General features: G+C 57.7%; 48 protein-coding genes, 2 tRNA genes, 1 other RNA gene and 5 pseudogenes. 34 read left to right on the top strand and 22 right to left on the bottom strand.

Features of this window, described 5'->3' with window-relative positions:
• Nucleotides 1-11 precede the first annotated feature (11 nt).
• Nucleotides 12-1208 carry a tyrosine-type recombinase/integrase gene (locus AWM79_RS18610; RefSeq protein ID WP_060783507.1) on the bottom strand — a complete coding sequence of 399 codons (1197 nt, stop codon included), beginning with the start codon at nucleotides 1206-1208 and terminating at the stop codon, nucleotides 12-14.
• A 486-nt stretch (nucleotides 1209-1694) separates the two neighbouring features.
• Nucleotides 1695-2060, bottom strand: coding sequence for a hypothetical protein (locus AWM79_RS18605; RefSeq protein WP_060783506.1), 366 nt, complete (start codon nucleotides 2058-2060; stop codon nucleotides 1695-1697).
• 286 nt (nucleotides 2061-2346) lie between these two features.
• Between AWM79_RS18605 and AWM79_RS18600 the strand changes: the two genes are divergently transcribed.
• Entirely contained in the window at nucleotides 2347-3039 is a 693-nt protein-coding gene (locus tag AWM79_RS18600) for a hypothetical protein (protein ID WP_244159572.1), read from the top strand.
• A 166-nt stretch (nucleotides 3040-3205) separates the two neighbouring features.
• Nucleotides 3206-3823 carry a recombinase family protein gene (locus tag AWM79_RS18595; RefSeq protein ID WP_060783504.1) on the top strand — a complete coding sequence of 206 codons (618 nt, stop codon included), beginning with the start codon at nucleotides 3206-3208 and terminating at the stop codon, nucleotides 3821-3823.
• On the opposite strand, the gene AWM79_RS18590 is transcribed toward AWM79_RS18595, so the two are convergent.
• On the bottom strand, nucleotides 3824-4831 hold the full coding sequence (locus AWM79_RS18590; RefSeq protein WP_060783503.1) for a hypothetical protein: 1008 nt from the start codon (nucleotides 4829-4831) through the stop codon (nucleotides 3824-3826).
• 341 nt (nucleotides 4832-5172) lie between these two features.
• Here AWM79_RS18590 and AWM79_RS26130 point away from each other — a divergent pair.
• Nucleotides 5173-5286: pseudogene (locus tag AWM79_RS26130) on the top strand (recombinase family protein); the annotation flags it as partial.
• A 109-nt stretch (nucleotides 5287-5395) separates the two neighbouring features.
• Here the strand turns inward: AWM79_RS26130 and AWM79_RS18585 are convergent.
• Nucleotides 5396-5740 (bottom strand): hypothetical protein, encoded by a 345-nt coding sequence (locus AWM79_RS18585; protein ID WP_060783502.1) that lies wholly within the window; start codon nucleotides 5738-5740, stop codon nucleotides 5396-5398.
• A gap of 97 nt (nucleotides 5741-5837) precedes the next feature.
• The gene (locus tag AWM79_RS25090; protein WP_156430127.1) at nucleotides 5838-6098 is read right to left on the bottom strand and encodes a hypothetical protein; all 261 of its coding nucleotides are present in this window, start codon (nucleotides 6096-6098) and stop codon (nucleotides 5838-5840) included.
• A gap of 958 nt (nucleotides 6099-7056) precedes the next feature.
• Between AWM79_RS25090 and AWM79_RS18580 the strand changes: the two genes are divergently transcribed.
• Genes AWM79_RS18580 through AWM79_RS18565 form a run of 4 tightly spaced genes read left to right on the top strand, consistent with a single transcriptional unit; the run spans nucleotide 7057 to nucleotide 14513 of the window.
• Nucleotides 7057-9033 (top strand): type I restriction-modification system subunit M, encoded by a 1977-nt coding sequence (locus AWM79_RS18580; protein WP_060783501.1) that lies wholly within the window; start codon nucleotides 7057-7059, stop codon nucleotides 9031-9033.
• Nucleotides 9030-10382, top strand: coding sequence for a restriction endonuclease subunit S (locus tag AWM79_RS25085; protein WP_060783500.1), 1353 nt, complete (start codon nucleotides 9030-9032; stop codon nucleotides 10380-10382). The genes AWM79_RS18580 and AWM79_RS25085 overlap by 4 nt, the downstream gene beginning before the upstream one ends.
• Nucleotides 10383-13592, top strand: coding sequence for a type I restriction endonuclease subunit R (locus AWM79_RS18570; protein WP_060783499.1), 3210 nt, complete (start codon nucleotides 10383-10385; stop codon nucleotides 13590-13592).
• 9 nt (nucleotides 13593-13601) lie between these two features.
• Nucleotides 13602-14513: a restriction endonuclease gene (locus tag AWM79_RS18565; RefSeq protein WP_060783498.1), complete on the top strand. Its 912-nt coding sequence runs from the start codon at nucleotides 13602-13604 to the stop codon at nucleotides 14511-14513.
• A gap of 173 nt (nucleotides 14514-14686) precedes the next feature.
• Here the strand turns inward: AWM79_RS18565 and AWM79_RS18560 are convergent, their stop codons facing one another.
• The 9 genes and pseudogenes from AWM79_RS18560 to AWM79_RS25700 form a co-directional block, all read right to left on the bottom strand.
• Nucleotides 14687-16192, bottom strand: a complete 1506-nt coding sequence (locus tag AWM79_RS18560; protein WP_060783497.1) for a YfjI family protein — start codon at nucleotides 16190-16192, stop codon at nucleotides 14687-14689.
• Nucleotides 16189-16437, bottom strand: a complete 249-nt coding sequence (locus AWM79_RS18555; protein ID WP_060783496.1) for a helix-turn-helix transcriptional regulator — start codon at nucleotides 16435-16437, stop codon at nucleotides 16189-16191. The genes AWM79_RS18560 and AWM79_RS18555 overlap by 4 nt, the downstream gene beginning before the upstream one ends.
• Before the next feature lie 48 nt (nucleotides 16438-16485).
• A pseudogene (locus AWM79_RS25715) lies at nucleotides 16486-16742 on the bottom strand (hypothetical protein).
• A gap of 44 nt (nucleotides 16743-16786) precedes the next feature.
• Nucleotides 16787-17344 (bottom strand): pyocin activator PrtN family protein, encoded by a 558-nt coding sequence (locus tag AWM79_RS25995; protein ID WP_323369380.1) that lies wholly within the window; start codon nucleotides 17342-17344, stop codon nucleotides 16787-16789.
• 340 nt (nucleotides 17345-17684) lie between these two features.
• Nucleotides 17685-18074: a transfer-messenger RNA gene (gene ssrA / locus AWM79_RS18545) on the bottom strand.
• An 84-nt stretch (nucleotides 18075-18158) separates the two neighbouring features.
• The gene (locus tag AWM79_RS18540) at nucleotides 18159-18440 is read right to left on the bottom strand and encodes a hypothetical protein (protein WP_060783495.1); all 282 of its coding nucleotides are present in this window, start codon (nucleotides 18438-18440) and stop codon (nucleotides 18159-18161) included.
• Nucleotides 18441-18549: 109 nt separating this feature from the next.
• Nucleotides 18550-21351: pseudogene (locus AWM79_RS18535) on the bottom strand (FAD-binding and (Fe-S)-binding domain-containing protein); the annotation flags it as partial.
• 80 nt (nucleotides 21352-21431) lie between these two features.
• Nucleotides 21432-22577, bottom strand: a complete 1146-nt coding sequence (gene lldD / locus AWM79_RS18530; protein WP_060783494.1) for an FMN-dependent L-lactate dehydrogenase LldD — start codon at nucleotides 22575-22577, stop codon at nucleotides 21432-21434.
• A 95-nt stretch (nucleotides 22578-22672) separates the two neighbouring features.
• Nucleotides 22673-22820: pseudogene (locus AWM79_RS25700) on the bottom strand (hypothetical protein); the annotation flags it as partial.
• A 256-nt stretch (nucleotides 22821-23076) separates the two neighbouring features.
• Between AWM79_RS25700 and AWM79_RS18525 the strand changes: the two are divergent.
• Nucleotides 23077-23844, top strand: coding sequence for a GntR family transcriptional regulator (locus AWM79_RS18525; protein WP_017133111.1), 768 nt, complete (start codon nucleotides 23077-23079; stop codon nucleotides 23842-23844).
• A 61-nt stretch (nucleotides 23845-23905) separates the two neighbouring features.
• Here AWM79_RS18525 and smpB read toward each other — a convergent pair whose 3' ends face one another.
• Nucleotides 23906-24388, bottom strand: coding sequence for an SsrA-binding protein SmpB (gene smpB / locus AWM79_RS18520; protein WP_017126797.1), 483 nt, complete (start codon nucleotides 24386-24388; stop codon nucleotides 23906-23908).
• Nucleotides 24389-24515: 127 nt separating this feature from the next.
• Here smpB and AWM79_RS18515 point away from each other — a divergent pair, with 127 nt between their 5' ends.
• Together AWM79_RS18515 and AWM79_RS18510 are read left to right on the top strand one after the other, a co-directional pair.
• A complete protein-coding gene (locus AWM79_RS18515; RefSeq protein ID WP_017133110.1) occupies nucleotides 24516-24950 on the top strand; it encodes a type II toxin-antitoxin system RatA family toxin in 435 nt (144 codons plus the stop codon).
• The gene (locus tag AWM79_RS18510; protein WP_017133109.1) at nucleotides 24943-25248 is read left to right on the top strand and encodes an RnfH family protein; all 306 of its coding nucleotides are present in this window, start codon (nucleotides 24943-24945) and stop codon (nucleotides 25246-25248) included. The genes AWM79_RS18515 and AWM79_RS18510 overlap by 8 nt, the downstream gene beginning before the upstream one ends.
• Nucleotides 25249-25472: 224 nt before the next feature.
• Here the strand turns inward: AWM79_RS18510 and AWM79_RS18505 are convergent, their stop codons facing one another.
• The gene (locus tag AWM79_RS18505; RefSeq protein WP_017133108.1) at nucleotides 25473-26000 is read right to left on the bottom strand and encodes an outer membrane protein assembly factor BamE; all 528 of its coding nucleotides are present in this window, start codon (nucleotides 25998-26000) and stop codon (nucleotides 25473-25475) included.
• Nucleotides 26001-26097: 97 nt separating this feature from the next.
• On the opposite strand from AWM79_RS18505, the gene fur reads away from it, so the two are divergent.
• On the top strand, nucleotides 26098-26502 hold the full coding sequence (gene fur, locus AWM79_RS18500; RefSeq protein WP_026013299.1) for a ferric iron uptake transcriptional regulator: 405 nt from the start codon (nucleotides 26098-26100) through the stop codon (nucleotides 26500-26502).
• A 75-nt stretch (nucleotides 26503-26577) separates the two neighbouring features.
• Here the strand turns inward: fur and recN are convergent, their stop codons facing one another.
• Nucleotides 26578-28251 (bottom strand): DNA repair protein RecN, encoded by a 1674-nt coding sequence (gene recN, locus AWM79_RS18495; RefSeq protein WP_017133106.1) that lies wholly within the window; start codon nucleotides 28249-28251, stop codon nucleotides 26578-26580.
• A 232-nt stretch (nucleotides 28252-28483) separates the two neighbouring features.
• Here recN and grpE point away from each other — a divergent pair, with 232 nt between their 5' ends.
• From grpE to AWM79_RS18455, 8 genes are all read left to right on the top strand, one after another.
• Entirely contained in the window at nucleotides 28484-29050 is a 567-nt protein-coding gene (gene grpE / locus AWM79_RS18490) for a nucleotide exchange factor GrpE (protein WP_060783493.1), read from the top strand.
• A gap of 100 nt (nucleotides 29051-29150) precedes the next feature.
• Entirely contained in the window at nucleotides 29151-31067 is a 1917-nt protein-coding gene (dnaK, locus tag AWM79_RS18485) for a molecular chaperone DnaK (protein WP_060783492.1), read from the top strand.
• 333 nt (nucleotides 31068-31400) lie between these two features.
• Nucleotides 31401-32525: a molecular chaperone DnaJ gene (gene dnaJ, locus AWM79_RS18480; RefSeq protein WP_017133103.1), complete on the top strand. Its 1125-nt coding sequence runs from the start codon at nucleotides 31401-31403 to the stop codon at nucleotides 32523-32525.
• 10 nt (nucleotides 32526-32535) lie between these two features.
• Nucleotides 32536-33342, top strand: a complete 807-nt coding sequence (gene dapB, locus AWM79_RS18475) for a 4-hydroxy-tetrahydrodipicolinate reductase (protein ID WP_060783491.1) — start codon at nucleotides 32536-32538, stop codon at nucleotides 33340-33342.
• A 295-nt stretch (nucleotides 33343-33637) separates the two neighbouring features.
• Nucleotides 33638-34774, top strand: coding sequence for a glutamine-hydrolyzing carbamoyl-phosphate synthase small subunit (gene carA, locus AWM79_RS18470; RefSeq protein WP_017133101.1), 1137 nt, complete (start codon nucleotides 33638-33640; stop codon nucleotides 34772-34774).
• 103 nt (nucleotides 34775-34877) lie between these two features.
• Nucleotides 34878-38099, top strand: a complete 3222-nt coding sequence (gene carB / locus AWM79_RS18465; RefSeq protein ID WP_060783490.1) for a carbamoyl-phosphate synthase large subunit — start codon at nucleotides 34878-34880, stop codon at nucleotides 38097-38099.
• A gap of 2 nt (nucleotides 38100-38101) precedes the next feature.
• Nucleotides 38102-38578 carry a transcription elongation factor GreA gene (greA, locus tag AWM79_RS18460; protein ID WP_026013297.1) on the top strand — a complete coding sequence of 159 codons (477 nt, stop codon included), beginning with the start codon at nucleotides 38102-38104 and terminating at the stop codon, nucleotides 38576-38578.
• A 28-nt stretch (nucleotides 38579-38606) separates the two neighbouring features.
• The gene (locus tag AWM79_RS18455; RefSeq protein ID WP_017133098.1) at nucleotides 38607-39011 is read left to right on the top strand and encodes a hypothetical protein; all 405 of its coding nucleotides are present in this window, start codon (nucleotides 38607-38609) and stop codon (nucleotides 39009-39011) included.
• 13 nt (nucleotides 39012-39024) lie between these two features.
• Here AWM79_RS18455 and AWM79_RS18450 read toward each other — a convergent pair whose 3' ends face one another.
• On the bottom strand, nucleotides 39025-39333 hold the full coding sequence (locus tag AWM79_RS18450) for a YhbY family RNA-binding protein (RefSeq protein ID WP_017133097.1): 309 nt from the start codon (nucleotides 39331-39333) through the stop codon (nucleotides 39025-39027).
• Nucleotides 39334-39440: 107 nt separating this feature from the next.
• Here AWM79_RS18450 and rlmE point away from each other — a divergent pair, with 107 nt between their 5' ends.
• From rlmE to pnp, 15 genes are all read left to right on the top strand, one after another.
• Complete coding sequence (gene rlmE, locus AWM79_RS18445; RefSeq protein WP_017133096.1) at nucleotides 39441-40070, top strand: 23S rRNA (uridine(2552)-2'-O)-methyltransferase RlmE; 630 nt, start codon at nucleotides 39441-39443, stop codon at nucleotides 40068-40070.
• A 201-nt stretch (nucleotides 40071-40271) separates the two neighbouring features.
• Nucleotides 40272-42182: an ATP-dependent zinc metalloprotease FtsH gene (gene ftsH, locus AWM79_RS18440; protein ID WP_060783489.1), complete on the top strand. Its 1911-nt coding sequence runs from the start codon at nucleotides 40272-40274 to the stop codon at nucleotides 42180-42182.
• Between the two features lie 8 nt (nucleotides 42183-42190).
• Complete coding sequence (gene folP / locus AWM79_RS18435; protein WP_060783488.1) at nucleotides 42191-43042, top strand: dihydropteroate synthase; 852 nt, start codon at nucleotides 42191-42193, stop codon at nucleotides 43040-43042.
• Nucleotides 43043-43058: 16 nt separating this feature from the next.
• Nucleotides 43059-44396 (top strand): phosphoglucosamine mutase, encoded by a 1338-nt coding sequence (gene glmM, locus AWM79_RS18430; RefSeq protein WP_017133093.1) that lies wholly within the window; start codon nucleotides 43059-43061, stop codon nucleotides 44394-44396.
• A 66-nt stretch (nucleotides 44397-44462) separates the two neighbouring features.
• Nucleotides 44463-45218, top strand: a complete 756-nt coding sequence (gene tpiA, locus AWM79_RS18425; RefSeq protein ID WP_060783487.1) for a triose-phosphate isomerase — start codon at nucleotides 44463-44465, stop codon at nucleotides 45216-45218.
• A 4-nt stretch (nucleotides 45219-45222) separates the two neighbouring features.
• Complete coding sequence (gene secG / locus AWM79_RS18420; protein WP_017133092.1) at nucleotides 45223-45606, top strand: preprotein translocase subunit SecG; 384 nt, start codon at nucleotides 45223-45225, stop codon at nucleotides 45604-45606.
• Nucleotides 45607-45635: 29 nt separating this feature from the next.
• Nucleotides 45636-45721, top strand: a tRNA-Leu gene (locus tag AWM79_RS18415).
• Between the two features lie 96 nt (nucleotides 45722-45817).
• Nucleotides 45818-45894 (top strand) — tRNA-Met (locus AWM79_RS18410).
• 143 nt (nucleotides 45895-46037) lie between these two features.
• Nucleotides 46038-46496, top strand: coding sequence for a ribosome maturation factor RimP (rimP, locus tag AWM79_RS18405; RefSeq protein ID WP_026013295.1), 459 nt, complete (start codon nucleotides 46038-46040; stop codon nucleotides 46494-46496).
• A 47-nt stretch (nucleotides 46497-46543) separates the two neighbouring features.
• Nucleotides 46544-48025 carry a transcription termination factor NusA gene (gene nusA / locus AWM79_RS18400; protein WP_060783486.1) on the top strand — a complete coding sequence of 494 codons (1482 nt, stop codon included), beginning with the start codon at nucleotides 46544-46546 and terminating at the stop codon, nucleotides 48023-48025.
• A 27-nt stretch (nucleotides 48026-48052) separates the two neighbouring features.
• A complete protein-coding gene (gene infB, locus AWM79_RS18395; protein WP_060783485.1) occupies nucleotides 48053-50578 on the top strand; it encodes a translation initiation factor IF-2 in 2526 nt (841 codons plus the stop codon).
• A gap of 157 nt (nucleotides 50579-50735) precedes the next feature.
• The gene (gene rbfA, locus AWM79_RS18390; protein ID WP_060783484.1) at nucleotides 50736-51152 is read left to right on the top strand and encodes a 30S ribosome-binding factor RbfA; all 417 of its coding nucleotides are present in this window, start codon (nucleotides 50736-50738) and stop codon (nucleotides 51150-51152) included.
• Between the two features lie 3 nt (nucleotides 51153-51155).
• Complete coding sequence (gene truB / locus AWM79_RS18385; RefSeq protein WP_060783483.1) at nucleotides 51156-52073, top strand: tRNA pseudouridine(55) synthase TruB; 918 nt, start codon at nucleotides 51156-51158, stop codon at nucleotides 52071-52073.
• Between the two features lie 142 nt (nucleotides 52074-52215).
• Complete coding sequence (rpsO, locus tag AWM79_RS18380) at nucleotides 52216-52485, top strand: 30S ribosomal protein S15 (RefSeq protein ID WP_002555121.1); 270 nt, start codon at nucleotides 52216-52218, stop codon at nucleotides 52483-52485.
• 371 nt (nucleotides 52486-52856) lie between these two features.
• A complete protein-coding gene (gene pnp / locus AWM79_RS18375) occupies nucleotides 52857-54962 on the top strand; it encodes a polyribonucleotide nucleotidyltransferase (RefSeq protein WP_060783482.1) in 2106 nt (701 codons plus the stop codon).
• A 540-nt stretch (nucleotides 54963-55502) separates the two neighbouring features.
• Here the strand turns inward: pnp and AWM79_RS25425 are convergent.
• From AWM79_RS25425 to AWM79_RS25690, 4 genes and pseudogenes are all read right to left on the bottom strand, one after another.
• A complete protein-coding gene (locus AWM79_RS25425; protein WP_176987409.1) occupies nucleotides 55503-55664 on the bottom strand; it encodes a hypothetical protein in 162 nt (53 codons plus the stop codon).
• Between the two features lie 21 nt (nucleotides 55665-55685).
• Nucleotides 55686-55853, bottom strand: a pseudogene (locus AWM79_RS26125) (type IV secretion protein Rhs); the annotation flags it as partial.
• A gap of 339 nt (nucleotides 55854-56192) precedes the next feature.
• Nucleotides 56193-56651 (bottom strand): hypothetical protein, encoded by a 459-nt coding sequence (locus AWM79_RS18360; RefSeq protein WP_060783480.1) that lies wholly within the window; start codon nucleotides 56649-56651, stop codon nucleotides 56193-56195.
• On the bottom strand, nucleotides 56648-57347 hold a 700-nt coding region (locus AWM79_RS25690), incomplete at its 5' end, for an RHS repeat-associated core domain-containing protein (protein ID WP_279615806.1). The genes AWM79_RS18360 and AWM79_RS25690, both read right to left, overlap by 4 nt.

Below are 57347 nucleotides of genomic sequence, written 5' to 3'. Positions count from 1 at the left end.
CTATACCTTAGCTATGGCATTTCGCCTCTAGCCGTTGGGAAGATTCCCGTCTCAAGCGTACCTCGTCCCGAGAATTTTTGAACTGCCTTATCACCCGCTGAGTCTGTCGTTGAGGGCATCCATCTGCCATACACACGGGCAATCATCGTCCAGTCGGTATGTCCCATCTGTTTTGCCACCCACATCGGATGCTCACCGGCGGATAGCATCATCGACGCATAGGTGTGTCGTGTCTGGTAGGGGCGACGGTACCGAACGCCTGCCTTCTTCACTGCATGAGCCCACATGGTTTTCCGGATCGGCTGATCACCTTTCCATCGCTCCTGCGTGCGAGGATTCTGGAACACCTCGTTGTCTGCCAGGAAGGTATAGGCCTTCTGCGCAATCAATGCTTCCATGGCTGGTGCCAATAGCTTGATGGGGCGCTTGCCAGATCTTGACTTAGTCACTTCGGCTTTACCTTTTGCGGCCTGAGTCATCGCCCTAGTGACGTAAGCCTCGCCACGTACCCAATCAATGTCCTCCCAGTTCAAACCGACCATTTCGCTGGTGCGCATACCTGTCCAAAATGCGAATTGCACCAGGTTCTTCGCCTGGCCATCGAGCGCGGCCAGGATGGCGCGTTGTTCCTCTGGGCTGAAGGGGTCGACATCGTCTTCCTTCACCTGATCCTTGCGCGAGAAAGTCCACCCGGCCAGTGGGTTGGTATCGATGAGCTCCACATCGTCCACGGCATCATTCAATGCCGAGCGCAGACAGCTCTGAATGTTGCTCAGTGTCTTGTTAGATACCTCCAGCGTGTTGAGCCAGTCTCTGACCGCCTTGCGCTTCAGATCGACTAATAGAGTAGGACCTAGTGCAGGCACAATCCGCAGCTCTACGATCTTCCGGTATCCCTCGAATGTGCTGCTAGACACATGCTGCTTCTTCCTGGACAGCCATTTGGTCAGGAACCCAGCCAGCGTCTCTTGGCTAGACTCAGGCGCGAACTTGGTTGCACGTCGAGAATTCGGAAAAGTTGCTGAATAATCAAAGATACCTGTAGCGATATCATGCTCAATAGCGTGCTTGTAGCGCTCTGCGCGCTTTAAATTAGTCGCGCTAGGCTTGAGCGGGAACCGCTCGCGGCACCTAACCCCGCGGTACATGAACGTGATTTCAATGCTCGAGTCGGAGATTGCCCGGACTCCCCTCCCATCTCTACCCATGATTCATATCCCTCAACATCAATTAAAACTCGGCCATCTGGGGCCTTGATCCATATTTCTCCCAGCCGCCAAATCCCGTCGCGAAGCTTCGAGCGGATAGCGTCTTCGGAGTAACCAGATTCACTGGCGAATTTCCTGACGGTCACGTAGCGCATGTGTCGTTATTCCTGGCTGACCAAGGTTTGTGACTGTACGCAGATCGCTGAATCTAGGCGTCGGGGCCGACTTAGCGGGAAAGCGCTGTAGTCCGACTTCTTGGAGGTGTACCGCTTGTGCGTGCCCTGGCTAAATTTGTTGTGGATCATTTCCGAGTCCCATTGACTGTGTGGGTACACCCTACGGGCAGCCGCCACGCGTGTGTTCCGCTTTCACGCAACAAAAGCGACGGAAATTGAAAGCCTGGTAATTCCCTACCAGGGGGGAATGAGGCTGCGCGGTGTGACGCGAATCAGATTGCTGATTGCTTTGTAAAACCCAAGGGCAATCTCAGGTCTGATGCAGCTTTTTCTGTTCGAATGAGATGCGGTTCATTACGCAAACTGGAATTGCGAACCCTTGGATATTTGTTTTGAGTGTTTCGCAACCGTCTTCGACGATTCCACAGGGCACACCCCGGCGGAAACGCATTCCCCTCCCGATGTAATTGCGCAGGATGATTTCCCAAGACTCGTCATCGTAATAGAAGCCCGTGATCTCAGCCCACCTGGCCGTAACGCCGCTTCCAACAATGCCTTCAGATGTCAGGCAGAAAATTTCTACTTGGTTTTCCTGGGCGACAGGTACGGCGTAAATCCGGCCGTTCGGTGCTACAGGTGGGAACGTCTGTCCATTCCCTAAGTGGCGAAATTCCATGGTGCTACTCCGCATGTATGAGGTTGCATGACACGCTATGCCAAGGTCTGGAAATCCCAAGCCTGCAGAGCTCACCGCCTTATGCCATTGGGTTTCCTGAAAGCCTTCCTAAGCTGTGGCAATCAAAACAGGGAGTGGCGCCATGGGTAACAAATCAACTACGGTCCGAATCGGTTTGCTGGCAGCGACAGTAGCTCTTCTGGTTGGGTGTTCTGGCACTCAGGGAGCTAGGACTGTGCAGCTTCCTGAGCCAAAGGGTGTGCCGAGAGAAAAATGGTCGGATGCTATGCATGTTCTGACCGCCATGGGGATTTCCGGGCAGCGGGACGTTCCGATCGAGCTGTCGGGGGGAGTTGATGGAGCTAGCCCTGTTGGCGGCTCTGGGGCAGTGCTTGGGGATGCTGGATTAAGCGCGGTTGGCTCTGCATCTCCACCTACAGGTCTGAGTGGCGGCGCAGCAGCGGGAATTGGCTTGGGTTTGATGCTATTGGGTGGGTCGAGCGATCCGGCGCGCACAACTCAGGTTGTCGCGTGGGTGCCCGCTGACCAGGCAAGCTCGCCGGACGCGGCATCTGCTCTTGCATTGCGTAAGGTCGAAGATGCTCGTAAGAAGGTTTTTGCCAATGGCCTATCGAAGCTGCCAATGCAGACAGGTAAATATCCTGATGGTCATGCCCGCGGCTATGCATCCTTGGCAGATAGCTACGCGGAGCGGCCGATTCCATACAGTGATGAGGTTTCTAAATCGCCGAGCTTTCTGAGATCGCCGCTCAGCTACGGGCCGATCTTCATCCGTGACAACCAGTTCACGCTTGATGCCTACAAGAACGACATGACGACTTCGGAAGCCATGCAGCTTGCATCGCAACACCTGCCTGAGTGGATCTACATCTACCACCCTGGCCAGCGGCTGAGGAAAAACTCGATCCCTGCGGCAATCTTCAATCAGGGCAGGGGACTCTACTTCGTAGGGAAGTAATTCTGCTGCTCTGTATCGCCGTGGGTTTTCGCAAATCTGCGGCGATTTTTAGGTATGCCTATCCAGATACAGGCTTATTTTGCCTACTTCTGGCTTTCCGCTTGATAAGTAACACCCAAAGTGCAACAGTATTAATAGAACGCCCTAACTGATACAGGCACCCATCATGTTTATCCGCGCATACCTCCGAGCCTCCACCGAAGAGCAAGACGCCGGCCGCGCCCGCGCCTCGCTCGAGCAGTTCGCCAGCGACCACAACAAGGTCATCGCTAGCGTGTACCTGGAGAACGCCAGCGGCGCCACCGCCGACCGGCCGGAGCTGTTGCGCCTGTTGAAGGATGCACGCAAGGGTGATGTGTTGCTGGTGGAGTCGATAGACCGGCTATCCCGCCTCCCGGTCGAGGACTGGCAAAAGCTCAAGGTCGCGATCGACTCCAAGGGCCTGCGCATCGTCGCGCTCGACCTGCCGACCAGCCACCAGGGAATGCAGGACACCAAGGGCGACGAGTTCACCGGGCGGATGCTGGGGGCGATCAACTCAATGCTGGTGGAGATGATGGCAGCGATTGCCCGCAAAGATTACGAGCAACGACGCGAGCGCCAGGCGCAGGGGATAGAAAAGGCCAAGGCCGCTGGCAAGTACCAAGGGCGCCCGGTTGATGCAGATTTACACAAGCGAGTGAAAGAGCTATTGGAGGCCGGCCTAGGCATTCGTGCAACGGCCAGGCACGCCAATTGCTCCACCACTACAGTCCTTCGAATCAAAGCGATAGACGAAGAGTAATTACCTGGCCCTAGGGATCTCTTTCAATACTTTCCTCAGGTCAAATCCCCTTAGCCGACCTTCCTCAAGCAGTTCCGTGAATTGCTTGAGGAAGAAATGAGAGTCGGCTTCTGAAGGTTTTTCTGCACCTTTGAGAACTATTGGTAGCATCTTCTGAATCACATCCTTGCCGTGAGCAATTAACCTCTCTTCGCTCCACTCGCTCATATATCTGTGTGCCCGGTACTGCGCCTCTACGAATTCCTGCAACGACTGGGGGCCAGGGCGAGGATCTTGGTTGTGCTCAAAGTGAAGGCCAGACGTTGCACTCGTACTTTCAAAATTGTGACCTTGCGAGTGGGCCCAAGCCTGCAGAAAAAGCTGAATTTCTTGCTCAATTTTATGATGGCGATGAGCATTGAAGGGATTGCTTATAATGAAAGTCGGCAGGCGTGTCGATCCGCCGCCACCTTGTCTTAGCCGGTAGGTGGTCTGGATCAAAACTATAAAATCAATCTCCGAGAAGCGACCCGGATCTTTACCATCACCGGTGAGCCGGATGCTAAACCTGTCAGCGAGCCGAGCTGCAGGAATGCTTTCAACTGTGTCATTCAATATGAGCGCGATCCCAGGGGTGTCGGGATCAAGGCTAAGCAGCCTCTTGGAGGAGGCGATCTGTTGTTTGGCATTTCTAAGCACTCCCTCCACCATCCTGGTTGCGCTAGAGAAAATTTTGTTTAGGTGCTCTTGCCCTCCCGGCGTGTTCTTCATCGCGGTTTCAAGATCATAGTCACCGAAGATCAGAGGGAAATCGTCAGACTCGATCAGCGATTTAGCGCCATCCAAAATCTTATCTTTCGGATCGATCTTTAGGGTTTTGAGCTCGACAACAGCCTGTCTGTGGAAAAACAGATAATCGGCAATCTTGACGCCATCAGGCTGAAGAACATGACCGTCGAGAGGCGTCACATGGTCTTGGCTGTGGAGGAAGCTAATCATGCGCTCCTCGATATCCCGCACACCTTCCATTCGATACCTATCCATTGATAAACGGGTACGTCAGACATTCTAGACGGTGCTAAGCCCACAGAGCCGCGGGAGGGAACGCCAGGCCAGAAATATATCGGCTGGTTTTTGTGTTTTCTCTGGAGAACCCAGATGGGATGCGGAATAGGGAAGCAGGCTGAGGGATTGATTGAACAAAATTTCGGCTGTTGCTGCCACCCTGCTGTCACGCCAACTTCAGCAGTCAGTCTAAAAAGCGCGGAAGCATTGAATTATGTGGTGTCCCAGGGCCGGTTCGAACGGCCAACCTTCCCCTTAGGAGGGGCAAAATTTCCGGTGTTTAAAAAGGTCCGCCTGAAACGGGGTTACATCAGCGCGTTGGTGAACTGCTTGGTGCTGGCCAGGGCATTCGGGCAACCGCTCGCCATGCAGGGTTCAGTACCACCACAGCGCTTAAATCCGATGAAGTGACCAAGTAGCGACGCAGTTTTGCGCACTGTCGAGCAGCAGTGACATCCTTTACGAATTCTAACCAGGCTGTATTCGCCGCCTGGTAGCATTCCGGTCGCCTAGAATGTGCTGGCTCGTCTAACGGCCCAGATGCCGTAGCAATACCCTGATAATTCTGGCGCGCAGGAGAAAACTTGCGACTGACACCGCAAGCGTCAAACCGCCCGCCAGTTCGCCGAAACGGGCGAACGCAACGATGTTCACCATGGCGAGAACCATGATGCCGTAGAACTCGGCATTGGCCCTACCGGCAGCCAGAACCTGATGTTCGGTGAGCATCCACTTCTGCGACAGACAGAAGGGGCATACGGACGACTCCGGGTCACGGCCGCCCACGGGTATTCCATTGATGTAGAACGGCGCGCTAGTGACCACCTTTGGAACCATCATCTTCTTGCAGCACTGGCACTTAACTTTGCTCATGACGTGAACCTGCTGGACTTGGCACATGCCTGAACGTTACCCGAGCACTGGCGAATCCCAAGCCACCACCATGCGCATCTGCCGATGTGCTGCAAAATCAGTCGGTGTGATGCTTCTTATCGAGATGATCTGCGACCTTGTAGCCAATCACCGCAGCCACTCCCAGCGTGCCGACCACGCCGATGACCGCATAAACCAGTAGCTCAATCGAGTCCATGTCTTGCTCCTTCTGGGCTAAAAATCTGCACTGAATATAGCTTCTCATCTGCCGTGCCAATCCCAAGGACTTTATCCTCCTGAAATGCGTTCCGTCGGCTCTTGGGTGACTAAATTCCAAAGCGACCAGAGCACCGCTCATATCCGCTCCGCGACACGTTTCAAAAAAACATGCTCACTTCCCATCTATTACTTATGGGAGTCTGACGGTTCACCTCCCATAGAGTGATCTGCCGATCTGAGCGAAGGGGTTTCGTGAAGGGGTGTTGTCTCTGTAACCCGCATGAATACTGGGTTTCAGGTCTTTCACGAGCTTTGTACAAGATAATTGGCGTTGTGAAGGGGTGTCGTGAAGGGGTGTTGTCTCTGTAACCCGCATGAATACTGGGTTTCAGATCTTTCACGAGCTTTGTACAAGATAATTGGCGTCGTGAAGGGGTGTCGTGAAGGGGTGTTGCCTCTGTAACCCGCATGAATACTGGGTTTCAGATCTTTCACGAGCTTTGTACAAGATAATTGGCGTTGTGAAGGGGGTCGTGAAGGGGTGTTGTCTCTGTAACCCGCATGAATACAGGGTTTCAGGTCTCTCACGAGCTTTGTACAAGATAGTTGGCGTTGTGAAGGGGTGTCGTGAGTAGGGTGTCGTCGCTGCCGCTCTATGGATACAGGGTCTCCACAGTTCGCAATGTCCATGGCGGCAGCGGGAGAACGACAGTAGATGACAACTGAGCATCAGAAGGTATCCGCCAGGCGCGCACAGTGACAACACATGGTGGGCAAATGACGACTCTCCGGGCCAGCGAAAGGGCGCGAGCAATGAATGTGCAACAGATGACGACGATGAGTTGCTTTAGAAATCCCGCTACTTAAATGGTTAGGCTGGCTGATCGGTTTTTGCCAGGGAACCACTGCATAGACTGCTAAAACCCCGTTTCGAGAACACATTGCAGCAGACATATCGTTGCTGGCTAACGTTCGAGTGCGGCCTTAGCACCTTTGAGTATTCGGAGCGGAGTGAAAATAGGCCGTCGGTTCTGTGACAGGGCGCCAGCTCTAAGGGGTAAACTTGCATTTTTGCCCGTACTCCAAGGAGTTATTGCGTGAACACGGAAAATCATTCCCAGACGGCCGCGTTTCTATGGTCCATTGCCGATCTGCTGCGCGGTGACTTCAAACAATCGCAATACGGTCGCATCATCCTGCCATTCACCCTGTTACGGCGCATGGAGTGCGTGCTCGCACCGACCAAGGGTGAGGTGATCAAACAAACCTTCGCTCAGGAAGGCCGTCCGGACCAAGTGCGTGAGATGATTCTGCTGCGCGCTGCCGGCCAGCAGTTCTTCAACGGCTCGCCACTGACCCTTGGCACGCTGTCGGACACCCAAACCGCCGCCGACCTGATGAGCTACGTGCAGGCGTTCAGCAAGGATGCCCGCGAGATCTTCGAGCACTTTCACTTTGAAGATTTCGTTCAGCAGCTGGAAACCGCCAACCTGCTGTATCAGGTGGTGCAGCGCTTCGCCGCCACCGATCTGAGCCCCGAGTTCATCAGCAACTTCGGCATGGGCATTATCTTCGAAGAGCTGATCCGCAAGTTTGCGGAAAGCTCCAACGAAACCGCCGGGGAGCACTTCACCCCGCGCGATATCGTGCACCTCACCACCTCGCTGGTGATCACCGATCAGGACCACAAGCTCGCGCCCAACAGCATCGTCACCATCTATGACCCAACCGCTGGCACCGGCGGCTTTCTGTCTGAGGGTGATGAGTACATCCAGTCCATCAGCGAGAAGGTCAGCGTGTCGCTGCACGGCCAGGAGCTCAACCCCGAGTCCTATGCCATCTGCAAGGCGGATATGCTGATCAAGGGCCAGGACGTGGCCAGCATCAAGCTCGGCAACACCCTGTCCAACGACCAGCTGGCCGACAAGCGCTTCGACTTTATGCTCAGCAACCCGCCGTTCGGCGTGGAATGGAAGAAGGTGCAGAAGCAGATCACCGATGAGCACAGCCACAAGGGCTTCGACGGCCGCTTCGGCCCCGGCCTGCCGCGCGTGTCCGACGGTTCGCTGCTGTTCCTCCTGCACCTGGTCAGCAAGATGCGTGACCCGCGCGACGGTGGCTCGCGCATCGGCATCATCCTCAACGGCTCGCCGCTGTTTACCGGCGGCGCGGGTTCGGGGGAGTCGGAGATTCGCCGCTACCTGCTGCAGAACGATCTGGTCGAAGCCATCGTCGCGTTGCCGACGGACATGTTCTACAACACCGGCATCGCCACCTATGTGTGGATACTCAGCAACCACAAGGCCGCCGAGCGTCAGGGCAAGGTGCAGTTGATCGACGGCAGCCAGCACTACGCCAAAATGCGCAAAGGGCTGGGCAGCAAGCGCCAGTACATCACCGAGGATCAAATCAGTGAGCTGGTGCGTCTGTATGGCAGCTTCGAGCAAACCGCACAGAGCAAAATCTTCCACATCGACGCCTTCGGCTACCGGCGTATCACCGTCGAACGCCCGCTGCGCCTGAACTTCCAAACCAGCGCCGAACGCATCGCTAAAGTGCTGGAAGAAAAAGCCCTGCAGAAACACGACAGCGCCGCTCAGCAGCAGCTACTGGCCGCCCTGCAAGCGATGGACGCAAGCCAGTTGCACCGCAACCGCGAGCAGTTCAGCAAGCTGCTGAAAAAAGCCCTCAGCGCACACAGCGTCAGCCTAAGTACGCCGGAACTCAAAGCCCTGATGAGCGCCCTGAGCGAGCGCGACCCCGAGGCGGATATCTGCATGACCAAAGGCCAGCCGGAAGCCGACGCCGGCCTGCGCGATAACGAGAACGTGCCGTTGGGCGAATCGGTGCACGAGTACTTTGCGCGCGAAGTCATCCCCCATGTGCCAGATGCCTGGATCGACGAAAGCAAAACCGATGCGCTGGACGGCGAAGTCGGCATTGTCGGCTTCGAGATTCCCTTTAACCGCCACTTCTATGTGTTCCAGCCGCCGCGCCCGCTTGCCGAGATCGACCGCGACCTAAAAGCCTGTACCGACCGCATCAAGCAGATGATTGAGGGGCTGTCGGCATGAGCTTGCCAACTTATCCGGGATACAAGGATTCAGGTGTTGATTGGCTGGGAACTGTTCCCGAACACTGGGATAGCAAGCGCCTGAAATTTCTTTTTGATCTTGTTAAACGCGAGATTCGAGAGGAAGACAGGATCGTCACTTGCTTTCGCGATGGCGCGGTAACTCTTCGAGATAATCGGCGGACTGATGGATTTACAAATGCTGTCAAAGAAATTGGCTATCAAGGTATTCGCGTCGGAGACTTAGTCATTCACGCAATGGACGCTTTTGCTGGAGCAATCGGCGTTTCTGACTCTGACGGAAAATCCACACCTGTTTACTCAGTTTGCACTCCGGTATCGCCGAGTGTTTCTTCAAATTATTACGCACGACTCCTACGAAACATGGCGGTTGCAGGCTTTGTGTCATCTTTGGCAAAGGGAATTCGAGAGCGCTCAACTGATTTTCGTTGGGCAGATGCTGGTGAGATTTTTCTGCCAGTTCCATCCGAGACTGAGCAGAGGAAGATCGTTAGTTTCCTCGACCACGAAACCGCTCGCATCGACGCGCTGATCGAAGAGCAGCAGCGCCTGATCGAACTGCTCAAGGAAAAGCGCCAGGCTGTTATCTCCCACGCCGTCACCAAAGGCCTCGACCCCACGGTGCCGATGAAAGACTCCGGCGTGGAGTGGCTGGGCGAGGTGCCGGCGCATTGGGATGTGGCCAGGGTAAAAAATGTAGCCAAGCTTGAAAGCGGGCATACCCCAAGTAAAGATTTTCCAGAATATTGGGAGGGAGGGGATATACCTTGGGTATCGCTCAATGACAGCAAGAAATTAAAAGTTGTCGACTACATTGACGAAACTCAGTTCATGATTACTGAGTTGGGAGTCAGCAATTCTTCAGCAAGGCTTTTGCCTGCTAGAGCCGTTGTGTTCACGAGGGATGCATCGATTGGCTTGGCTGCTATCACTACGAAGAAAATGTGTGTGTCGCAGCACTTGATTGCTTGGATATGTAACGAAAGCCTTGTACTCCCTGAATACCTGCTGCTTGTTTTTTACGCAATGGAAGAAGAGCTTGATCGGTTTACGTTTGGGGCCACTATCAAGACGATAGGGATGCCTGATATTCGGAAGCTCGTAACACCAGTTCCTCCGGTGACCGAGCAGGTTCAAGTTGTTGCGGATGTGAATGCTAAGCGCGAACTAATTGAACGACTGATTCAAGAGTCAAATACCGCGCTGACGCTGCATTCAGAACGCCGCTCCGCCTTAATCTCCGCCGCCGTCACCGGCAAAATCGATGTGCGCTGCTGGCAGTCACAGGCCAGCGCGAAAGCCCCCGTATTAGAAGCAGAGGCCGTATAAATGGCGGACAGCAAGGAAGCGCAATTCCAGCAGGACATTATCGAATCCCTGGCCGCCCAAGGCTGGCTGGTCGGCGCGGTCAGCGGCTACGACCGGCGCACGGCGCTGTATACCGAGGATGTGCTGGGCTACTTCAAGGACGCCTGGCCGGAGCGTTGGGACAAGTTCGCCAAGGCCAACCCGAATAACCCGGATGATGTGCTGGTACAGAAGCTGGTGCGCGAGCTGGAGCAGAGCGGCACCCTGGATGTGCTGCGCCATGGCTTTAAGCTGCCGTCTAATAAAGTTGAGTTATGCAGCTTTCAGCCCGACCACGGCATGAACCCGGACACCCTCAAGCGTTACAAGTGCAACCGCTTGCGCGTGGTGCCGGAGGTGTCCTACTCGCCGTATGTGCGTGACGGTGCCAACGGCGGGCAGAGCTACAACCCACGGCTGGATCTGGTGCTGTTCGTCAACGGCATCCCCACCGCCACGCTGGAGTTGAAAAGCGAGTTCAAACAGTCGGTGGAAAACGCTAAGCGCCAGTATCGCCAAGACCGCCCGGTTAAAGACCCGCTCACACGCAAACCCGAGCCACTGCTGACCTTCAAGCGCGGCGCGCTGGTGCACTTTGCTGTCGGCCAGAATGAAGTGGCGATGACCACCAAGCTAGCGGGTAAAGACACCTTCTTCCTGCCGTTCAACCTCGGCAGCGCGGAAGGCGGTGCGGGCAACCCGCAGCCTGAGGATCACAGCCAATACGCCACCGGCTACCTGTGGCAACGCCTGATGCAGCCGGATGCCTGGCTCAAGGTGCTGGGGCGTTTTTTGCATCTGGACAAGAAAACCAGTGAAGGCTTCGACGGCACGCCGGTGACCAAGGAGACGCTGATTTTCCCGCGTTACCACCAGTGGGAAGCGGTCAACCAACTGATCAACACCACCCGCGCCGAAGGGCCGGGTAAGCGCTATTTGATCCAGCACAGCGCCGGCTCGGGCAAGTCCAACTCCATCGCCTGGACGGCGCATCAACTGGCCTCGCTGTACGACGAGGCCGGCCAACGCCTGTTCAACTCGGTGATTGTGATTACCGACCGCACGGTATTGGATAAGCAGCTGCAAGACACCATCTACCAGTTCGAGCATGCCCAGGGCGTGGTCAAGCAGATCAACCGTGAAACCAGCAGCCAGAGCAAGTCCGAGCAGTTGGCCGAGGCGCTGGCCGAGCAGACGCGCATCATCATCGTCACCATCCAGACCTTCCCCGCGTTGTTCGATGCCCTGGACAAGTACCCCACGCTGGCCAGTGGGCGCTATGCGGTGATCGCCGACGAGGCGCATTCCTCGCAAACCGGCTCATCGGCCAGCAAGCTGAAACAGATTCTCGGCAGCGATGCGCTGGATGCCAAAGAAGTCAGCGCCGAAGAGCTGCTTGATGCCGCCGTGCAGGCGCGCCAACCGAATGAACGCATCAGCTACTACGCCTTTACCGCCACGCCCAAGGCCAAGACCCTGGAGCTGTTCGGTCGCCCGACCGACCCAACGCTGCCTGCCAACTCCAGCAACAAGCCCGAGGCGTTTCACCTGTACTCCATGCGCCAGGCTATCGAAGAGGGTTTTATCCTCGACGTGCTGCGCAACTACACCACCTACAGCACCGCCTGGAAGATCGCCCACCCGGATGGCGAAGACGACGAGGTGGACAGCAAGAAAGCGCGCATCAAGCTGGCACGTTGGGTGCGTCTGCACCCGTACAACATCAGCCAGAAGGTCGAGGTTATCGTCGAGCACTTCCGCGCCAATATCCGTGGCCTGCTGGGTGGCCAGGCCAAGGCCATGGTGGTGACCAGTAGCCGTCAAGAGGCGGTGCGCTACCAGTTGGCATTGAAGGCCTATGTGCAGCAGATGGGCTACAACGATGTGCATCCGCTGGTGGCGTTCTCCGGCAGCGTGCTGGCGGATGAGGTAATCCCCGAAGAGGTGACGGAAAACAGCAGTCTGCTTAACGCCGGCCTTAATGGTCGTGATCTGGCGCAGGCGTTCGACACCCAGGACTTCAACGTGATGATCGCCGCCAACAAATATCAGACCGGCTTCGATCAGCCCAAGCTGTGCGCCATGTACGTGGACAAGAAACTGCAAGGCGTGGACTGTGTGCAAACCCTGTCGCGCTTGAACCGCACCTTTGGTGACAGCAAGCAAACCTTCATCCTCGACTTCTTCAACGAGCCGCAGGACATTCTCGACGCCTTCTTGCCGTACTACACCAAGGCCGAGCTGACTGACGTGACCGACCCGCAGATCATCTATGACCTGCAGAAGACGCTGGATGCCGAGGGCATCTATCACTGGCAGGAGGTCGAGGCGTTCGCCATGGCCTTCTTCGACCCCAAGGCGGCGGCCAGCAAGCTCAGCTATTACTGCACGCCGGCCAAGGAGCGCTTTGCCAAGCGGTATGCCTTCTCGGTGGAATCGCGACACAATGCGTTTGAATTCAAACGCACCGCCGAAGCCAACGGTGACAGTGCTGGCCTGAAAAAAGCCGAACACGCATTGAAAGAGTCGGGAGAGCAGATAGACCAGCTCGACCTGTTCCGCAAGAACCTGCAGAGCTTTGTACGCCTTTACGAGTTTCTCTCGCAAATTGTGCCCTATGAGGACCGCGAGCTAGAGCAGCTCTGCGTGTACGCCAAGCACCTTCACCCGCTGCTGCGCGTGGATCGCCTGCAACAAGATGACGTGGACGTGGGCGAACTGCAACTGAGCCACTACCGCCTGAGCAAGCGCGCCGAGCATCAGCTGCGTTTGAGTGAGGAGGAAGGTGAATACAAGCTAAAGCCGGGTAGCGACGTGGGCAGCGGTAAGCCGCATGACCCGGAGAAGAAGCGCCTGTCGGAAATCATCGAAGCGCTGAACGATATTTTCGGTGCCGAGGTGAGTGACGACGACCAGCTGCAGTTCCTCACCGGCATCGCCCAGCGCATCAGTCGCCAAGAAGATGTGATGGCCCAGGTGAACAACCACTCGGTGGAACAGGTGATGCACGGGCTGTTTCCCAAGCGCGTGCTGGACACTGTGCTCGACGCCATGACTGACCACGAGAAGTTGTCGCTGGAAGTGCTGGATAACGAGACCAAGAGCCGGGCGTTTGCGTTGGTGATTTTGAAGATGCTGAAGACGGCAGCCGGGCTCGATGAGAGTGGCTTGCGCGGCGGCCAACAAGGTTAAGGAGTACTGATGGCAATTCCGGATTTTCAAAGCGTGATGCGGCCGGTGCTGGCCAAGGTGCAGAACGGTGTGCCGTTACCGCTCAATGAGTTGCGCGAGCGGGTGGCCGATCAGTTCCAGCTAAGCGAGGATGAGCGCAAGGAACGCCTGCCCTCCGGACATCAGACGGTTATCAACAACCGTGTGGGCTGGGCTCGCACCTACCTGAATAAGGCCGGGCTGCTGTGCATTCCCGCCAAGGGCATGGTGCAGATCACGCCACGCGGACTAGATGCCCTGGCCAATGGGCCGGAGCGCATCACGGTGAGCTGGTTAAAGCAGTTCCCCGAGTTCGCTAACTTCCATATCGCCAAGCCTCAAGTAGCTGATTTACCTGCTGCGCTGGACATTGAGATTTCCGAGACCACGCCGGATGAGCAGTTGGCCGAAGCGCATCAGGCATTAGTGCAGTCACTGGCAGACGAGCTGCTGGCGCAAGTGCGGGCAGCGACACCTAGCTTCTTTGAACAGCTGGTGGTCGATCTGATGATCGCCATGGGCTACGGCGGTTCGCGCAAGGAAGCCGGCAAGGCGACTCAAGCGACCAATGATGGAGGTATCGACGGCATCATCAAAGAAGACAAGCTCGGTCTTGACGTGATCTACCTGCAAGCCAAGCGCTGGACCAACACGGTGCATCGCCCGGAGATCGACAAGTTCATCGGAGCCTTAACCCGCCAGCGAGCGCGAAAGGGCGTGTTTATCACCACTTCGGACTTTTCCGATGGTGCCCGTACTGCAGCGCTGGGGCTGGATATCAAGGTGGTGCTGATCGACGGTGTTGAGCTGGCGCGTCTGATGGTGGAGAACAACCTGGGGGTGAGCGTTAAGCAGGTGTACGAGGTGAAGCAGCTCGACAGCGACTACTTCGCAGAGGCGTGAGTCACGACCTAGGTAGCCGGCTCACCCAAGTAAGTATGAACTCGGAGATCACTGTTGTTGTGGCAGTTTTTATCCCTGCCAGGGATATGGGCTACCTACGAAACCTACAGAACTAGGTTTCGTAGGTTTTGTAGGTCGCCCTACCGGTCTATTTAGTGAACAATTGGGTTAAGTTACGTTTTTCGCCAGACATAGCGAATCGATGGGCGGCCACCTTTTTCTCCGGCCACCTCGTAGCCAACGATGAAGTCATGTTCAGCTAGAACGGCGAGCGCATTATTTACCGCGTCCTGCGTGCCTAATCCTGTCCAATCCTTCTGGCGCACCTCTCGGGCGGTAAACGGCTCGGGCAATTTTTGTTGGCGCTCCAGAATTAGCCGCGCAGCGATTAGTGATGCGTTGATTGCCGCTCCATACAGCCGCTGGGCGTGGCTCATCAGGTAGTTCGCCCAGTTTATGGCGCGGTCAGTGGACTCAGCGCCGACGGCTTCCCGTCCGCCTTCAATCAGCTCAAATAGGAGGGCCAAGCCTGCAATGGTTTTCGGCATTTTCAGGTAATGGGATTGCAATGCGGGGTGAAGATGATCGCTCCGGCTTGCTTGCATGTGGGAGGTATACCAGGCGATAAACTTCTCCTGGGCTTCTGGAGTAAATCTGAGGGCAGAGTGAGGCTCATCAGGTATCTGATCGAGCTGTTCGATAACCTCCGAGACGCGCGCAGCGGCGATTTTGTTCGGCCAACGGTCGATATAACGCCACTCTCGAACATCGTCGGGATATACCGCCAGCTGCAGGCGCTGAATCAGGCCGTCATCCAGTTCGCCGCTGACGGCAGCGTTTACAAGGGACGCAATTCGTGAGGGTTGAATCCCACCGATCAACGATAAACAACATGATTTGATATAAATGGTTCCTCGACCTATACGGTCATAGGTGAATGAGCCGTTGCCGTCGAAACATTCCAAATAAAATGCTCGCGCAACCGAACCGTCTTCGCTCTGCATCGTTGCCAGCCAGCCCCCCAGCTCGTCACGCTCAACTACTAGGCCGTTTGGATTCTCGTTGAGCAGCTCGCCGAGTTTTTCGACCGTTGCGTCGTTGACGATGTAGCGCCGCTGAATTGGGGGCGGGTTCTCGCTTGAGTGCCGTTTCAGTTCTTCCTGAGCTGCATTCTCGTCACCCCCACTGTAAAGCTTTCTGGCTTTTACCCTGGCTGCATTGCGCTTCATGTCGTAAAGCTCGCTAGCGGCCTTGTGCTCGGCTTGAGCTTGGCTATAGCGTTCTCGCGCTTTGGCATCCAAGGCGCGCAATGGAAGCAGGGCCTGTTTGAGTGCCGGCGTTTTCATCGCAGACGGTCGCCCGATGATGACGCCCCACTGGTTTGGAACGACCATCCAGTCATCCTTCTGTTTCGGGTAGACGCTGAATTTGCGCCCGACTACTGTGCTGACTGCCACGATAAGCGCGACCCCAACAAAATCAAGTGGGCACTGGGTACGCTCAGCAACATCCCGCACGTACTCCTGAAGAGCAGTAGGCAATAGTTCATCAAACCAGGGCATGACCCTGGCCAACCCGCTCGGTAGTGGCTTTGGCGCAATGTCAGGGTTCATGTATGCGGCAAATGCCGGCGCGGGCATCTCTGCTAAGAACGACGGTATCTGCTCGTGTGTAGTCATTGGTCTTCTCGCCCGGCGAGATCCAGAGCGATACCATCACGCTCGCTGATCTTGCTCTCCAGCCAGGCTTCCACCTCTGCGACAACGAAGTAAACCCCAGCCTGTTTGCTCGGGCCAAATTTGATGGGGCGAGGGAAGCTGGCATCGGTTTCGCGCAGCTTTTCTAGTCCGGAGCGGCTCTTGTCAAAGCAGTGCTGAAGAGAGGTGTGACTGATCAGGTATTTCTTGGGGGCATGTTTCGACATGTGTGGGGCTCTGTGTGTAAGTCGACTCCTATTAAATATTCTGTCCGGTCAGTTGGGGGGCGATTTCAAACCAAAAAAGCGCCGGAAAACGTTCTGTCGATTGTTGAAGTAAAGGCGACAGCCGCGGATGGGCTTTGCGGTTAGACAGTCCAGGGCGCCGCGCACATGGTCGGAGACTTCTGACGATCCTTGCTGCTCCGCCCATTTGGACAATCCATAATGGCTGCCTCGAGCGCGAGCTGATTTTCGTTGATCTTGTAAAGCAAAGTGGGGAGCAGGGCTGAGTTGGGCGTGGGAGGTCCGATTTTTGAGATGAGAGATGCGATTTATTGGCTGTTCTGCTACATCCCTAGTTCTCACTCTTTAGCATTCTAGACTTTTTGATTCGAAGATCGCACCACTCGATTACCTCTACCCTAACCCAGGCCACAGCTCGACCACCTAGTTTAATTTGTCGTGGAAATGTGCTCTGACTTACCATTTTGTAGATCGTACTAGTCGACATACCTGTAATTCGCTTTACTTCAGCCAGCCTAATGAAAAGGATCGGTTGTCGACTAAGATCATTTGACTCTCTAGGTCGAGAAAATGTATCTGCCTCAGGTTTTTCGACTTCGCGCGGCTCTTGGCTCAAGGATTTGGTAGCCTGCTTTCTCGTCCGATCAAGCTCAAGCTTGGCTCTATCTCGCTGTCGATCAATGTAATCAGCAAGATCCGACAGATGAACGCCTCGTGCAGTTTTTTCGTTCAGCTCCATGGAGACAATCAGTAGGTCAATCTCGCCTGAGGAGACCTTTGTTCGTAGATTTGCTGGTGTCAGATGAGTGAAATAGTCGGCGCATACCCGACTCAAGGACACAATCGTCTGGCCATGATATTGAGCCATTAAGAGAAAAAGAGTGTTCATCGCTCGACTCCTTCGCATAACGGCGACATTGTTCTACCGGTGCGGTTTGTTCCATCCTTCGGGTCCAAGCATTTTGCCACTCTCTCTGCTCAAGTCGACTCACGAAAAATCGTCACGAAAGCCTCGTCTTCCTTCGCGCGCGAATGATAGCTGTCAGGTCCTTCTGCGTTTTCATTCATCTTTGCACCGCTCCTGGTTATCGCCTGAGCTTAGCGGGAATGCAGCAGAAAATCATCGCAGATGCTGTCATTAAGCTGACATAACCGAGCCAAAACCACCCATTCAGGCACAAAAAAGGCACTTGCGATAAACGCTAAGTGCCTGATTTTTATAGCTAATTTGGTGGAGCCGGGGGGATTTGAACCCCCGTCCGCCAGTACTCCGCTGTCGGTACTACATGCGTAGCCGTGTCTATTAAGTTAACCCTCAGCGACCCGACGGGCAGGGTGCTTTGGGCGAGTTGTGTAAGTTTTAGCCGCTTCGTCCACAACGTACTGCACGGCGATTCTGTTCTATATGACAATCATTTTGGGTTTACAGACATCCCCTGATGATTGCTGGACCCGAAGGTGCCAGGAGTGCATGTCAGCTGCAATTAAGCAGCGAGAGCAGCACCGTATTGGTCGTCATTGGCAACTATAAGTAGTTGCAACAGTGGATTTACGAGTTCTGTTACCAACTCGGCATGCACCTAAAGTTTCGCAACCGGCGTCGAATCCTAAACGGCCCCGAACCTGCTGTGCATTACCAGCAGGTAGCCTCAGTGTACCTCAATGTGGCTCCAAAGGCCATCCCGATCGGCAGGCCGACGGTTTTACCGGGCACCCTTCTGGCTGTTCTGGATTTTCTGGATCGCCCTTTGCGTAATGACGATGCATTCCTTGGAGCCTGCAGCGGTGTCTTTCATCTGGGCAGCCTGGGCTTGCTGGATGTCGCTGTCGATCTGGCCCCGCAGGTCGGCGGCCAGGACGCTGGCCTTGGATGTGTTGATATTCTGCAGGTTGCTCGCGCACAGATCCTTTTCGCTGTCGGCAAACGCCGGGGCGGCCAGCAGTGAAGCGATAACCAACCAGCCGGGCAGTACGGAACGTTTCATGGCTATCTCCTTGAACCGGGGTTCAGGTATCGAGACTGGCGCCTGGGCGCATGGGGCCTTTGGGTAGCGCCTGATCAGTGGACTGCCCTGGTTGGTCAAGGTTCTGCTTTTTTGCCGTGGTCACCCGATCCACCAGGTAGACCAGTCCGTGATAGTCGATCCCGCCATGCTGGCTGAGGCCGATTTCGCAGGTGCGGCTGGTGGAGATGCCTTCCGCGCAATATTGCACGGCGTCCTTCAAGGTCCGTAGCGAGTGGGCATTCAGTTCCGGGGTGGTGAAGCCTTTGTCGCCGGCAAATCCGCAGCAGTGGATACCTTCGGGGATCACCACGTTGTGGCTGCAGCGTCGCGCCAGGTCGATCAGTGCCTGGCTTTCCCCCAGGTGCTGGGTGCTGCAGGTCACGTGGACGGCAATCGGTGTGTCCTGGGGGGTGAAGGTTAGTTTGTCCACCAGGTGTGTGCGAATGAAACGTACCGGGTCGTAGAGGTCGAGGCGGCTGTCGCTCAGGTCCTGGACCAGGCGCAAGGTGCATGGGCTGGTATCGCAGTAGATCGGGTCGAGGCCGCCGCGGCTGGCATGGAGCAAGGCGCCGATCAGTTCCTGGCGCTTGCGCTCGGCCTGTTCGGCGTAGCCCTTGGATGCGAAGGGCTGGCCACAGCACAGCTGTTCGGTATTGTCTGGAAGCACCACTTGGTAGCCGGCCTTTTCCAACAGGCCGCAGGTCTTGTCGAACAGTGACATTTGTTCTTTGTCACCTGCCGCCGGGCCCATCACCCGTGAGACGCAGGCGGCCAAATAGACCACTCGTGACCGCTGGTCATCGAGCGCCGGACTAAAACGCACCGCCCGCTCCGGTTGCGGCAGGGCGGTGCTCCACTGTGGAACACGCCCGTTGGACAGGCGCGTCAGGCTCGATGAGAGCCTGCTCAGGCGCGGCGCTCCGAGCAGCATGCGGGCGCCATTGGCGACATGCAAGGTGAGGCGGGCGCCCTGTAATGTGGTGGCGAAGTGTGTTGCCAGCCAGTTGGCGGCTGTCACATGGGTTGCTTGGTGGCCGCGCAGTTTTTTCATCAACTCGCCGGTATCGATGCCCACCGGGCAGCGTTGCGCACACAGGCCGGTGGCGGCGCAGGTGTCGATGCCCTGGTATTGATAGGCGGCCTCGAGTTCCGAGGTGTCGATGCCGGCGCGTTTCTTCGCCTGGATATCACGCCAGATCACGATGCGCTGGCGAGGGCTCAGGGTCAGTCCTTTCGACGGGCACACCGGTTCGCAGAAGCCGCATTCGATGCACTTGTCGATGATTTCGTCGGCGGCGGGCAACGGTTTGAGGTGCTTGAGGTGAATCCGTGGGTCGTCGCTGAGTATCACGTCCGGGTTGAGAATGCCTTGGGGGTCGAGCAGGTGTTTGATGGCCCACATCAGTTGGTAGGCGTCGCTGCCCCATTCCAGTTCGACAAAGGGCGCCATGTTGCGACCGGTGCCGTGTTCGGCCTTGAGCGAGCCGCCGAACTCCACGGCTACCAACTGCGCGACGTCGTCCATGAACGCCTGATAGCGGGCGACTTCCGCTGGGCTGTTGAAACCCTGGGTGAAGACAAAGTGCAGGTTGCCTTCCAGGGCGTGGCCGAACAGGATCGCTTCGTCGTAATGGTGCTTGTCGAACAGCTCGATCAGGCGGTTGACGCCGATGGCCAGTTGTTCGACGGGGAAGGTCACGTCTTCGATGATTACCGTGGTGCCAGTTTCGCGCACGGCGCCGACCGCCGGGAAGGTGCCCTTGCGGATGGCCCAGAGCCGGGCGTTTTCCACCGGGTCCGCGGTGAAGTCGACCTGCTTCTCCACTGGGAACGGCGCCAGTGAGGTCATGATCCGTGCCAGTTGCTCCTGCAATAGCGACGAGGAGGCAGCGCGGGATTCGATCAACAGCGCGCAGGCATTGCTCGACAGTTCTTGGACAAAAGCCGGCATTCCGGGCTGGCCCTGCACTGAGCGCAGGCTGCTGCGGTCGAGCAGTTCGACAGCGGACACCGGCTGGTTCTTCAGCACGGTAACGGCGGTGCAACAGGTTTCCACATCGGGGAAGACGATCAATGCCGACGCTTTGTTCGGGTGGTCGATTACTGTGTCGTAGGTCACCGCGCTGATAAAGCCCAGAGTTCCCTCGGAACCGACCAGTAAATGGCTGAGGATATCCAGCGGCTCGTCGAAATCCACCAGGGCGTTGAGGGACAGGCCGGTGGTGTTCTTCAGGCGGTATTTGTGACGGATCTTCGCGGCCAGTTCGGTGTTGGCGCGGGTTTCCCGAGCGAGGTCATCCAACTGTCTGAGCAGTGGGCCGTGGCTCTGGCGAAAGGCGACGAGGCTGGCCGGATCCTCGGTGTCCAGGCGGCTGCCGTCAGCCAGCACCAGGCGAATTCCCGCGAGGGTGTGATAGGTGTTCTGCGCGGTGCCACAGCACATGCCACTGGAGTTGTTGGCGACAATGCCGCCGATCTTGCAGGCATTTATCGAGGCGGGGTCCGGGCCGATTTTGCGGCCAAAAGGGGCCAGCCAGGCATTGGCCTGTGCGCCGATGACGCCCGGTTGCAAGCGGATTTGACGGCCCTGGTCGCGTATTTCCCGGCCATTCCAGTTGTCGCCGAGGACGATCAGCACCGAGTCGCTGCTGGCCTGGCCCGACAGGCTGGTGCCGGCGGCGCGGAACGTCACCGGCACCTGGTCGCGGTGGGCCAGCTTGAGCAGTTCGACTACTTCATCTTCGGATTCGACCCGGATCACCAGCTTGGGGATCAAGCGGTAGAAGCTGGCATCGGTACCGAAGGCCAGGGTCGAGAGTGCATCCTCGAAGCGGCGCTCGCGGGGAATCAGTTGTTTCACTGAGTAGAGGAACGGGGCGGGCAGGTTCATGCAAACTCCTCACGGGTTGGTGGCATCTGGTGCGCCATGTGCCCCGTTCAATCAGCCGGTGATTCGGGTGGGCACGAGGTTCAGGCGCCCAGTTCGCGGACCAGCAAATCGCGGTTGATCGCGCCGATGGACTTGGCGCCGGTGAGCACCATGGCCACGCGCATTTCTTTTTCGAACAGATCCAGCAGGTTCTTCACGCCGGCTTCGCCCGCGACGGCCAGGGCGTAGAGGAAGGCACGACCGATCAGGACGGTGTCCGCGCCGAGGGCGATCATGCGCAGCACGTCCAGGCCGCTGCGGATGCCTGAGTCGGCAAGGATCTTCAGGTCGCCTTTGACGGCGTCGGCAATCGCCGGCAAGGCGCGGGCGCTGGACAGCACGCCGTCGAGCTGACGGCCACCATGATTGGAGACCACGATGCCGTCGGCGCCGAACTTCACTGCGTCCTTGGCATCCTGCGGATCGAGAATGCCTTTGATGATCATCGGGCCGTCCCAGAATTCGCGGATCCACTCCAGGTCCTTCCAGGAAATCGACGGATCGAAGTTGGCGCCGAGCCAGCCGATGTAGTCGGCCAGGCCCGTCGGGTTGCCACGGTATCTGGAGATATTACCCAGATCATGGGGCTTGCCCAGCAAGCCGACGTCCCAGGCCCACCGAGGATGGGTCATGGCTTGCCAGGCACGCCGCAGTGGCGCGTTCGGGCCGCTCATCGCGGCGTGTGCGTCACGGTAACGGGCGCCCGGTACGGGCATGTCCACGGTAAAGACCAAGGTAGTAACGCCCGCTGCCTTGGCGCGTTCCAGTGCGTTGCGCATGAAGCCGCGATCCTTCAGTACGTACAGCTGGAACCACATGGGCCGGTCAATGGTCGGGGCTACTTCCTCGATCGGACAGACCGACACGGTCGACAGTGTAAAGGGAATGCCCTTGGCCGCCGCCGCGCGCGCAGCCTGGACCTCACCGCGACGGGCATACATGCCGGCCAGGCCAACCGGTGCCAGCGCCACGGGCATGCTCAGGGTTTCGTCGAACAGGCGGGTTTCCAGGCTCAGTTCAGACATGTCCCTCAGTACGCGCTGACGCAGGACGATGTCGGCCAGATCCTCGACGTTATGGCGCAGGGTGTGTTCGGCGTAGGCCCCGCCGTCGGCATAGTGGAACAGGAACGGCGGCAGCTTGCGTTGGGCGGCGGCACGGTAATCGGTAGCGGCGGAAATGATCATGGGAGCTCGCAACGTTGGGTGAAAAAGCAGTTGCCGGGGTGTCGACAGCCCTGACATGTGTCACTTTGGTGCACCAGCATGCCGGTGAAGACGTAGGCTTGGGCGAGGGTGATGCTGCCTGCGACATGACCCTTGAGGCGAAATACCCCCAGGACGAGGGAGAAACACGATGGGAATAACGACAGCGACAGCAGATAGGCCGAGGTTGCCGAGAGGACTATAGAGCTGTTGCCAGGTTTGCATATGGAGTGGCCCTTAATGGTTCCTGGTAGGCGCTGATCAGCGAATGTAAATTGGTATTACCAATTTACATTCGCTGTGAGCTAGGTTAAAAGCCCTATTAGGCGCGTGTCAATTTGCCGTGCTGAAGCTTTCGTCGGCGAGGCGCAGGAAGGGGCTGGGTGGGTGTTTTTTTGCGCTGTCCGCTAGGGGCCGGTGCGGCCTCAATAGACCAGAATAAGGGCCTCCGCCAAGGGTTTGGGGCTGTGAGGAGTCAGTAATGGGGTTTGATCAGGTTCGTCAGCGCCGTTTGTCTGACGATATTGTCGAGCAGCTTGAGCGGATGATCCTCGAGGGCGCGTTGAAGGCCGGTGAGCGTCTGCCGGCCGAGCGTGCGTTGGCCGAGCAGTTCGGCGTCTCGCGCCCTTCGTTGCGCGAGGCGATCCAGAAGCTGGTGGTCAAGGGCTTGCTGGTCAGTCGCCAGGGTGGTGGCAATTATGTGGTGGAGACGCTGGGTTCTACCTTCAGCGACCCGCTGCTGCATTTGCTGGAAACTAATCCGGAGGTCCAACGCGATCTGCTCGAATTTCGCCATACCCTGGAGGCGTCTTGCGCCTACTACGCGGCATTGCGGGCGACCGAGGCGGATCGAGAGCAGTTGCAGATTGCGTTCGAGCTATTGCAGAGCTGCTATTGCCGCGAGGGAGAAGTGAGTCGAGCGGAGGAAGGCGAAGCTGACGCGAACTTCCACCTGGCAATTGCCGAAGCCAGCCACAATGCGGTGCTGCTACACACGATTCGCGGGTTGTTCGATTTGCTCAAGCGTCACGTGGTGATCAATATCGGCGGCATGTATAAACAGCGCACCGAAACCCGCGATAGGTTGATCAGTCAGCATCGGGAACTGTATCTGGCGATTGTCGAAGGTCGGGCGGAACAGGCTCGTGAAATCTCCAGTCGACATATCCTGTATGTGCAGGAAGTGCTGGAAGAGGTGCGTCAGGAGGCGCAGCGGGTGGCGCGAGCGAAGCGGCGCAAGGGAATTTGACGAGGTCGAGGGGCGAGCCCCTCGACATGCCAGGCCACCCCTTTTGTGGTGGCGCAGGGGCTCAGTCGTCCTTACCTTTATTGCGCACCGCGCGCTGCAGTTCGCGACTGGCATCGCGCTCGCGTTCGGTATCACGCTTGTCGTATTCCTTCTTGCCCTTGCCCAGGGCAATCTCGCACTTGACCAAATGCTTGCTCCAATACAAAGAGAGGCAGACGCAGGCGTAACCTTTCTGTTGCACGGAAGCGAAGATCTTCTCCAGCTCGCGCTGGTTGAGCAGCAGCTTGCGCGTGCGCGTCGGGTCGGCGATGACGTGGGTGCTCGCGGTGGTCAGCGGCGTGAAATGGCTACCGAACAGCCAGGCCTCACCGTCCTTGAGCAAGACATAACTGTCGACCAGTTGCGCCTTGCCTGCCCGCAAACTCTTTACTTCCCAGCCGGCCAGGACCAGGCCAGCCTCGAACCGTTGTTCGACGAAGTAATCGTGGCGCGCCTTTTTATTTTGCGCGATGGTCCCCGTGGGGTGTTTCTTCTGTTTAGCCATAGGGGCGGCATTATAGGGGGTTGCGCGTCAGTCGGCTACGGTGAAGCTGCGTGCTTGAGCGCGTAGGATGAATCCCGGACAATGCGCTCACTTTTGTTTGCCGCCCAGCTGTGGAATCAACGCTGACATGACGACCCATATTCAACGTTCGGCCCTACTGCCTTATCCGGCACAGGCGCTTTATGACCTGGTGAACGACGTCGCGCGTTACCCGGAATTTCTACCGTGGTGCTCGACGGCCCAGGTGCTGGAAAGCTCCGACGTGCACATGCGCGCCACACTGGGGGTCGCCAAGGGCGGTTTGAGCCAGCAGTTCGTCACCCGCAATACGCTGGTGCCGGGGCGGTCGATTGAGATGAATCTGGAGGAGGGGCCGTTCACCCAATTGCATGGTGTCTGGGTGTTCAAGCCGCTAGGGGAAAAGGCCTGTAAGATCAGCCTGGATCTGACCTTCGATTATGCCGGGCCTATCGTGCGGGCGACCCTTGGGCCGCTATTCAACCAGGCGGCCAATACTCTGGTGGATGCTTTCTGTCAGCGAGCCAAAGAGTTCCATGGCTGACTCCTGGGTTTCGATAGAGGTGGTATACGCCGAGGTCGGGCGTCAGTGTCTGTTGGCGATTTCGGTCCCCGTGGATACAACGCTGCGTGGTGCTGTCGAGTTGTCGAAAATGGCGCAGCAGTTCCCTGGGATTGATCTGTCGAGTTGCCCACTGGGGATCTTCGGTAAAGTAGTCGGTGATCCCGACGTTCGGATCGTGAGGGAAGGCGACCGTATCGAGATCTATCGACCCTTGTTGGCTGACCCGAAAGAAGCGCGGCGCCTGCGAGCGGAAAAAGCAGCCAGGAGCAGGGCCTAGTGGCCTGTATGGTGAGTTCTATGAGTCCATTTCGGCGCCATAAATCCCTGGCCTGCGTTGCTGTTCCTCGCCATAGCCCGGCTATGACTCGTCACAGCGCCTTGGCCATGGGCTTATGGCATTCGACCTTGAGCTAACGAACTCACCGTACAGGCCACTAGAAGCTCACTGGTGCATGGATAATAGAAAGCCCGCCATTCCGGGCTTTCTATTGTGTCGGTTTATTACCGTGGCGACGTATCCAGTGGTTCCGGGGTTGGAACCGGCACGGTTTTTACGCCGTCGACATCTTTCTGGATCTGCTCAAGCAATGAGCCTGGTTTGGCCGGCTTCTCTTCCTTTGGCTTTTCGGCGTTCTGGTTGGGCGCATCGACGGTGGTGCCGCTGTCCTTGCCGAGAATGGCTTCGTCGCGACTCATGCCGGGCATGAAGTCGCCGGACAGGCTGGCCAGTTGGTCATTGTCGTTGAAAATCAGACTGACCCGTTCCTGTTGGCGTTCACCGCCACCAGGTTGCAGGCTATACAGGTAATCCCAGCGATTGGCGTGGAAGGTATCGGTCAGCAGGGGGTTGCCCATGATAAACCTTACTTGATTGCGGGTCATTCCCGGACGTAACTGGTCTATCATGTCCTGCGTGACGACATTGCCTTGCTGGATGTCGATTTTGTAAACCCCAGGGAATGAACAACCGGCGAGTGCGAGCAGTCCCACTAAGGTAAAGCTGGTTAGCAAGAGCTTGGTGTTTTGCATCGGTGGGCGACTTCCACTATCTTGGCTGGGACAACGTAAACCCCGATCATACCTGTATTAAGAGATGCTGCGAAGCAGCGTCGCGAGAAAGCTGACCATGGTTGAAAATAGCGAACTACGTAAAGCCGGCCTGAAGGTGACTCTACCGCGGGTCAAGATTCTGCAAATGCTCGACTCCGCCGAGCAGCGTCACATGAGCGCCGAGGACGTCTACAAGGCGCTGATGGAGGCTGGCGAGGACGTTGGTCTGGCCACGGTCTACCGTGTTCTGACCCAATTCGAAGCGGCTGGGCTGGTGGTTCGCCATAACTTCGATGGCGGTCACGCGGTATTCGAACTGGACGACGGCAAGCATCACGACCATATGGTCAACGTCGAGACCAGTGAGGTGATCGAATTTTTCGACGAAGAAATCGAGCGACTTCAGAAGGCAATCGTCGAAAAGTATGGCTTCGAGATGGTTGATCACAATCTTGTGCTGTACGTGCGCAAGAAAAAGTAAGCATATCGTGCGAGCTTAAGATTCGCGAAACGAGCAAAGGCGACCCAAGGGTCGCCTTCGTGTTTTTTGCCGCTCCTAGATTTTTGCGGTGATGACCATCTTTTTTGCGTGAGCCAGGGATTCCTTGGTCAGGTCGATGCCTCCGAGCATGCGTGCGACTTCCTCGATCCGTTCGGCCTTGCTCAGCTTCGAGACCGCCGTGCGGGTGGCGTCGCTGCCGCGCATTTTGTGCACGAATAGGTGGTGGTGCCCTTGCGCCGCCACTTGTGGCAGATGGGTGACCGTCAGCACTTGTCCGCGTTCACCGAGGCGGCGCAGCAGTTGGCCGACAATTTCCGCCGTCGGGCCGCCGATGCCCACGTCCACTTCGTCGAATACCAGGGTTGGGATGCGCGAGGTCTGCGCGGTAATCACTTGGATGGCCAGGCTGATCCGCGACAGTTCGCCACCCGATGCCACCTTGGCCAGGGCTTTGAGGGGTTGGCCGGGGTTGGCGCTGACCAGCAGCTCGACCTGTTCCAGCCCATAAGGTAATGGCTCGCTGCTGGCGTTGGCGTGCAGTTCGATGCTGAAGCGCCCGCCGGGCATGCCCAGGCGCTGGATTTCCTGCTCGACGGCACCGGCCAGGCCGGTAGCGGCTTGGCGGCGCAGGTCGCTGAGTTCCTGGGCGCGCTCCTGATAATGCCGAGTGTAGGCGGCCAACTCCTCGCCGAGGCGCTCAATGGCTTCGTCGTTGGCATTCAGAGTCTCGACCTCATCCAGCAATTTCTGCTGGAGGGTGGCGACTTCGGTGGGCTGAATACGGTGCTTACGGGCAAGGGTGTAGATCGCATCCAGTCGTTCTTCGAGCTGTTGTAGGCGTGCCGGATCGGCATCGAAATGGTCGAGGAAGCGGTTCAATTCGCCGACGGCTTCCTCAACCTGGATCTGCGCGCTGGCCAGCAGGTTGGTGGCTTCACCGAGTGCGCCGGTGCCGTTGCTGACACTGCTTAGGCGATTGAGGCTGGAGGACAGGGCATTGAGTATGTTGCCAGAGTCGCTTTCGCTGCACTGCTCGACCACTTGCCGGCAAATGCCGAGCAGGGTTTCAGCATTGGTCAGGTGTTTGTGTTCCTGCTCCAGGTCCTCCAGCTCGTTTTCGCCCAGACCCAGATTTTCCAGCTCTTCGAGCTGATAGCTGAGCAGTTGGTGGCGGGCCCGTTGTTCATCACCGGAATTGGAGAGGCGCTCCAGCTCATGGCGGGTCTGGCGCCAACGCTGGGCCGCGAGCTGTACCTGGCGAGCGAGATCGGTTGCTCCGGCATATTCGTCGAGGAGGCGACGATGAGTGTCGGTCTTCAGCAAGGATTGGTGTTCGTGCTGGCTATGGATGTCGATCAGCAACTCGCCCAGGGCCTTGAGATCTCCCTGGGGGCAGGGCGAGCCATTGATATAACCCCGCGAACGGCCTTCGGTGGTGATCACCCGACGCAGGATGCAGGGGCCGTCATGGTCCAGGTCGCGTTCGGCCAGCCAGCTACGGGCTTCTGGAATGTCCTCCAGGTCGAAGGTGGCGAGAATGTCGGCCTTGTCCGCACCGGGGCGCACCACGCCGCTGTCGGCGCGATCGCCCAGGGTCAGCCCGAGTGCGTCGAGCATGATCGACTTGCCAGCGCCGGTTTCGCCCGTGATGACGCTCATCCCGCGATCCAATTCCAGATCGAGATGCTCAACGATTGCATAGTTATGTACGGACAGGTGCACCAGCATGAAGGCCGCTCCCAGGCTTTATGTCTGGTTATTTATACAGTGTTTTGATTTCGACTGACAATGCCTGGACTTAGCTCGATTTGCTTGAATAACTGTTTTTTTTAGCGCTAAGGGGAATGTACCGCTCGCTCCGTGGTATGCATTGGAGCCCTTGAACCTGGAAAATGCGGCCCCATATACGTGGGCAGAAGCGCGGGCCCGGCTCGCGGACGATATTGAAAGGAGGTTTTTTATGGCTGACGAACAGAATCTGGATTCGCAAAATCAAGAGGCCAACCAGGCTGCCGAGGTTTCGAGCGACGACCTGGCAACTCGCGTGCAGGTGCTTGAAGAGCAATTGGCTGCCGCGAATGACCAAGCGCTGCGCGTCGCGGCCGACCTGCAGAACATCCGCCGCCGTGCCGAGCAGGATGTCGAGAAGGCGCACAAGTTTGCGCTGGAGAAGTTCGCTGGCGACCTGCTGCCGATCATCGACAGCCTGGAGCGTGGCTTGGAGCTGTCTAACCCGGACGATGAAAGCATTCGTCCGATGCGCGAAGGCATCGAGCTGACCCTGAAGATGTTCCACGACACGCTCAAGCGTTATCAGCTGGAAGCCATCGACCCGCACGGCGAACCGTTCAACGCCTCGCTGCACCAGGCCATGGCCATGCAGGAGAGCGCCGACGTCGAGCCCAACAGCGTCCTGAAAGTATTCCAGAAAGGTTACCAGCTCAATGGTCGCCTGCTGCGCCCAGCGATGGTCGTGGTGAGCAAGGCCGTTGCACCGGTTTCGCCGACGATTGACGAGCAGGCTTGAAATCGGTCGCAAGGCCCCCATTTGTAAGTCAAGCGTTTAAGTGCTACCGCAGTTGGCGATAACCGCTGCGGCAAAAAAATCAAAATTTCGGGAGAGTGAAATGGGCAAAATTATCGGTATCGACCTGGGGACCACCAACTCGTGTGTCTCGGTCATGGAAAACGGCCAGCCAAAAGTCATTGAGAACGCCGAAGGCGCGCGTACCACGCCTTCGATCATTGCATACGCCAACGACGGCGAAATCCTGGTCGGCCAGTCGGCTAAGCGCCAGGCCGTGACCAACCCGCACAACACCCTGTACGCGGTGAAGCGTCTGATCGGTCGCCGCTTCGAAGAGGATGTCGTCCAAAAGGACATCCAGATGGTCCCTTACAAGATCGCCAAGGCCGACAACGGTGACGCCTGGGTTGAAGTAAGTGGCCAGAAAATGGCTCCGCCACAGATTTCGGCCGAAGTGCTGAAGAAGATGAAGAAAACCGCCGAAGACTACCTCGGCGAGCCTGTGACCGAGGCGGTAATCACCGTTCCGGCCTACTTCAACGACAGCCAGCGCCAGGCGACCAAGGACGCCGGACGCATCGCCGGTCTTGACGTAAAGCGCATCATCAACGAACCGACCGCGGCCGCCTTGGCCTACGGCATGGACAAGGCCCGTGGCGATCACACAGTGATCGTTTATGACCTGGGTGGCGGTACCTTCGACGTTTCCGTGATCGAAATCGCCGAAGTCGATGGCGAGCATCAGTTCGAAGTACTGGCGACCAACGGTGACACCTTCCTCGGTGGCGAAGACTTCGACATCCGTCTGATCGACTACCTGGTGGACGAATTCAAGAAAGAAAGCGGCATGAACCTCAAGGGTGACCCGCTGGCGATGCAGCGTCTGAAAGAAGCTGCCGAAAAAGCCAAGATCGAGCTGTCGTCGAGCCAGTCGACTGATGTTAACTTGCCGTATATCACCGCAGATGCTACGGGTCCGAAGCACCTGAACGTGAAGATTTCCCGCGCCAAGCTGGAATCGCTGGTCGAAGACCTGGTTCAGCGCACCATCGAGCCTTGCCGTATCGCCTTGAAAGATGCCGGCATCGATGTCGGTTCGATCAACGATGTGATTCTGGTTGGCGGCCAGACTCGTATGCCAATGGTGCAGAAGACCGTTGCCGACTTCTTCGGCAAGGAAGCACGCAAGGATGTCAACCCGGACGAGGCCGTTGCCGTGGGCGCCGCCATTCAGGGCGCGGTACTGGCCGGTGATGTCAAGGACGTCCTGTTGCTCGACGTCAGCCCGCTGACCCTGGGTATTGAAACCATGGGTGGCGTGATGACCGCGCTGATCGAGAAAAACACCACGATTCCTACCAAGAAATCGCAAGTGTTCTCGACGGCCGACGATAACCAGGGCGCCGTGACCATCCATGTGCTGCAAGGTGAGCGTAAGCAAGCGGCGCAGAACAAATCCCTGGGCAAGTTCGACTTGGCCGAGATTCCACCGGCTCCACGTGGCGTGCCGCAAATCGAAGTGACCTTCGACATCGATGCCAACGGTATCTTGCACGTAGGTGCCAAGGACAAAGCGACCGGCAAGACCCAGTCGATCGTGATCAAGGCCAACTCCGGCCTGTCTGACGAAGAAATTCAGCAGATGATCCGCGACGCCGAGGCGAACTCCGAAGAGGACCGTAAGTTCGAAGAGCTGGCCGCTGCCCGTAACCAGGGCGATGCACTGGTTCACTCGACTCGCAAGATGATTGCCGACGCCGGTGACAAGGTTTCCGCCGAGGAGAAGACCGCGATCGAAGCTGCCGTGGTTGCCCTGGAAGCCGCCGTCAAGGGCGACGACAAGGCTGCTATCGAAGCCAAGGTCGAGGAGCTGTCCAAGGTTTCCGCTCCGGTTGCCCAGAAGATGTACGCCGAGCAGGCCGAGAAACCTGCGGGCGGCGCGGAGCCGACCCAGGAAGAGGCTCATAAGGACGACGTCGTCGACGCTGAGTTCGAAGAAGTGAAAGATCACAAGTAAGTCTTTACCACAGGCAGCTTGTTGATCGGCCGGTTGACTGCTCTGTAGCGGTGACTGGTAGGATGTCGCCGCGCGGGGGCTTGCTCCCGCGTTGGTGTGTCTGGAATATGCAAATTTTTACAGCATGCGACGGCGGTCGGATGCTGGCGGTAGGGCCGGGAATGTTCCTGCGTTCCGGTTGAAGTTGCCGCTTCTGTCGATCGATCCTTTGGTCGTTTAACAGAGAACAGGATCGTTGAATTGACCTGAGTCGGGCCGAACCCGTGTCGGGCTCGACTGGTTCGGCATGGCTCCAGGAAGGGGCGCCGAACGTCCTCAAGAGTGCAAAGACTTATGGCAAAGCGTGACTATTATGAGGTGTTGGGGGTCGAGCGTGGCTCCAGCGAGGCAGAGCTGAAGAAGGCTTATCGGCGTCTCGCGATGAAGCATCACCCGGACCGAAACCCAGGTGACAAGGTATCGGAAGACCTGTTCAAGGAGGCCAACGAGGCCTATGAGGTGTTGTCCGATTCCAGCAAGCGCACGGCCTACGACCAGTACGGCCATGCCGGTGTCGACCCGAGCATGGGCGGCGGTGGCGCGGGCTTTGGTGGGCAGAACTTCTCCGATATCTTCGGCGATGTGTTCAGCGATTTCTTCGGGGGCAGTCGTGGTGGCTCCCGTGGTGGCGCTCAGCGCGGCAGCGACCTGCGCTATACCCTGGAGCTGAACCTGGAAGAGGCGGTTCGCGGTACTACCGTGAATATTCGTGTGCCGACGCTGGTCAACTGCAAGCCGTGCGACGGCTCCGGCGCGAAGAAGGGCTCGGCACCGACCAGTTGCCCGACCTGTGGCGGTATCGGCCAGGTGCGGATGCAGCAAGGTTTCTTCTCGGTACAGCAGACCTGCCCACGCTGTCATGGCCAGGGCAAGATCATTTCCGACCCGTGCGACGCCTGCCGCGGTCAGGGGCGTGTCGAAGAGTACAAGACCCTTTCGGTGAAAGTACCGGCGGGTGTCGATACCGGCGACCGCATTCGCTTGTCCGGAGAGGGCGAGGCGGGTGCGCAGGGTGGTCCGACGGGCGACCTGTACGTGGTGATTAATGTGCGCGAGCACGCGATCTTCCAGCGTGACGGTAAACACCTGTTCTGTGAAGTGCCGATCAGTTTCGTCGATTCGGCCTTGGGGGGTGAGTTGGAGATTCCGACTCTCGATGGTCGGGTCAAACTGAAAATTCCGGAAGGCACCCAGACCGGCAAGCAATTCCGTATTCGCGGCAAGGGTGTAGCTCCGGTGCGTGGCGGCGGCGCGGGCGACCTGATGTGTCGCGTGGCGGTCGAGACACCGGTCAACCTGAGTCGTCGCCAGCGCGAGCTGCTTGAAGAGTTTCGGGCCTCTCTGGACGGTGACAGTTCGCACTCTCCCAAGGCCAGCGGCTGGTTTGAAGGTGTGAAGCGCTTCTTTGGCGACCTGTAAGGAGCGAGTCATGCGACGTATAGCTGTGATGGGCGCCGCCGGGCGCATGGGTAGGATCCTGGTCGAGGCGGTGCAGTTGCAGGTGCCGCTTGGCGGTCTGACGGCAGCTGTGGTGCGGCCGGGCAGTTCTTTGGTCGGTGCCGATGCCGGCGAACTGGCTTCGCTGGGGCGGATCGGTGTGCCGTTGTCCGATGGGCTGGAGAAAGTGGCTGAAGAGTTCGATGTGCTGATCGACTTCACGCTGCCGGAAGTGATGCTGAAGAACCTGGCGTTCTGTCGTAAGGCCGGCAAAGCCATGGTAATCGGTACCACTGGGCTGACCGCCGAGCAGAAGCAATTGCTGGTGGAGGCGGGCAAGGACATTCCCATTGTCTTCGCCGCCAATTTCAGTGTCGGGGTCAACCTGTCGCTGAAGCTGCTTGAGCTGACCGCCCGGGTGTTGGGCAACGATGCCGATATCGAGATCATTGAAACCCATCACCGGCACAAGGTCGACTCGCCCTCGGGCACCGCCATGCGCATGGGCGAGGTCATCGCCAATACGCTGGAGCGCGATCTACAGAAAGTCGCGGTCTACGGTCGCGAGGGCCATGTCGGGGCGCGGGCGCGTGACACCATCGGCTTCGCCACCGTGCGTGGTGGCGACGTGGTCGGCGATCACACCGTGTTGTTCGCTGCCGAGGGTGAGCGGCTGGAGATCACTCACAAGGCTTCGAGCCGCATGACCTTTGCCAAGGGTGCCGTGCGTGCGGCGCTTTGGCTGGAGGGCCGTGCGGCGGGTCTGTACGACATGCAGGATGTGCTCGACCTGCATTGATGGGGGGGGCAGCGGTACTTGTGGGGTCGGTAAGCTGGCTCCACAACCTCCCCAACGTTGTGACTCCCCAGCCTCCCGTTCAGTCCGCCTGGCGACGCCCTGTCGCATTCCCTGACCTTTAAGGCTCATTAGCGGTGGACCAAAAAAGCCTTTTTCTGTAAGCTACAGCTTTAGTGTGTCCACTAAAAGCGCGCAGGATAATTCAGTGAAAGAAGCGGGGTGACGTGTCCATACGTCATTCCGCTTTTTTACAACCTGCGATCGCCCCTTCAGGCTTTATTTACGGGAGGTCTTCTTGACTAAGCCAGCCATACTCGCCCTTGCTGATGGCAGCATTTTTCGCGGCGAAGCCATTGGAGCCGACGGTCAGACCGTTGGCGAGGTGGTGTTCAACACCGCCATGACCGGCTATCAGGAAATCCTTACCGATCCTTCCTACGCCCAGCAGATCGTTACCCTGACCTATCCGCACATCGGCAATACCGGTACCACACCGGAAGATATCGAGTCTGATCGTGTCTGGTCGGCGGGTCTGGTGATTCGCGACCTGCCACTGGTCGCAAGCAACTGGCGTAACACGATGTCCTTGTCCGATTACCTGAAAGCCAATAACGTCGTGGCGATCGCCGGTATCGATACACGCCGCCTGACCCGCATCCTGCGTGAAAAAGGCTCGCAAAACGGCTGCATCATGGCCGGTGAGAATATTTCCGAAGCAGCGGCAATTGCCGCCGCGCAGGGCTTTCCCGGCCTCAAGGGCATGGACCTGGCAAAAGTCGTCAGCACCAGGGAAAAGTACGAGTGGCGCTCGACGGTCTGGGATTTGAAGACCGACAGCCACGCGACCCTCGAAGCCGTTGACCTGCCTTACCATGTCGTGGCCTACGACTACGGTATCAAGTACAACATCCTGCGCATGCTGGTAGCGCGTGGCTGTCGTGTGACCGTGGTGCCGGCGCAAACGCCTGCCAGCGACGTACTGGCCCTGCAGCCGGACGGTGTGTTCCTGTCCAACGGTCCGGGCGACCCGGAGCCTTGCGATTATGCGATCCAGGCCATCAAGGAGGTATTGGAAACCGAGGTCCCGATATTCGGTATCTGTCTGGGCCACCAACTGTTGGCCCTGGCCTCTGGCGCCAAGACCCTGAAAATGGGGCACGGCCATCACGGTGCCAACCACCCGGTGCAGGATTTGGATTCCGGTGTCGTCATGATCACCAGCCAGAACCACGGCTTTGCCGTGGATGAAGCGACGCTGCCGGGCAACGTCCGGGCGATTCACAAGTCGCTGTTCGACGGTTCCCTGCAAGGCATCGAGCGCACCGACAAGAGCGCGTTCAGCTTCCAGGGCCACCCTGAAGCAAGCCCAGGCCCGAACGACGTGGCACCGCTGTTCGACCGTTTCATCAATGAGATGGCCAAGCGACGCTGAATGAGTGGCCTGAGGACGGCCCCGAAACCGGCGGCCCCTCAGGCTCTTCAAAGATTGTTCAAGACGGCTTGCCGACTGACCCGCGGATTTGAGTGACCCACCCATGCCAAAACGTACAGACATACAAAGCATCCTGATTCTCGGTGCTGGCCCGATCGTGATCGGCCAGGCCTGCGAATTCGACTACTCCGGCGCCCAAGCCTGCAAAGCCCTGCGCGAAGAGGGCTACCGCGTCATCTTGGTGAACTCCAACCCGGCGACCATCATGACCGACCCGGCCATGGCGGATGCGACCTACATCGAGCCGATCAAGTGGCAGACCGTTGCCAAGATCATCGAGAAAGAGCGTCCGGACGCCCTGTTGCCCACCATGGGTGGCCAGACCGCCCTGAACTGCGCCCTGGACCTGGAGCGTGAAGGTGTCCTGGCGAAGTTCGGGGTGGAAATGATCGGCGCTAATGCCGATACCATCGACAAGGCCGAAGATCGTTCGCGCTTCGACAAGGCGATGAAGTCCATCGGCTTGGCCTGTCCGCGCTCCGGTATCGCCCACAGCATGGAAGAGGCCAATGCGGTCCTCGAAAAGCTCGGTTTCCCGTGCATCATCCGTCCGTCCTTCACCATGGGCGGCACCGGTGGCGGTATCGCCTACAACCGTGAAGAATTCGAAGAAATCTGCGCCCGCGGTCTGGACCTGTCGCCGACCAAGGAACTGCTGATCGACGAATCGCTGATCGGCTGGAAAGAATATGAAATGGAAGTTGTCCGCGACAAAAAGGACAACTGCATCATCGTCTGCTCTATCGAAAACTTCGACCCGATGGGCGTGCACACCGGTGACTCGATCACCGTCGCGCCGGCCCAAACCCTGACCGACAAGGAATACCAGATCCTGCGTAACGCCTCCCTGGCGGTGCTGCGTGAGATCGGCGTGGAAACCGGCGGCTCCAACGTCCAGTTCGGCATTTGCCCGAACACCGGTCGGATGGTGGTCATTGAGATGAACCCGCGGGTGTCGCGTTCCTCGGCGCTGGCCTCGAAAGCCACTGGCTTCCCGATCGCCAAGGTCGCGGCCAAGCTGGCCGTGGGCTACACCCTCGACGAGCTGTCGAACGACATCACCGGCGGCAAGACTCCGGCGTCCTTCGAGCCGTCCATCGACTATGTAGTGACCAAGCTGCCACGTTTCGCTTTCGAGAAGTTCGCCAAGGCCGACGCACGCTTGACCACCCAGATGAAATCGGTAGGTGAGGTCATGGCCATCGGCCGGACCTTCCAGGAATCGCTGCAGAAGGCCTTGCGCGGCCTGGAAGTCGGTGTCTGTGGTCTGGACGAGAAGCTCGATTTGAGCAACCCCGACAGTATGGGCGTGCTCAAACGCGAACTGACCGTGCCGGGTGCCGAGCGTATCTGGTACGTGGCGGACGCCTTCCGCGCCGGCATGACTGTCGAAGATATCTTCGGCATGAACATGATCGATCCATGGTTCCTGGTGCAGATCGAGGACCTGATCAAAGACGAAGAGAAGGTCAAGACCCTGGCGCTGTCGGCCATCGACCACGATCTGATGTTCCGCCTCAAACGCAAGGGCTTCTCCGATCAGCGTTTGGCCAAGCTGCTGGGCGTGACCGAGAAGAACCTGCGCACCCATCGTCACAAGTTGGAAGTGTTCCCGGTCTACAAGCGCGTCGACACGTGCGCGGCCGAGTTTGCCACGGACACCGCCTACCTGTACTCGACCTACGAGGAGGAGTGCGAAGCCAAGCCTTCGAATCGCGACAAGATCATGATCCTGGGCGGCGGACCGAACCGTATCGGCCAGGGTATCGAGTTCGACTACTGTTGCGTGCACGCGGCACTGGCGCTGCGTGACGATGGGTATGAGACCATCATGGTCAACTGCAACCCGGAAACCGTTTCCACTGACTACGACACCTCTGATCGCCTGTACTTTGAGCCGGTGACGCTGGAGGACGTGCTGGAAATCGTCCGTGTCGAGAAGCCCAAAGGTGTGATCGTCCAATACGGCGGCCAGACCCCACTGAAGCTGGCGCGTGCCCTCGAAGCGGCTGGCGTGCCGATCATCGGCACCAGCCCTGACGCCATCGACCGTGCCGAAGACCGCGAGCGCTTCCAGCAGATGGTCGAGCGCTTGAACCTGCGCCAGCCGCCGAATGCGACCGTGCGCAGCGAAGACGAAGCCGTGAAGGCCGCCGGTAAGATCGGTTATCCGTTGGTGGTGCGTCCGTCCTACGTGCTGGGCGGGCGGGCAATGGAAATCGTCTACAAAGAAGAAGAACTCAAGCGCTACCTGCGTGAGGCGGTCCAGGTGTCCAACGACAGCCCGGTGCTGCTGGACCACTTCCTCAACTGCGCCATCGAGATGGACGTGGACGCGGTCAGCGACGGCACCGACGTAGTGATCGGCGCGATCATGCAGCACATCGAGCAGGCTGGCGTTCACTCCGGTGACTCCGCCTGCTCGCTGCCGCCCTACTCGCTGCCGGCGCATATCCAGGACGAGATGCGCGAGCAGGTCAAGAAAATGGCCCTGGAACTGGGCGTTGTCGGCCTGATGAACGTGCAGTTGGCTTTGCAGGGCGAAGACATCTACGTCATCGAAGTCAACCCGCGTGCCTCGCGCACCGTACCTTTTGTTTCGAAGTGCATCGGGGTTTCCCTGGCGATGATCGCTGCCCGTGTGATGGCCGGTAAGACCCTGAAGGAGCTGGGCTTCACCAAGGAAATCATCCCGAACTTCTACAGTGTGAAAGAGGCCGTGTTCCCCTTCGCCAAATTCCCTGGCGTGGACCCGATCCTCGGCCCGGAAATGAAGTCCACCGGTGAAGTGATGGGCGTTGGCGACACCTTCGGCGAAGCCTTCGCCAAGGCTCAAATGGGGGCCAGCGAAGTACTGCCGACTGGCGGCACTGCGTTCATCAGCGTGCGCGATGACGACAAACCACTGGTTGCAGGCGTGGCTCGTGATCTGATCAACTTAGGCTTCGAAGTGGTTGCCACCGCCGGTACCGCCAAGCTGATCGAAGCTGCCGGACTGAAAGTGCGCCGGGTCAACAAGGTCACCGAAGGGCGTCCGCACGTGGTCGACATGATCAAGAATGACGAAGTCACCCTGATCATCAACACCACCGAAGGGCGTCAGTCGATTGCCGACTCGTACTCCATTCGTCGTAACGCGCTGCAGCACAAGATCTATTGCACAACTACCATTGCTGCTGGCGAAGCCATCTGCGAAGCGCTCAAGTTCGGTCCAGAAAAGACCGTGCGTCGCTTGCAGGATCTACACGCAGGATTGAAGTCATGAGCATAACCAAGTACCCAATGACTGTTCAGGGGGCCAAGGCCCTGGAAGAGGAACACGCTCACCTGACCAAGGTTGTCCGTCCGAAGCTGAGCCAGGACATCGGCACGGCCCGCGAACTGGGTGACCTCAAGGAAAACGCCGAGTACCATGCTGCCCGCGAGCAGCAGGGGATGGTCGAGGCGCGCATCCGTGATATCGAGGGCCGCATGCAGAATGCGGTGATCATCGATGTCACCACCATCGCGCATACCGGCAAGGTGATTTTCGGCACCACGGTCGAGATCGCCAACGTCGAAACCGACGAAAGCGTGACCTACCATATCGTTGGCGAGGATGAGGCTGATATCAAACTGGGCAAGATTTCGGTGGGTTCGCCCATCGCCCGTGCCCTGATCGCCAAGGAAGAAGGTGATGTCGTGACCGTCAAGACGCCCGGCGGCGTGATCGAGTACGAGATTGTCGAAGTCCGCCACATCTAAGCAACGGCGCCCGCTGCCTGTGGGCGCGATGCTCTGGCAACTGGCCCAGATACTCTGGGTCGGTGGCCTGTGGTTACTTCATGTTGGGCTGTTGCCGGTTCTGGCACAGATCGGCCTGGCGCCGCTGCTGATCAATGAAATTGGCGGCGTGCTGGGCTCTTTATTGGTGGGATTTGCCGCAGTCTGTGTGAGCGTGCAAGTGCTGGTGTTGGTTCAGGCCAAAGGATGGGTAAGCCTGTGGCGCGATATTCGCGGACAGTTGCTGCTGATGGCGTTGTATGCGTGTGGGATGTATTACGCGGTGCGGTACTGGCAGCCGGAGGCGTTGCGCTGGCAGTTGTTTAGTTATCTGGTGCTTGGCTTGTCTGGCCTGGTGCTTGCCCTGCAGCCCGTCCCTGGCGAGAGCCGCAGGGCACGCGAAGCGTACCCTTGACCCCTTGTCTACATCACTTGAAGCGGTGAACGTTCGACAACTGCTTGTTGACGCTGAAATTCTTGCGATAAATCAGTGCCATCTTGCCGATGACCTGCACCAGATCAGCTTTGCCGACTTTGCACAGTTCGGCGATGTTCGCCAGGCGAGCTTCGCGATCGAGGATGTTGAGCTTGATCTTGATCAGTTCATGATCGCTCAGCGCGCGTTCGAGTTCGGCTAACACACCTTCAGTCAAACCGTTGTCAGCCACAGTCAATACTGGTTTCAGATGGTGGCCGATGGACTTGTACTGTTTCTTCTGCTCTTGAGTGAGCGGCATAATCTGACCCCTGCGTCTGATCTTGTAAAAAAGCGGCGGCCAGTTTACCCGAGCGAGTCCGGGACCGCCCAGTTAATCGCGATTCGACTATTTTTTCGAGGTGGCCCGTGGCCCGTTCCAAGACTAGCCTTAACTGGCTGAAAGAGCATTTCAACGACCCATTCGTCAAAAAGGCGCAAAAGGACGGCTACCGCTCCCGTGCCAGCTATAAACTGCTGGAGATCCAGGAGAAGGACCGGATTATCCGTCCGGGCATGAGTGTGATCGACCTCGGCGCCGCGCCGGGTGGCTGGTCGCAAGTGACCAGTCGTCTGATTGGCGGCCAAGGGCGACTGATCGCTTCCGATATCCTCGATATGGACAGCATCCCCGATGTGACCTTCATCAAGGGCGATTTTACCGAGGACGCCGTACTGGCGCGGATCCTTGAAGCTGTCGGAAATTGCGAGGTTGATCTTGTGATTTCCGATATGGCCCCCAATATGAGTGGTACGCCCGAAGTGGATATGCCGCGTTCGATGTTCCTTTGCGAGCTGGCACTTGATCTCGCCGGACGTGTCTTGCGTCCCGGTGGTGATTTTTTGATCAAGGTTTTCCAGGGTGAGGGCTTCGACGAGTACCACAAGAACTTTCGCAAGCAGTTCGACAAGGTACAGACACGCAAGCCAGCATCGTCCCGCGATCGCTCCCGCGAGCAGTATTTGCTGGGTCGCGGCTTTCGTGGGCGGAGCGAGTAAGGCGAGGTTTTTTACCGGGGTGATAGGAATTTCGCATTTCGCCTCGTGAACATAAACGAATATCGTGTAGTCAATGTTTCACAAAGGGTTACAGACGGCGCCTGCGAAGCTGTAGGTAATGTAGTAAGTTATGCCGGTGAATATCATGCGAAGCGCGCGCCACAAGCGGAGCTGGCTTCAGAGGGTAGTTAATTGAACGATATGGCAAAGAATCTGATCCTGTGGTTGATCATTGCGGCTGTCCTGGTGACGGTGATGAACAACTTCTCCAGCCCTAACGAGCCCCAGACCCTCAACTATTCCGACTTCATCCAGCAGGTCAAGGATGGCAAGGTCGAACGCGTTGCCGTGGACGGTTACGTGATCACCGGTAAGCGCAACGATGGCGACAACTTCAAGACCATCCGCCCGGCGATCCAGGACAATGGCTTGATCGGCGACCTGGTGGACAACCACGTGGTGGTCGAGGGCAAGCAGCCTGAACAGCAGAGCATCTGGACCCAGTTGTTGGTGGCCAGCTTCCCGATCCTGGTGATCATTGCGGTGTTCATGTTCTTCATGCGCCAGATGCAGGGCGGTGCCGGCGGCAAGGGTGGGCCGATGAGTTTCGGCAAGAGCAAGGCACGACTGCTGTCCGAAGACCAGGTGAAAACTACCCTGGCCGATGTTGCCGGCTGCGACGAAGCCAAGGAAGAAGTCGGTGAGCTGGTCGAGTTCCTGCGCGATCCGGGCAAATTCCAGCGTCTGGGCGGTCGTATCCCGCGCGGTGTGCTGATGGTCGGTCCTCCAGGTACCGGTAAGACCTTGCTGGCCAAGGCCATCGCCGGCGAGGCGAAGGTGCCGTTCTTCACCATTTCCGGTTCCGACTTCGTCGAAATGTTCGTCGGTGTCGGTGCCAGCCGTGTGCGCGATATGTTTGAGCAAGCCAAGAAGCACGCACCGTGCATTATCTTCATCGATGAAATCGACGCGGTCGGTCGCCATCGTGGTGCCGGCATGGGTGGCGGTCACGACGAGCGCGAGCAGACCCTCAACCAGTTGCTGGTGGAGATGGACGGCTTCGAAATGAATGACGGCATCATCGTCATCGCCGCGACCAACCGTCCTGATGTGCTGGACCCGGCATTGCTGCGTCCAGGCCGCTTCGACCGCCAGGTGGTAGTCGGCTTGCCGGATATTCGCGGTCGCGAGCAAATTCTCAAGGTCCATATGCGCAAGGTGCCAATGGGCGACGACGTCGCTCCGGCGGTGATTGCCCGTGGCACGCCGGGTTTCTCCGGCGCCGACCTGGCCAACCTGGTTAACGAGGCCTCGCTGTTCGCTGCCCGTACCGGTAAGCGCATTGTCGAAATGAAGGAATTCGAGCTGGCCAAGGACAAAATCATGATGGGCGCCGAGCGCAAATCCATGGTCATGTCCGAGAAAGAAAAACAGAACACCGCCTACCACGAAGCCGGTCATGCGATCGTCGGTCGGGTAGTGCCCGAGCACGATCCGGTCTACAAGGTCTCGATTATCCCGCGCGGTCGTGCGCTGGGCGTGACCATGTTCCTGCCGGAAGAAGACCGCTACAGCCTGTCCAAACGGGCCTTGATCAGCCAGATTTGCTCGCTGTACGGTGGTCGTATCGCCGAAGAGATGACCCTGGGCTTCGACGGCGTTACCACCGGTGCTTCCAACGACATCATGCGTGCCAGCCAGATTGCCCGGAACATGGTCACCAAGTGGGGCCTGTCGGAGAAGCTGGGTCCGCTGATGTACGCCGATGAAGACCAGGAGGTATTCCTGGGACGCGGCGGTGGCGGTCAGAGCACCAGCTTCTCCGGCGATACGGCCAAGCTGATCGACTCGGAAGTGCGTAGTATCATTGATCAGTGCTATGGCACCGCCAAGCAGATTCTCACCGATAACCGCGACAAGCTTGACGCGATGGCCGATGCGCTGATGAAGTACGAGACCATCGATGCCGAGCAGATTGACGACATCATGGCAGGTCGCGTGCCCCGCGAGCCGCGTGACTGGGAAGGTGGTTCGGGTACTTCGGGCACTCCGCCGGTTGTGCTGAACGAGCGTCCCGAAACGCCGATCGGTGGTCCTGCTGCTGATCGCTAAGGTTTGAAATGACACTCGCGAAGTCCCCGACCCGGTTGCCATGTGGCAGCCGGGTTCTCGATTTGGCCCGGACGCATGTCATGGGCATTCTCAACGTCACCCCAGATTCCTTTTCCGATGGTGGGCGTTTCAGTCAGTTGGAAGCGGCTTTGCGGCATGCCGAGGGCATGGTGCAAGCGGGCGCGACGCTGATCGATGTCGGCGGCGAGTCGACTCGGCCTGGAGCGCGTGCAGTATCGCCGCTGGAAGAGTTGGAGCGGGTCGCGCCGATTGTCGAGCGTATCCATCGAGAGCTGGATGTGGTCATTTCGGTCGATACCTCGACACCGTCGGTGATGCGCGAAACGGCACGCCTCGGCGCGGGTCTGATCAATGATGTGCGCGCCCTTCGACGCGATGGCGCGCTGGACGCGGCGGCGGCTACCGGGTTGCCGGTGTGCCTGATGCATATGCTCGGGGAGCCGGGCGACATGCAGAACAATCCGCACTATGGGAATGTCACTGAAGAAGTGCGGGCATTTCTTGTCGAACGCATGCGTCAGTGCGAAACGGTAGGTATTGCGGCTGAACGGATCATTCTTGACCCAGGATTCGGCTTCGCCAAGACTCTGCAGCACAACCTCAGCCTGTTCAAACACCTGCAAGTCTTGCATGCACTTGGGCGGCCCCTGTCGGTAGGCGTTTCGCGCAAGAGCATGATCGGCCAGGCTCTCGGGCGTCCGGTGGGTGAACGCCTGTATGGTGGTTTGGGGCTGGCGGCGCTGGCAATGAGCAAGGGCGCACGGATTTTGCGAGTGCACGATGTGGCCGAGACGGTCGACGTCGTCAACATGCTTGCTGCCGTTGAAGCGGCTGAATAAGAACGATGGAGTACTTATGAAAAAGAAATATTTCGGCACCGACGGTATTCGCGGTCGTGTCGGGCAATACCCGATCACCCCTGATTTCATGCTCAAGCTGGGCTGGGCCGCTGGCATGGCGTTCCGCAAGCTGGGCACCTGCCGGGTACTGGTCGGCAAGGACACGCGCATCTCCGGCTACATGTTCGAGTCCGCCCTGGAGGCCGGCCTGTCGGCCGCAGGCGCCGATGTGTTGCTGCTGGGGCCGATGCCAACACCGGCCATCGCCTACCTGACACGGACTTTTCACGCCGAGGCGGGGATTGTCATCAGTGCTTCTCACAATCCCCATGACGACAACGGCATCAAGTTCTTCTCCGGCGAGGGCACCAAGTTACCAGATGAAGTCGAGTTGATGATCGAGCAATTGCTTGATGCGCCGATGACCGTGGTCGATTCGGAAAAGCTCGGCAAGGTTTCACGGATCAATGACGCGGCCGGTCGTTATATCGAATTCTGCAAGAGCAGCGTCCCGACTGGCACCAGCTTGTCGGGCCTGAAGATCGTGCTCGATTGCGCGCACGGTGCCACCTACAAGGTCGCTCCGAGTGTGTTCCGCGAGCTGGGGGCGGATGTCGTCGCCCTGTCTGCGCAACCCAACGGGCTGAACATCAACGATAACTGCGGTTCGACCCATATCAAGCCGCTGCAGGCTGCCGTGCTGGCCGAGAAGGCCGATCTGGGCATTGCCTTCGACGGCGACGGTGATCGGGTGTTGATGGTCGACCATACCGGTGCCGTGGTCGATGGTGACGAGTTGCTCTTCATCATTGCCCGAGACTTGGCCGAGCGGGGCAAATTGAAGGGCGGTGTGGTCGGGACCCTGATGAGCAATCTGGGGCTCGAGCTGGCGCTCAAGGAGCTGGATATCCCGTTTGTGCGTGCCAATGTCGGAGACCGCTACGTGATCGCCGAACTGCTCGAACGCAACTGGCTGGTGGGGGGGGAGAACTCCGGGCACATCTTGTGCCTGAGCAATACGACCACCGGTGACGCGATCATCGCGGCGCTGCAGGTCCTGTTGGCGGTGCGTCGTCGCGGCGAAAACCTGGCCCAGGCGCGCCAGGCGTTGCGCAAGTGTCCGCAGGTACTGCTCAATGTGCGTTTCGGCGGTGACATCGATCCGGTCAAGCATCCGCAGGTGACGGCGGCTTGTGAGCGCGTGACCGAGGCCATGCAGGGGCGCGGACGCGTGCTGTTGCGCAAGTCGGGAACCGAGCCGTTGGTGCGTGTCATGGTCGAGGGCGAAGATGAAGTTTCGGTTCGCGGCCACGCCGAGGCTCTGGCAAAACTGGTTGCTGAAGTTTGCGCCTGAATTCGGCTTGCCAGTGATGATCTGGTTGGGTAATATCTGCGCCCACTTTGACCTGCGAGGTACAGCATGCGTCGCCCATTGGTAGCTGGTAACTGGAAAATGCACGGTACCCGCGCCAGCGTCGCTGAGCTGATCGAAGGGCTGCGCAATCTGGCCCTACCGAGTGCTGTTGATGTTGCGGTATTCCCGTCTTGCCTGCATATCAATCAAGTGATTGAAGGTTTGAAAGGCAGGTCGATTTCGGTCGGTGCGCAGAACGCTGCGATAGACTCCATGCAGGGCGCTCTGACCGGTGAGATTGCGCCGAGCCAGTTGGTCGATGCAGGTTGCGCCTTGGTTCTGGTGGGGCACTCCGAGCGGCGCCTGATCATAGGTGAGACGGATCCCACTCTGAATCGCAAGTTCGCGGCGGCACAGGCTTGTGGTTTGATCCCGGTGCTCTGTGTAGGGGAAACCCTGGAGCAGCACGAAGCCGGCGAGACGATGGCAGTGGTTTCGTGTCAGTTGCATAGTATTATCGAGGAGCTGGGTATCGGTGCTTTTTCCAAGGCCGTTATCGCTTACGAACCGGTTTGGGCCATTGGCACCGGGCGGACAGCTTCGCCGCAACAAGCGCAGGATGTGCACGCGGCCATTCGTGCGCAGTTGGCGGCAGAGAATTCTGAGGTCGCACAAGGTGTGCGGCTTCTATACGGCGGCAGCGTGAAGGCGGCCAATGCGGTCGAACTGTTCAGCATGCCGGATATCGATGGGGGGCTCATTGGTGGAGCGTCCCTGAATGCAGATGAGTTCGGTGCGATTTGTCGTGCCGCGGGAAACTGAAAAAATGCTGGAAACAGTCGTGATCGTTCTTCATCTGTTGGGTGCGCTGGGCGTTGTTGCTCTGGTGCTGCTGCAACAGGGTAAAGGTGCGGACGCTGGTGCGTCTTTCGGGGCAGGTGCTTCAAATACTGTGTTCGGAAGCCAAGGTTCCTCTACCTTTCTTAGTAAGTTTACTGCTATACTTGCCGCAGCTTTTTTCATAACCAGCTTGGGGTTAGGTTACTTTGCTAAAGAGAAAGCTCATGAGCTGACTCAAGTAGGTTTGCCTAGTCCTGCGGTGTTGGAAGCGCCAAAGCAAAAACCGGCATCTGATGATGTACCGGTGCTCCAGGAGCAAAAGTCGGCTACTCCAGCGACTGACGTACCTCCGGCGACTGGGCAGAAGTAAAACGGGTTTCATGTTGTAAATGTTGTACTGCCGAGGTGGTGGAATTGGTAGACACGCAACCTTGAGGTGGTTGTGCCCATAGGGTGTAGGGGTTCGAGTCCCCTTCTCGGTACCAATTATCAAGAGAGCCCGCTGTCGCGGGCTTTCTTGTAGGTGGAAGGTTACATTGACCCTGTAGGGGATCGGTCGTATACTTCCGCCCCAGCTTTGTCGCGGGGTGGAGCAGTCTGGTAGCTCGTCGGGCTCATAACCCGAAGGTCGTCGGTTCAAATCCGGCCCCCGCAACCAGTTTTAGCGGAGCCCCTTTTCAGGGGCTTTTTGTTAGCTGGACACTTTATGACGCCGCTGTTCGACGGCGTTTCAGGGATGGGCGATTCGCCCATTTTTTGTTTATTTCAATAGCATGCACGTACATGCACGAGGGGGTTCAGGTGTCGAGCAAGCTAGAACAGTTGCAGGCCTTGTTGGCCCCAGTGGTCGTGGCCCTTGGCTATGAATGCTGGGGTATCGAGTTTTCAGCTCAAGGCCGCCATTCCGTGTTGCGCGTTTATATCGATAAAGAAGGTGGTGTACTGGTAGATGACTGCGCCATTGTCAGCCGCCAGCTCAGCGGCGTGCTGGATGTCGAAGATCCGATCACCACTGAATACACGCTTGAAGTTTCCTCTCCTGGCATGGAACGCCCGCTGTTCACCCTTGAACAGTTTGCCTCGCATGCCGGTGATCAAGTGAAAATAAGGTTGCGCTCGCCCTTTGAAGGTCGACGTAATTTTCAGGGCCTTCTGCGCGGAGTGGAAGAACAGGACATTGTGGTGCAGGTAGAAGATCACGAGTTTCTGTTGCCGATCGATTTGATCGACAAGGCCAACATTATTCCCAGTTTTGACTGAGACGCGGATCCCGCGGATCCAATGGCTTGCGAAAGGCGAGGCGTACGATGAGCAAAGAAGTATTGCTGGTTGTTGAGTCGGTATCCAATGAAAAGGGTGTACCGGCAAGCGTAATTTTTGAAGCACTAGAAGTGGCCTTGGCCACTGCTACCAAAAAGCGTTTTGAGGACGAAGTCGACCTGCGTGTGGAAATCAATCGCCACACGGGTGCCTATGAGACTTTCCGTCGTTGGACTGTCGTCGAGGAGGCCGATCTGGATGATCCGGCCGTGGAAACCTGGCCAAGCAAGGTCGCGTTGACCCACCCTGGCGCACAAGTCGGCGATGTTGTTGAAGAAAAGATCGAGTCCATCGAGTTTGGTCGCATCGCTGCTCAGACCGCCAAGCAAGTCATTGTGCAGAAAGTCCGCGAGGCCGAGCGTGCTCAGGTCGTCGACGCCTATCGTGAGCGCCTGGGGGAAATCATCCCCGGTACCGTGAAGAAGGTCACTCGCGACAACGTCATCGTTGACCTGGGTAACAATGCCGAGGCGTTGCTGGCGCGTGAGGACATCATTTCCCGCGAGACGTTCCGGGTCGGTGTGCGGGTTCGTGCGCTGCTCAAGGAAATCCGTACCGAGAACCGTGGCCCTCAGCTGATCCTGTCGCGTACCGCGCCGGAAATGCTGATCGAGCTGTTCCGCATCGAGGTGCCGGAAATCGCCGAAGGGCTGATCGAAGTCATGGCCGCCTCCCGTGATCCAGGCTCGCGTGCCAAGATCGCCGTCCGCTCCAAGGACAAGCGCATCGACCCGCAGGGCGCGTGCATCGGCATGCGTGGTTCGCGTGTCCAGGCCGTGTCCGGCGAGTTGGGTGGCGAGCGTGTGGATATCGTCCTGTGGGACGATAACCCGGCGCAGTTCGTGATCAACGCCATGTCGCCGGCTGAAGTCGCGGCAATTATCGTTGACGAGGATGCCCATGCCATGGACATCGCTGTCGGCGCAGACAATCTGGCTCAGGCCATTGGTCGCGGCGGTCAGAACGTGCGTCTGGCCAGCCTGCTGACTGGCTGGACCCTGAACGTGATGACCGAATCGGACATCCAGGCTAAGCAACAGGCAGAAACCGGTGACATCCTGCGCAACTTCATCGACGAGCTGGAAGTCGACGAAGAGCTGGCACAGGTGCTGGTCGATGAAGGTTTCACCAGCCTGGAAGAGATTGCCTACGTACCGTTGGAAGAAATGCTCAACATCGACGGCTTTGACGAAGACATCGTCAACGAGCTTCGCGCTCGTGCCAAGGATCGCTTGTTGACTAAAGCCATCGCTACTGAGGAAAAGCTGGCAGACGCCCATCCGGCCGAAGACCTGCTCTCGCTTGAGGGTATGGACAAGGATTTGGCGATGGAACTGGCGGTGCGCGGCGTAATTACCCGCGAAGACCTGGCCGAGCAGTCTATTGACGATCTGCTCGACATCGACGGCATCGACGACGATCGTGCCGGCAAGTTGATCATGGCCGCCCGAGCCCACTGGTTCGAGTAATTAGGCGCGGCCTGAGGAGAGAAGTGCATGACGCAAGTCACGGTGAAACAACTGGCCGATGAGGTCAAAACACCGGTAGAGCGCCTGTTGCAGCAGATGCGTGAGGCAGGTCTGCCGCACACCGCCGCCGATGAAGGTGTGAGCGACAGTGAGAAGCAGTCTTTGCTGACTCACTTGAAAAGCAGCCACAAGGCGAAAGTGGAAGAACCGCGCAAGATCACATTGCAGCGCAAGACCACCAGCACCCTGCGTGTTGCGGGTAGCAAGAGCATCAGCGTTGAAGTACGCAAGAAGAAAGTCTTCGTACAACGCAGCCCGGAAGAAATCGAAGCCGAACGCAAGCGCGAGCTGGAAGAACGTCGCGCCGTGGAAAATGCGGCTCGCCGCAAGGCTGAAGAAGAAGCCAAGCGTCGCGCCGAAGAAGAGGCGCGTCAACAGCCTGCTCCTGCTCCGGTGGCGGTCCCTTCGGTTGAGCCGGTTGCCGCACCGGTGGTGGCTGCCGAACCTGTGCGTGAAGCACCGGTTGCCGCACCCGCACCTGCAGCCGACACCCGCAAGCGTGAAGAACCGCGCCGCCCGGACAAGCCTCGCGCCGACGATAGCAATCGTCGTAGCGGTGGTGGCGATGGCGAACGCAAGAACGCCCCGCATCGTGCTTCGGTCAAGGAAAAGGCGCCGGCGCCACGTGTGGCTCCGCGCACTACCGACGAAGAGAGCGACGGTTTCCGTCGTGGCGGTCGCGGCAAGGCCAAGCTGAAGAAACGCAATGCCCACGGTTTCCAGAGCCCAACCGGCCCTATCGTGCGTGAAGTGAAGATCGGCGAGACCATCACTGTCGGCGATCTCGCTCAGCAGATGTCGGTCAAAGCGGCTGAAATCATCAAGTTCATGTTCAAGCTGGGCACTCCGGCCACCATCAACCAGGTACTGGATCAGGAAACTGCCCAGTTGGTTGCTGAAGAACTGGGCCACAAAGTGACCCTGGTCAGCGACACCGCCCTGGAAGATTCCCTGGCCGAGTCCCTGAAGTTCGAAGGTGAGGCGTTCTCGCGTGCCCCGGTCGTGACCGTCATGGGCCACGTCGACCACGGTAAGACGTCCCTGCTCGACTATATCCGTCGCGCCAAGGTAGCGGCGGGCGAAGCCGGCGGCATCACCCAGCACATCGGCGCGTACCACGTTGAAACCGAGCGTGGCATGGTCACCTTCCTCGACACCCCAGGTCACGCGGCGTTTACCGCCATGCGTGCCCGTGGTGCCAAGGCGACCGACATCGTGATCCTGGTAGTGGCGGCGGATGATGGCGTGATGCCGCAGACCATCGAAGCGGTCCAGCACGCCGTCGCGGCGGGTGTGCCACTGGTGGTTGCGGTGAACAAGATCGACAAGCCAGGTGCTGACCTCGATCGTATCCGTAGCGAACTGTCGGTTCACGGCGTGACCTCGGAGGAGTGGGGTGGTGACACGCCGTTCGTTCCGGTTTCGGCGAAAGTCGGTACTGGCGTTGACGAACTGCTCGAAGCCGTTCTGCTACAAGCCGAGGTCCTGGAGCTCAAGGCAACGCCTTCGGCGCCTGGCCGTGGTGTAGTGGTTGAATCGCGTCTGGACAAAGGTCGTGGCCCGGTGGCAACCGTATTGGTCCAAGACGGTACCCTGCGCCAGGGCGACATGGTTCTGGTCGGTTCGAACTATGGCCGTGTACGGGCCATGCTCGACGAGAACGGTAAGTCGATCAAAGAGGCCGGTCCTTCCATTCCGGTCGAGATCCTCGGCCTGGACGGGACTCCGGACGCGGGCGACGAGATGAGCGTGGTGGCCGACGAGAAGAAAGCCCGCGAAGTGGCGCTGTTCCGTCAAGGCAAGTTCCGCGAAGTCAAGCTGGCTCGCGCCCACGCCGGCAAGCTGGAAAACATCTTCGAGAACATGGGCCAGGAAGAGAAGAAGACGCTCAACATCGTCCTCAAATCCGACGTCCGTGGTTCGTTGGAAGCGCTGCAAGGCGCGCTCAACGGCTTGGGTAACGATGAAGTGCAAGTGCGTGTGGTCGGTGGTGGCGTCGGTGGTATCACCGAGTCCGACGCCAACCTGGCACTGGCCTCCAGCGCGGTACTGTTCGGCTTCAACGTGCGTGCCGATGCTGGTGCACGCAAGATCGTCGAGCAGGAAGGTCTGGATATGCGTTACTACAACGTGATCTACGACATCATCGAAGACGTCAAGAAAGCCTTGACCGGTATGCTGGGCAGCGATGTCCGGGAGAACATCCTGGGCGTGGCCGAAGTTCGCGACGTGTTCCGTTCGCCGAAATTCGGTGCAATCGCCGGCTGCATGGTGATCGAAGGTACCGTGCACCGTAATCGTCCGATCCGCGTGCTGCGTGAAGACATCGTGATCTTCGAAGGCGAGCTGGAGTCCCTGCGCCGCTTCAAGGATGACGCCTCCGAAGTGCGTGCCGGCATGGAATGCGGTATCGGCGTGAAGAGCTACAACGACGTCAAGGTCGGTGACAAGATCGAAGTCTTCGAGAAGGTTCAGGTTGCTCGCAGCCTCTGACTCGCACGCTTCAAGAGCCGCACTGGCCCACCGCACTTGGCGGTCCGGGTCGTCGCGGACTCTAAACGCAACGCCCGGTCCGGCTTCTGCCTGGCCGGGCGTTTGCCGCTTTCAGACCACACGGGTTTCACCGTGGGGCAGTAACAGGTAACAAGACATGGCAAAAGAATACAGCCGTACCCAACGTATCGGCGATCAGATGCAGCGTGAACTGGCGCAACTGATCCGTCGTGAAGTCAAAGACCCGCGCGTCGGCCTGGTCACCATCACCGCTGTCGACGTCAGCCGTGATGTCGGCCACGCGAAGATTTTCATCACCGTGATGGGCCAGGACAACCCGGACGATATCGCCCAGAGCATCAAGGTACTCAACGCGGCGGCGGGCTTCCTGCGCATGCAACTGGCCCGCGAGATGAAGCTACGCAGCGTGCCGCAGTTGCACTTCCACTACGACGAAAGCGTCGTGCGTGGGGCGCATCTGTCGGCCTTGATCGAGCGTGCCGTGGCCGAAGACAGCCAGCATGTCGGCGATGGGGCGCCGGAAGGCAACCCTCCAGCAGACGACCGGGAGTAATCGGTGGCTCAGGTCAAGCGTATCCGTCGTAACGTCAGCGGTATCATCCTGCTCGACAAACCACTGGGGTTTACCTCCAATGCCGCGCTGCAGAAGGTTCGCTGGTTGCTCAACGCCGAGAAGGCCGGTCACACCGGTAGCCTCGATCCGTTAGCCACCGGCGTGCTGCCGTTGTGCTTCGGCGAGGCGACCAAGTTCTCGCAATACCTGCTCGATTCCGACAAGGGTTATGAAACCCTGATGCAGTTAGGCAAGACCACCACCACCGCGGACGCCGAAGGCGAGGTTCTGCTGACCCGCCCGGTGACCGTTGGTCGTGTCGATATCGAGGCGCTCTTGCCGGATTTTCGTGGGAAAATCAGCCAGATACCGCCGATGTACTCGGCGCTCAAACGTGACGGACAGCCACTTTACAAGTTGGCTCGTGCGGGGGAAGTAGTGGAGCGCGAACCGCGTTCTGTTACTATTACGCGCTTGGAATTACTGGCGTGCGAGGGTGATACTGCCCAACTGGCGGTGGACTGTAGCAAGGGTACCTATATCCGTACCCTGGTGGAGGACATCGGTGAGAAACTCGGTTGTGGCGCCTACGTTGCCAGACTGCGACGGACCCAGGCCGGACCTTTCACCCTGGCGCAGACGGTCACGCTCGAAGAGCTGGAAGCGGTGCACGCCGAAGGTGGCAATGAGGCAGTCGACCGCTTCCTGATGCCGTCAGACAGCGGTCTGCAGGACTGGCCGTTGTTGCAATTCTCGGAACACAGCGCGTTCTATTGGCTCAACGGCCAACCGGTACGTGCCCCGGATGCGCCGAAGTTCGGCATGGTACGGGTGCAGGATCATAACGGTCGCTTTATCGGTATCGGTGAAGTGAGCGAAGACGGGCGCATCGCGCCGCGTCGACTGATTCGGTCAGAATGACCGAAACCAGCCCGCGTCATAGCGGGTTGGCGAGGGTGGCTGTCAACAGGCGCGGTCACTGCTCATTTATAGATACAGGGATTTGTCCCTGGCCTGTTGAAACTGTTTTCTTGAAACAGTTTCCTGATAAAAGGATTGCCTCATGGCTCTCAGCGTTGAAGAAAAAGCTCAAATCGTTACCGACTACCAGCAAGCTGTTGGTGATACGGGTTCGCCAGAAGTGCAGGTTGCACTGCTGACCGCCAACATCAACAAACTGCAAGGTCACTTCAAGGCCAACGGTAAAGATCACCACTCCCGTCGTGGTCTGATCCGCATGGTTAACCAGCGTCGTAAGCTGCTGGACTACCTGAAAGGCAAAGACGTAAGCCGTTACAGCGCTCTGATCGGTCGCCTGGGTCTGCGTCGCTAATCAGCGATGGCACTAAAGCTGGTTGTTTGCTGTGTGTCAGCGGGTTGTTCGCCGGCACATGGCAAGCTTCCGGCCTTTAGTGGTCTGTGTGGCTAGTGCTGTGAGTCAATTTCAGTGCCACCAGCCCCTGATCGGTGCTACTGCTCCTTGCCATAACCGGCTATGACTCGTCACAGCGCCTTGGCCATGGACGTGTGGCCTGCGAATTCGAGCTAACGAACTTAACCGCCCAGGCCACTGGTTTTATCTGAGTACCTGCTTTACCCGAAGATAGCATCCGGACAATGACAGTCGGGCCGATTCCCGGCGTTGCCCAAGAATTTCGCAAGAAGACAAGTTCCCCCAAGAGCCACAAAAGAAGGTAGGACACCGTGAACCCGGTAATCAAAAAATTCCAGTTCGGTCAGTCGACCGTTACCCTCGAGACTGGCCGTATCGCTCGTCAGGCCTCCGGCGCGGTGCTGGTCACCGTTGACAACGACGTCAGCGTATTGGTGACCGTTGTCGGTGCCAAGCAAGCGGATCCGGGCAAGGGCTTCTTCCCTCTGTCCGTGCACTACCAGGAAAAGACCTACGCTGCCGGCAAGATCCCTGGCGGCTTCTTCAAGCGTGAAGGCCGTCCTTCCGAAAAAGAAACCCTGACTTCGCGCCTGATCGACCGTCCGATCCGCCCGCTGTTCCCTGAAGGTTTCATGAACGAAGTGCAGGTTGTCTGCACCGTCGTCTCCACCAGCAAGAAAACCGATCCGGACATCGCTGCGATGATCGGCACTTCGGCGGCCCTGGCCATCTCCGGTATTCCTTTCGACGGCCCGATCGGCGCCGCTCGCGTGGCTTTCCACGAAAGCACCGGCTACCTGCTGAACCCAACTTACGAACAACTGAAAGCCTCGAGCCTGGACATGGTCGTGGCCGGTACTTCGGAAGCCGTATTGATGGTTGAATCGGAAGCCAAAGAGCTGACCGAAGACCAGATGCTGGGCGCCGTGCTGTTTGCCCACGACGAATTCCAAGTGGTTATCCAGGCGGTCAAAGAGCTGGCCGCCGAAGCTGCCAAGCCCACCTGGACCTGGGCTCCCCAGGCAGAAGCCAGCGAACTGCTGGGTGCTATCCGCGCCGAGTTCGGCGAAGCGATCTCCCAGGCCTACACCATTACCGTCAAGGCCGACCGTTACGCTCGCCTGGGCGAACTGAAAGACCAGGTGGTTGCCAAACTGTCGGGCGAAGAAGGCCAGCCTTCCTCGAGCGACGTCAAAGCCGCTTTCGGTGAAATCGAATACCGCACCGTTCGCGAAAACATCGTCAACGGCAAGCCACGTATCGATGGTCGTGACACCCGCACCGTGCGCCCTCTGAACATCGAAGTCGGTGTTCTGCCAAAGACCCACGGTTCGGCCCTGTTCACCCGTGGCGAAACCCAGGCCCTGGTTGTTGCCACGCTGGGCACCGCCCGTGATGCACAGTTGCTGGACACCCTGGAAGGCGAGAAAAAAGACCCCTTCATGTTGCACTACAACTTCCCGCCGTTTTCGGTGGGCGAATGTGGTCGCATGGGCGGTGCCGGTCGTCGTGAAATCGGTCACGGTCGCCTGGCGCGCCGTTCGGTCCAGGCCATGCTGCCGGATGCCGCCGAGTTCCCATACACCATCCGTGTGGTATCGGAAATCACTGAATCCAACGGTTCGAGCTCCATGGCTTCGGTCTGTGGTGCTTCCCTAGCCCTGATGGACGCTGGTGTGCCGATGAAGGCGCCGGTTGCTGGTATCGCCATGGGTCTGGTTAAAGAGGGCGAGAAATTCGCCGTGTTGACCGACATCCTGGGTGACGAAGACCACCTGGGTGACATGGACTTCAAGGTAGCCGGTACCGCCAAGGGCGTTACCGCGCTGCAGATGGACATCAAGATCAAGGGCATCACCGAAGAGATCATGGAAATCGCCCTGGGCCAAGCCCTGGAAGCGCGCCTGAACATCCTCGGCCAGATGAACCAGATCATTGGTCAATCGCGTACCGAGCTGTCGGAAAACGCCCCAACCATGATCGCGATGAAAATCGACACCGACAAAATCCGTGATGTCATCGGTAAGGGCGGCGCGACCATCCGTGCGATCTGCGAAGAAACCAAGGCTTCGATTGATATCGAAGACGACGGTTCGATCAAGATCTTCGGTGAAAGCAAGGAAGCTGCCGAGGCTGCACGCCAACGCGTCCTGAGCATCACCGCCGAGGCTGAAATCGGCAAGATCTACGTCGGCAAGGTCGAGCGCATCGTTGACTTTGGCGCGTTCGTCAACATCCTGCCGGGCAAGGACGGTCTGGTACACATCTCCATGCTGAGCGACGCTCGCGTAGAGAAAGTGACCGACATCCTGAAGGAAGGGCAGGAAGTTGAAGTACTGGTGCTGGACGTGGACAACCGTGGCCGTATCAAGCTGTCCATCAAGGACGTCGCAGCAGCTAAGGCGTCGGGCGTTTAAGCGCGTTTCGACTGCTCGCTGAGTAACACCACCCTTCGGGGCTAATGCCAGTCAGTTAAGCTCACTGGCATTTTTTATTGGTGCGCCAGGTATGGCGCGTAGCGCAACCAGCTTGACTGTGGTGACTACGCTGGTGAGGTGGAGGTGCAAGCTGAAAAATGAATCTGTCCCCATTACGGTCGTCCCCATTACGGTCCATTTTTGTGTGCTGAGAAATTAATTTTATTCAGTGTTGTTCTGCTTCGGGTTTACTTTTTTAGTATTGGTTTTCATCCATCGTACTGCCTTCGAAATTCTGTATTACAGTTCGATAAATAACAGTCCAGCTACTGTCTGACCGATTTTCAAAGATATGTTTTGAACCGAAAACGTAAAGAGTATCACCCAGAGATATTTTCTCTTTCAGATGCTGTGCTGAGGGTGGAACGCTGAATTGATGCAGAAATACCATAGGCTGCCGCTGGTGATACAACCACGCGGGTTCGCCAACCCATTCAGGTTTTGTATCCAGGCACAGAAATTCAGTGTGCAAGCGCTTGGTTAACCATTTTTTTTATTTTTTGTGGCTCCCTGTCCGACATATTCGTCGTAAAGGATTTTGACGAAATCTTCGGCGCCGTCCGCTTCCATGGAGGCCGAATGCTTTTCTGAAACCTCCATTGCAATACCCCAGAACACGTGGAAGTCCGTCAACTCGCTCATATCTTCTCCTGTTAGAAGGCTTTACCATTGCCCTGTGGTTTTTATAACTGTTACCAAGTCCCAACCTGTATGGCGATATTTGTCCATCGACTCATGCCCCCAAGGCGTTGCTTTGGTCAGGTTCCAGTCTTCGTGGGCGACTTTCGATCCTGCACGTTGGGGAATGTACTGGTGGTTCAGCCCCGCGCTCTGTTGCTGGCCGTTGAGCAGGTTGGCGGCGGCGTCGTAGGCGAAGGTTTCGCTATGGCCCCGTGGGTTCTCCTGGGTGGCGATGATCCGGTCCGTGGCGTCGTAGTGCAGGTGTTGACGCTGGTCGCGGCGGGCGGGGTTATCGCGTTCGTCACGCTCGATCAGGTTGTCGAGGACATCGTATTCGAAGTATTTCTCCCAGGCGGCGGACAGCATTACCGGCTGGTTGTTCGGGCGGCGCACCCGTGAGCGCAGGCGTCCGCACCGGTCGTATTCGCTGCGGGTGTTGAGTTACCCTTTGATGCGAGAATTTGCATTTTTATGTCAGAGTAGGCTCACTCATTCTAGGAATGATAGGTCGGAGATATACGCTTCATCGAGAATTAATTTTTGAGGTATATCTACAATACTATCAGCTATCTCATCATAAGGAGCAGGTAGTACGTAGAAAAACCCAAAATCATCATCAATAATTATGGTGCCATTTAAAATACGTTGACGCTTTGTAAGTTTTTGTATTTTGGAAAACGACATGCCAGTAGAAAGTATACCTCTATAAAACCCTTGATAATGACTATTACAACCAATTGAAAATATTGTACCGTTAGGAAGGGTCGCTATTGTAATGGTGCCGTCAACCACATAAGCAAATCTCACTTTATTATTTGGAAGGCTGTATTTCTTTATCTCAACCTGATGAGTTGTATACAACTCATCGGTATACATGGAGATATTATCTCCTAGAAATATATTCGCCGCGGAGTACATGGATTTTATATCCGCAGTAAAATCAATCATTTTTTAATGCCTCCATTCATTAGATTTCCACTAACATAAACCGGAGAGTCTTTGATTAGATCATATTTTTTGAAATTACCGTATCCAATTCTACCGAGCACTATATCCTCTCCAAATTTGTTAGTCCTGTATATTTTCCAATAGTCATTTCCGTGAATGTTGGATTGGGCTGAGCTGCTCCCCGGATGATAGTCAAGTTTATAGGTAGTGCCGGATTTTGTAGCGCGGAAAAATTGAACATGTTGAATTGCATCGGGCCTGGCTGCTTGTGGGTAGGTTTTTATCCATCCTCGGGCAGTTAGATAGCTGTCGACGTCAGCAGGTTTTCTTCCGGATAGCTTTCCGACCCATCTTTTAGTTATCGTATTTTTTCTGGCAAAGCTTTTTGGCGAGCCGCAGCTAAGACCTAAGGGATCGGCATAGCCTGCGGGATTCGGCGCATACTGATAAAGATTGACCCCACCCATCAACCCAATCGGGTCCGGCGTGGTAAACCGCCCCACATCCGGATCATAGAACCTAAACGTGTTGTAGTGCAGCCCCGTCTCGCGGTCCAGGTACTGCCCCTGAAAGCGCAGGTTCTGCTCTTCGATATAGTACGGTTCGCGCACTTCTTCCAGGGTATTGCCACAGACTTTGTAGCGCGCCTGCCATACCCGGGTGCCATCGGCCTCCGTCAGTTGCTCGGGCAGGCCG

It is taken from the genome of Pseudomonas agarici, assembly GCF_001543125.1.
Taxonomy (GTDB): Bacteria; Pseudomonadota; Gammaproteobacteria; order Pseudomonadales; family Pseudomonadaceae; genus Aquipseudomonas; species Aquipseudomonas agarici.
Note: the sequence above shows the minus strand (reverse complement) of the source record. Positions and strands in the feature narration are given on the sequence as shown.

Excerpts from the sequence above, each read along its gene's own strand:
- AWM79_RS18610 (WP_060783507.1), bottom strand. The coding sequence starts at position 1,208 with ATGGGTAGAGATGGGAGGGGAGTCCGGGCAATCTCCGACTCGAGCATT.
- AWM79_RS18605 (WP_060783506.1), bottom strand. The coding sequence starts at position 2,060 with ATGGAATTTCGCCACTTAGGGAATGGACAGACGTTCCCACCTGTAGCA.
- AWM79_RS18600 (WP_244159572.1), top strand. The coding sequence starts at position 2,347 with ATGCATGTTCTGACCGCCATGGGGATTTCCGGGCAGCGGGACGTTCCG.
- AWM79_RS18595 (WP_060783504.1), top strand. The coding sequence starts at position 3,206 with ATGTTTATCCGCGCATACCTCCGAGCCTCCACCGAAGAGCAAGACGCC.
- AWM79_RS18590 (WP_060783503.1), bottom strand. The coding sequence starts at position 4,831 with ATGGAAGGTGTGCGGGATATCGAGGAGCGCATGATTAGCTTCCTCCAC.
- AWM79_RS18585 (WP_060783502.1), bottom strand. The coding sequence starts at position 5,740 with ATGAGCAAAGTTAAGTGCCAGTGCTGCAAGAAGATGATGGTTCCAAAG.
- AWM79_RS25090 (WP_156430127.1), bottom strand. The coding sequence starts at position 6,098 with ATGAGCGGTGCTCTGGTCGCTTTGGAATTTAGTCACCCAAGAGCCGAC.
- AWM79_RS25085 (WP_060783500.1), top strand. The coding sequence starts at position 9,030 with ATGAGCTTGCCAACTTATCCGGGATACAAGGATTCAGGTGTTGATTGG.
- AWM79_RS18570 (WP_060783499.1), top strand. The coding sequence starts at position 10,383 with ATGGCGGACAGCAAGGAAGCGCAATTCCAGCAGGACATTATCGAATCC.
- AWM79_RS18565 (WP_060783498.1), top strand. The coding sequence starts at position 13,602 with ATGGCAATTCCGGATTTTCAAAGCGTGATGCGGCCGGTGCTGGCCAAG.
- AWM79_RS18560 (WP_060783497.1), bottom strand. The coding sequence starts at position 16,192 with ATGACTACACACGAGCAGATACCGTCGTTCTTAGCAGAGATGCCCGCG.
- AWM79_RS18555 (WP_060783496.1), bottom strand. The coding sequence starts at position 16,437 with ATGTCGAAACATGCCCCCAAGAAATACCTGATCAGTCACACCTCTCTT.
- AWM79_RS25995 (WP_323369380.1), bottom strand. The coding sequence starts at position 17,344 with ATGAACACTCTTTTTCTCTTAATGGCTCAATATCATGGCCAGACGATT.
- AWM79_RS18540 (WP_060783495.1), bottom strand. The coding sequence starts at position 18,440 with ATGAAACGTTCCGTACTGCCCGGCTGGTTGGTTATCGCTTCACTGCTG.
- lldD (WP_060783494.1), bottom strand. The coding sequence starts at position 22,577 with ATGATCATTTCCGCCGCTACCGATTACCGTGCCGCCGCCCAACGCAAG.
- AWM79_RS18525 (WP_017133111.1), top strand. The coding sequence starts at position 23,077 with ATGGGGTTTGATCAGGTTCGTCAGCGCCGTTTGTCTGACGATATTGTC.
- smpB (WP_017126797.1), bottom strand. The coding sequence starts at position 24,388 with ATGGCTAAACAGAAGAAACACCCCACGGGGACCATCGCGCAAAATAAA.
- AWM79_RS18515 (WP_017133110.1), top strand. The coding sequence starts at position 24,516 with ATGACGACCCATATTCAACGTTCGGCCCTACTGCCTTATCCGGCACAG.
- AWM79_RS18510 (WP_017133109.1), top strand. The coding sequence starts at position 24,943 with ATGGCTGACTCCTGGGTTTCGATAGAGGTGGTATACGCCGAGGTCGGG.
- AWM79_RS18505 (WP_017133108.1), bottom strand. The coding sequence starts at position 26,000 with ATGCAAAACACCAAGCTCTTGCTAACCAGCTTTACCTTAGTGGGACTG.
- fur (WP_026013299.1), top strand. The coding sequence starts at position 26,098 with ATGGTTGAAAATAGCGAACTACGTAAAGCCGGCCTGAAGGTGACTCTA.
- recN (WP_017133106.1), bottom strand. The coding sequence starts at position 28,251 with ATGCTGGTGCACCTGTCCGTACATAACTATGCAATCGTTGAGCATCTC.
- grpE (WP_060783493.1), top strand. The coding sequence starts at position 28,484 with ATGGCTGACGAACAGAATCTGGATTCGCAAAATCAAGAGGCCAACCAG.
- dnaK (WP_060783492.1), top strand. The coding sequence starts at position 29,151 with ATGGGCAAAATTATCGGTATCGACCTGGGGACCACCAACTCGTGTGTC.
- dnaJ (WP_017133103.1), top strand. The coding sequence starts at position 31,401 with ATGGCAAAGCGTGACTATTATGAGGTGTTGGGGGTCGAGCGTGGCTCC.
- dapB (WP_060783491.1), top strand. The coding sequence starts at position 32,536 with ATGCGACGTATAGCTGTGATGGGCGCCGCCGGGCGCATGGGTAGGATC.
- carB (WP_060783490.1), top strand. The coding sequence starts at position 34,878 with ATGCCAAAACGTACAGACATACAAAGCATCCTGATTCTCGGTGCTGGC.
- AWM79_RS18455 (WP_017133098.1), top strand. The coding sequence starts at position 38,607 with ATGCTCTGGCAACTGGCCCAGATACTCTGGGTCGGTGGCCTGTGGTTA.
- AWM79_RS18450 (WP_017133097.1), bottom strand. The coding sequence starts at position 39,333 with ATGCCGCTCACTCAAGAGCAGAAGAAACAGTACAAGTCCATCGGCCAC.
- ftsH (WP_060783489.1), top strand. The coding sequence starts at position 40,272 with ATGGCAAAGAATCTGATCCTGTGGTTGATCATTGCGGCTGTCCTGGTG.
- folP (WP_060783488.1), top strand. The coding sequence starts at position 42,191 with ATGACACTCGCGAAGTCCCCGACCCGGTTGCCATGTGGCAGCCGGGTT.
- glmM (WP_017133093.1), top strand. The coding sequence starts at position 43,059 with ATGAAAAAGAAATATTTCGGCACCGACGGTATTCGCGGTCGTGTCGGG.
- tpiA (WP_060783487.1), top strand. The coding sequence starts at position 44,463 with ATGCGTCGCCCATTGGTAGCTGGTAACTGGAAAATGCACGGTACCCGC.
- secG (WP_017133092.1), top strand. The coding sequence starts at position 45,223 with ATGCTGGAAACAGTCGTGATCGTTCTTCATCTGTTGGGTGCGCTGGGC.
- nusA (WP_060783486.1), top strand. The coding sequence starts at position 46,544 with ATGAGCAAAGAAGTATTGCTGGTTGTTGAGTCGGTATCCAATGAAAAG.
- infB (WP_060783485.1), top strand. The coding sequence starts at position 48,053 with ATGACGCAAGTCACGGTGAAACAACTGGCCGATGAGGTCAAAACACCG.
- rbfA (WP_060783484.1), top strand. The coding sequence starts at position 50,736 with ATGGCAAAAGAATACAGCCGTACCCAACGTATCGGCGATCAGATGCAG.
- rpsO (WP_002555121.1), top strand. The coding sequence starts at position 52,216 with ATGGCTCTCAGCGTTGAAGAAAAAGCTCAAATCGTTACCGACTACCAG.
- AWM79_RS25425 (WP_176987409.1), bottom strand. The coding sequence starts at position 55,664 with ATGAGCGAGTTGACGGACTTCCACGTGTTCTGGGGTATTGCAATGGAG.
- AWM79_RS18360 (WP_060783480.1), bottom strand. The coding sequence starts at position 56,651 with ATGATTGATTTTACTGCGGATATAAAATCCATGTACTCCGCGGCGAAT.